Annotated in this window: 50 protein-coding genes and 2 pseudogenes; 26 read left to right on the forward strand and 26 right to left on the reverse strand. The window is 64.9% G+C overall.

The window, feature by feature from the left end:
* Positions 1 to 580 precede the first annotated feature (580 nt).
* Entirely contained in the window at positions 581 to 2,746 is a 2,166-nt protein-coding gene (locus tag YUU_RS0121425; protein WP_027524249.1) for an anthranilate synthase component I, read from the forward strand.
* Between the two features lie 9 nt (positions 2,747 to 2,755).
* Positions 2,756 to 3,295: an adenine phosphoribosyltransferase gene (locus YUU_RS0121430; RefSeq protein WP_027524250.1), complete on the forward strand. Its 540-nt coding sequence runs from the start codon at positions 2,756 to 2,758 to the stop codon at positions 3,293 to 3,295.
* Between the two features lie 4 nt (positions 3,296 to 3,299).
* On the opposite strand, the gene YUU_RS0121435 is transcribed toward YUU_RS0121430, so the two are convergent.
* From YUU_RS0121435 to YUU_RS0121475, 9 genes are all read right to left on the reverse strand, one after another.
* Positions 3,300 to 3,632, reverse strand: a complete 333-nt coding sequence (locus YUU_RS0121435; protein ID WP_027524251.1) for a GIY-YIG nuclease family protein — start codon at positions 3,630 to 3,632, stop codon at positions 3,300 to 3,302.
* A gap of 82 nt (positions 3,633 to 3,714) precedes the next feature.
* Positions 3,715 to 4,383, reverse strand: a complete 669-nt coding sequence (locus YUU_RS0121440) for a hypothetical protein (protein ID WP_027524252.1) — start codon at positions 4,381 to 4,383, stop codon at positions 3,715 to 3,717.
* Between the two features lie 60 nt (positions 4,384 to 4,443).
* Positions 4,444 to 5,196 (reverse strand): hypothetical protein, encoded by a 753-nt coding sequence (locus YUU_RS0121445; protein WP_027524253.1) that lies wholly within the window; start codon positions 5,194 to 5,196, stop codon positions 4,444 to 4,446.
* Positions 5,197 to 5,403: 207 nt separating this feature from the next.
* Positions 5,404 to 6,612: a M48 family metallopeptidase gene (locus YUU_RS0121450; protein ID WP_027524254.1), complete on the reverse strand. Its 1,209-nt coding sequence runs from the start codon at positions 6,610 to 6,612 to the stop codon at positions 5,404 to 5,406.
* Positions 6,613 to 6,644: 32 nt separating this feature from the next.
* Positions 6,645 to 7,205: a LemA family protein gene (locus YUU_RS0121455; protein ID WP_027524255.1), complete on the reverse strand. Its 561-nt coding sequence runs from the start codon at positions 7,203 to 7,205 to the stop codon at positions 6,645 to 6,647.
* Positions 7,206 to 7,352: 147 nt separating this feature from the next.
* Positions 7,353 to 8,330 (reverse strand): small ribosomal subunit Rsm22 family protein, encoded by a 978-nt coding sequence (locus YUU_RS0121460; RefSeq protein WP_027524256.1) that lies wholly within the window; start codon positions 8,328 to 8,330, stop codon positions 7,353 to 7,355.
* Positions 8,331 to 8,538: 208 nt separating this feature from the next.
* Positions 8,539 to 12,003, reverse strand: a complete 3,465-nt coding sequence (locus YUU_RS0121465) for a chromosome segregation SMC family protein (protein ID WP_027524257.1) — start codon at positions 12,001 to 12,003, stop codon at positions 8,539 to 8,541.
* Between the two features lie 196 nt (positions 12,004 to 12,199).
* Positions 12,200 to 12,856 carry a DsbA family protein gene (locus tag YUU_RS0121470; RefSeq protein WP_027524258.1) on the reverse strand — a complete coding sequence of 219 codons (657 nt, stop codon included), beginning with the start codon at positions 12,854 to 12,856 and terminating at the stop codon, positions 12,200 to 12,202.
* Positions 12,857 to 12,987: 131 nt separating this feature from the next.
* Positions 12,988 to 13,467, reverse strand: coding sequence for a DUF721 domain-containing protein (locus YUU_RS0121475; protein ID WP_027524259.1), 480 nt, complete (start codon positions 13,465 to 13,467; stop codon positions 12,988 to 12,990).
* A gap of 196 nt (positions 13,468 to 13,663) precedes the next feature.
* Between YUU_RS0121475 and mutY the strand changes: the two genes are divergently transcribed.
* The 3 genes from mutY (at position 13,664) to YUU_RS0121490 (ending at position 16,078) form a co-directional block, all read left to right on the forward strand.
* A complete protein-coding gene (mutY, locus tag YUU_RS0121480) occupies positions 13,664 to 14,785 on the forward strand; it encodes an A/G-specific adenine glycosylase (protein WP_027524260.1) in 1,122 nt (373 codons plus the stop codon).
* Between the two features lie 69 nt (positions 14,786 to 14,854).
* Positions 14,855 to 15,274, forward strand: coding sequence for a PaaI family thioesterase (locus tag YUU_RS0121485; protein ID WP_027524261.1), 420 nt, complete (start codon positions 14,855 to 14,857; stop codon positions 15,272 to 15,274).
* Between the two features lie 366 nt (positions 15,275 to 15,640).
* On the forward strand, positions 15,641 to 16,078 hold the full coding sequence (locus YUU_RS0121490) for a cupin domain-containing protein (protein WP_027524262.1): 438 nt from the start codon (positions 15,641 to 15,643) through the stop codon (positions 16,076 to 16,078).
* 41 nt (positions 16,079 to 16,119) lie between these two features.
* Here the strand turns inward: YUU_RS0121490 and YUU_RS0121495 are convergent, their stop codons facing one another.
* Entirely contained in the window at positions 16,120 to 17,406 is a 1,287-nt protein-coding gene (locus YUU_RS0121495) for a flavin-dependent oxidoreductase (protein ID WP_027524263.1), read from the reverse strand.
* Positions 17,407 to 17,529: 123 nt separating this feature from the next.
* Here YUU_RS0121495 and YUU_RS0121500 point away from each other — a divergent pair, with 123 nt between their 5' ends.
* Complete coding sequence (locus YUU_RS0121500; RefSeq protein ID WP_027524264.1) at positions 17,530 to 18,150, forward strand: glutathione S-transferase family protein; 621 nt, start codon at positions 17,530 to 17,532, stop codon at positions 18,148 to 18,150.
* A 105-nt stretch (positions 18,151 to 18,255) separates the two neighbouring features.
* Here the strand turns inward: YUU_RS0121500 and YUU_RS0121505 are convergent, their stop codons facing one another.
* Positions 18,256 to 19,188 carry a LysR family transcriptional regulator gene (locus tag YUU_RS0121505; RefSeq protein ID WP_027524265.1) on the reverse strand — a complete coding sequence of 311 codons (933 nt, stop codon included), beginning with the start codon at positions 19,186 to 19,188 and terminating at the stop codon, positions 18,256 to 18,258.
* 91 nt (positions 19,189 to 19,279) lie between these two features.
* Here YUU_RS0121505 and YUU_RS0121510 point away from each other — a divergent pair, with 91 nt between their 5' ends.
* Together YUU_RS0121510 and YUU_RS0121515 are read left to right on the forward strand one after the other, a co-directional pair.
* Entirely contained in the window at positions 19,280 to 19,723 is a 444-nt protein-coding gene (locus tag YUU_RS0121510) for a nuclear transport factor 2 family protein (protein ID WP_027524266.1), read from the forward strand.
* 318 nt (positions 19,724 to 20,041) lie between these two features.
* A complete protein-coding gene (locus YUU_RS0121515) occupies positions 20,042 to 22,051 on the forward strand; it encodes a methyl-accepting chemotaxis protein (RefSeq protein ID WP_027524267.1) in 2,010 nt (669 codons plus the stop codon).
* Positions 22,052 to 22,110: 59 nt separating this feature from the next.
* On the opposite strand, the gene YUU_RS0121520 is transcribed toward YUU_RS0121515, so the two are convergent.
* The 3 genes from YUU_RS0121520 to YUU_RS0121530 form a co-directional block, all read right to left on the reverse strand.
* Positions 22,111 to 22,791, reverse strand: coding sequence for a glutathione S-transferase family protein (locus YUU_RS0121520; RefSeq protein WP_027524268.1), 681 nt, complete (start codon positions 22,789 to 22,791; stop codon positions 22,111 to 22,113).
* 132 nt (positions 22,792 to 22,923) lie between these two features.
* Positions 22,924 to 23,250 (reverse strand): hypothetical protein, encoded by a 327-nt coding sequence (locus tag YUU_RS0121525; protein WP_027524269.1) that lies wholly within the window; start codon positions 23,248 to 23,250, stop codon positions 22,924 to 22,926.
* Between the two features lie 176 nt (positions 23,251 to 23,426).
* On the reverse strand, positions 23,427 to 24,554 hold the full coding sequence (locus tag YUU_RS0121530) for a site-specific DNA-methyltransferase (RefSeq protein ID WP_027524270.1): 1,128 nt from the start codon (positions 24,552 to 24,554) through the stop codon (positions 23,427 to 23,429).
* Positions 24,555 to 24,622: 68 nt separating this feature from the next.
* Here YUU_RS0121530 and YUU_RS58805 point away from each other — a divergent pair, with 68 nt between their 5' ends.
* From YUU_RS58805 to moaB, 3 genes are all read left to right on the forward strand, one after another.
* Positions 24,623 to 24,838 carry a hypothetical protein gene (locus YUU_RS58805; protein ID WP_156944436.1) on the forward strand — a complete coding sequence of 72 codons (216 nt, stop codon included), beginning with the start codon at positions 24,623 to 24,625 and terminating at the stop codon, positions 24,836 to 24,838.
* A gap of 120 nt (positions 24,839 to 24,958) precedes the next feature.
* Complete coding sequence (locus YUU_RS0121540; protein WP_027524271.1) at positions 24,959 to 25,909, forward strand: neutral zinc metallopeptidase; 951 nt, start codon at positions 24,959 to 24,961, stop codon at positions 25,907 to 25,909.
* 135 nt (positions 25,910 to 26,044) lie between these two features.
* Entirely contained in the window at positions 26,045 to 26,608 is a 564-nt protein-coding gene (gene moaB / locus YUU_RS0121545) for a molybdenum cofactor biosynthesis protein B (protein ID WP_027524272.1), read from the forward strand.
* A 371-nt stretch (positions 26,609 to 26,979) separates the two neighbouring features.
* Here moaB and YUU_RS0121550 read toward each other — a convergent pair whose 3' ends face one another.
* Positions 26,980 to 27,948 carry a helix-turn-helix domain-containing GNAT family N-acetyltransferase gene (locus YUU_RS0121550; RefSeq protein WP_027524273.1) on the reverse strand — a complete coding sequence of 323 codons (969 nt, stop codon included), beginning with the start codon at positions 27,946 to 27,948 and terminating at the stop codon, positions 26,980 to 26,982.
* Positions 27,949 to 28,022: 74 nt separating this feature from the next.
* Positions 28,023 to 28,598: a glycosyl transferase gene (locus YUU_RS0121555; RefSeq protein WP_027524274.1), complete on the reverse strand. Its 576-nt coding sequence runs from the start codon at positions 28,596 to 28,598 to the stop codon at positions 28,023 to 28,025.
* A 115-nt stretch (positions 28,599 to 28,713) separates the two neighbouring features.
* Here YUU_RS0121555 and YUU_RS61290 point away from each other — a divergent pair, with 115 nt between their 5' ends.
* From YUU_RS61290 to YUU_RS0121570, 3 genes are all read left to right on the forward strand, one after another.
* The gene (locus tag YUU_RS61290; RefSeq protein WP_245288066.1) at positions 28,714 to 29,094 is read left to right on the forward strand and encodes a hypothetical protein; all 381 of its coding nucleotides are present in this window, start codon (positions 28,714 to 28,716) and stop codon (positions 29,092 to 29,094) included.
* Positions 29,091 to 29,930: an RMD1 family protein gene (locus tag YUU_RS0121565; protein ID WP_027524276.1), complete on the forward strand. Its 840-nt coding sequence runs from the start codon at positions 29,091 to 29,093 to the stop codon at positions 29,928 to 29,930. The genes YUU_RS61290 and YUU_RS0121565 overlap by 4 nt, the downstream gene beginning before the upstream one ends.
* Before the next feature lie 166 nt (positions 29,931 to 30,096).
* The gene (locus tag YUU_RS0121570; RefSeq protein WP_027524277.1) at positions 30,097 to 30,945 is read left to right on the forward strand and encodes an adenylate/guanylate cyclase domain-containing protein; all 849 of its coding nucleotides are present in this window, start codon (positions 30,097 to 30,099) and stop codon (positions 30,943 to 30,945) included.
* A 12-nt stretch (positions 30,946 to 30,957) separates the two neighbouring features.
* Here the strand turns inward: YUU_RS0121570 and YUU_RS62735 are convergent.
* The 3 genes and pseudogenes from YUU_RS62735 to YUU_RS0121585 form a co-directional block, all read right to left on the reverse strand.
* Positions 30,958 to 31,101 (reverse strand): annotated as a pseudogene (locus YUU_RS62735) (hypothetical protein); the annotation flags it as partial.
* Positions 31,102 to 31,157: 56 nt separating this feature from the next.
* Positions 31,158 to 32,321, reverse strand: a complete 1,164-nt coding sequence (locus YUU_RS0121580) for a YncE family protein (protein WP_084801500.1) — start codon at positions 32,319 to 32,321, stop codon at positions 31,158 to 31,160.
* 151 nt (positions 32,322 to 32,472) lie between these two features.
* Positions 32,473 to 34,869, reverse strand: a complete 2,397-nt coding sequence (locus YUU_RS0121585) for a phosphoketolase (RefSeq protein ID WP_027524279.1) — start codon at positions 34,867 to 34,869, stop codon at positions 32,473 to 32,475.
* A 217-nt stretch (positions 34,870 to 35,086) separates the two neighbouring features.
* Between YUU_RS0121585 and YUU_RS0121590 the strand changes: the two genes are divergently transcribed.
* From YUU_RS0121590 to YUU_RS0121600, 3 genes are all read left to right on the forward strand, one after another.
* Complete coding sequence (locus YUU_RS0121590; protein WP_027524280.1) at positions 35,087 to 36,250, forward strand: PA0069 family radical SAM protein; 1,164 nt, start codon at positions 35,087 to 35,089, stop codon at positions 36,248 to 36,250.
* Between the two features lie 198 nt (positions 36,251 to 36,448).
* Positions 36,449 to 37,270, forward strand: coding sequence for a ribonuclease HII (locus YUU_RS0121595; protein WP_027524281.1), 822 nt, complete (start codon positions 36,449 to 36,451; stop codon positions 37,268 to 37,270).
* 268 nt (positions 37,271 to 37,538) lie between these two features.
* The gene (locus YUU_RS0121600; RefSeq protein ID WP_027524282.1) at positions 37,539 to 39,047 is read left to right on the forward strand and encodes a glycosyltransferase family 39 protein; all 1,509 of its coding nucleotides are present in this window, start codon (positions 37,539 to 37,541) and stop codon (positions 39,045 to 39,047) included.
* 128 nt (positions 39,048 to 39,175) lie between these two features.
* On the opposite strand, the gene YUU_RS0121605 is transcribed toward YUU_RS0121600, so the two are convergent.
* The gene (locus YUU_RS0121605; protein WP_027524283.1) at positions 39,176 to 39,985 is read right to left on the reverse strand and encodes a uracil-DNA glycosylase family protein; all 810 of its coding nucleotides are present in this window, start codon (positions 39,983 to 39,985) and stop codon (positions 39,176 to 39,178) included.
* Positions 39,986 to 40,120: 135 nt separating this feature from the next.
* On the opposite strand from YUU_RS0121605, the gene YUU_RS0121610 reads away from it, so the two are divergent.
* The 3 genes from YUU_RS0121610 to YUU_RS0121620 all read left to right on the forward strand — a co-directional run bounded on the left by YUU_RS0121610 (position 40,121) and on the right by YUU_RS0121620 (position 44,828).
* Positions 40,121 to 41,782: an electron transfer flavoprotein-ubiquinone oxidoreductase gene (locus YUU_RS0121610; RefSeq protein WP_027524284.1), complete on the forward strand. Its 1,662-nt coding sequence runs from the start codon at positions 40,121 to 40,123 to the stop codon at positions 41,780 to 41,782.
* A gap of 281 nt (positions 41,783 to 42,063) precedes the next feature.
* Positions 42,064 to 43,860 carry a tetratricopeptide repeat protein gene (locus YUU_RS0121615; RefSeq protein ID WP_027524285.1) on the forward strand — a complete coding sequence of 599 codons (1,797 nt, stop codon included), beginning with the start codon at positions 42,064 to 42,066 and terminating at the stop codon, positions 43,858 to 43,860.
* A gap of 83 nt (positions 43,861 to 43,943) precedes the next feature.
* Positions 43,944 to 44,828 carry a 4-(cytidine 5'-diphospho)-2-C-methyl-D-erythritol kinase gene (locus YUU_RS0121620; protein ID WP_027524286.1) on the forward strand — a complete coding sequence of 295 codons (885 nt, stop codon included), beginning with the start codon at positions 43,944 to 43,946 and terminating at the stop codon, positions 44,826 to 44,828.
* Positions 44,829 to 44,929: 101 nt separating this feature from the next.
* On the opposite strand, the gene YUU_RS0121625 is transcribed toward YUU_RS0121620, so the two are convergent.
* The 5 genes and pseudogenes from YUU_RS0121625 to YUU_RS0121645 all read right to left on the reverse strand — a co-directional run bounded on the left by YUU_RS0121625 (position 44,930) and on the right by YUU_RS0121645 (position 49,751).
* Positions 44,930 to 45,820, reverse strand: coding sequence for an alpha/beta fold hydrolase (locus tag YUU_RS0121625; protein WP_035663014.1), 891 nt, complete (start codon positions 45,818 to 45,820; stop codon positions 44,930 to 44,932).
* A gap of 22 nt (positions 45,821 to 45,842) precedes the next feature.
* A complete protein-coding gene (locus tag YUU_RS0121630) occupies positions 45,843 to 46,475 on the reverse strand; it encodes a LysE family translocator (protein ID WP_027524288.1) in 633 nt (210 codons plus the stop codon).
* A gap of 44 nt (positions 46,476 to 46,519) precedes the next feature.
* Positions 46,520 to 47,782 carry a beta-ketoacyl-ACP synthase II gene (gene fabF / locus YUU_RS0121635; RefSeq protein ID WP_027524289.1) on the reverse strand — a complete coding sequence of 421 codons (1,263 nt, stop codon included), beginning with the start codon at positions 47,780 to 47,782 and terminating at the stop codon, positions 46,520 to 46,522.
* A gap of 1 nt (position 47,783) precedes the next feature.
* Positions 47,784 to 48,298, reverse strand: a pseudogene (locus tag YUU_RS51325) (winged helix-turn-helix transcriptional regulator).
* A 445-nt stretch (positions 48,299 to 48,743) separates the two neighbouring features.
* On the reverse strand, positions 48,744 to 49,751 hold the full coding sequence (locus YUU_RS0121645; RefSeq protein ID WP_027524290.1) for a polyprenyl synthetase family protein: 1,008 nt from the start codon (positions 49,749 to 49,751) through the stop codon (positions 48,744 to 48,746).
* Between the two features lie 129 nt (positions 49,752 to 49,880).
* Between YUU_RS0121645 and YUU_RS0121650 the strand changes: the two genes are divergently transcribed.
* From YUU_RS0121650 to glyS, 6 genes are all read left to right on the forward strand, one after another.
* A complete protein-coding gene (locus YUU_RS0121650) occupies positions 49,881 to 50,108 on the forward strand; it encodes a DUF2007 domain-containing protein (RefSeq protein WP_027524291.1) in 228 nt (75 codons plus the stop codon).
* Entirely contained in the window at positions 50,101 to 50,877 is a 777-nt protein-coding gene (locus YUU_RS0121655) for a tRNA1(Val) (adenine(37)-N6)-methyltransferase (RefSeq protein ID WP_027524292.1), read from the forward strand. Before YUU_RS0121650 ends, YUU_RS0121655 begins: the two co-directional genes overlap by 8 nt.
* Before the next feature lie 214 nt (positions 50,878 to 51,091).
* Positions 51,092 to 52,003 (forward strand): S49 family peptidase, encoded by a 912-nt coding sequence (locus YUU_RS0121665; RefSeq protein ID WP_027524293.1) that lies wholly within the window; start codon positions 51,092 to 51,094, stop codon positions 52,001 to 52,003.
* A 104-nt stretch (positions 52,004 to 52,107) separates the two neighbouring features.
* Complete coding sequence (locus YUU_RS0121670; RefSeq protein WP_027524294.1) at positions 52,108 to 52,299, forward strand: hypothetical protein; 192 nt, start codon at positions 52,108 to 52,110, stop codon at positions 52,297 to 52,299.
* A gap of 213 nt (positions 52,300 to 52,512) precedes the next feature.
* On the forward strand, positions 52,513 to 53,451 hold the full coding sequence (locus YUU_RS0121675) for a glycine--tRNA ligase subunit alpha (protein ID WP_027524295.1): 939 nt from the start codon (positions 52,513 to 52,515) through the stop codon (positions 53,449 to 53,451).
* A complete protein-coding gene (gene glyS / locus YUU_RS0121680) occupies positions 53,451 to 55,703 on the forward strand; it encodes a glycine--tRNA ligase subunit beta (RefSeq protein ID WP_027524296.1) in 2,253 nt (750 codons plus the stop codon). The genes YUU_RS0121675 and glyS overlap by 1 nt, the downstream gene beginning before the upstream one ends.
* Before the next feature lie 236 nt (positions 55,704 to 55,939).
* On the opposite strand, the gene YUU_RS0121685 is transcribed toward glyS, so the two are convergent.
* Positions 55,940 to 56,293: a DUF1236 domain-containing protein gene (locus tag YUU_RS0121685; RefSeq protein WP_027524297.1), complete on the reverse strand. Its 354-nt coding sequence runs from the start codon at positions 56,291 to 56,293 to the stop codon at positions 55,940 to 55,942.
* Positions 56,294 to 56,338 lie beyond the last annotated feature (45 nt).

Below are 56,338 nucleotides of genomic sequence, written 5' to 3' on the forward strand. Positions count from 1 at the left end.
GGCTTAGCAGAGGAGCGAACAAAGGTTTCGGGCGGGTCAGGACACCAGCCTTCCCGAAGCGGAGTCCCTTCGCCGGGACGATGGATCAGGTCAGGCCGTCATCCGGGTTGTCGACGCATCCCCGATGTGATCACGCGTTCCGTAGATTGGCCGACCTGCTCCTCTCTAGAACCCCATCAGGCGACGGCCACAGCGCCGATCCCGTACAGAAGCAGGTTCCTGGCGAGTGGATGACGCAAAAAGGGATTGACTAACCAGGGCCCGTTACAGAAGCCCGGATGGAGCGCAGCGCAATCCGGGTGCCTCAAATCATGCTGGCGGCCGCGGATTAGGCTGCGCTCCATCCGGGCTACGGCAGGTGGAAGGCATCTTGACGCCGTCCCCGCGCCATGGTGTGTAGTTCCCTATGAGCACTGTCGTCCGCCCATCCCGTCTTTGGTGGCGCACCTCCTAAGAGGTGGCCGGTGCGATTTCTTTTCCATAAATCGTCGAAGGTCGCCAACGCAGCGCGGCGGCCTGATCGTTTGTCCTGTGTGGCGTTCCCTCGGCAAGTCTCGTAAGAGGAGCCCAAGAGGATCACATGAACAGGACAGTCTTTGCCCTCCCGGCCAGAAGCGACTATGTGACCCGCGCGGGTCTTGCGATCACGCGCGTGGCGGAGCAGTTCAGCGGCGGCGCCAACCGGCTCGACGATCTCGTCAGCCTGCTCGACCGCCGCCGCGGCGTGGTGCTGTCGTCGGGCACGACCGTGCCCGGCCGCTACGAGAGCTTTGACCTCGGCTTCTCCGACCCGCCGCTCAAGCTCGAGACCGTGGGCGTCAATTTCAAGCTGGAAGCGTTGAATGCGCGCGGGCAGGTGCTGATCGCCTTCCTCGCCGACGTGCTGCGCGAGCCCTGCGTGGTCATCTCCGAGAAAACGGCCTCGCGGCTTGCCGGCCACATCATCCGCGGCGATGCGCCGGTCGAGGAGGACCAGCGCACGCGTCGCGCCAGCGTGATGTCGCTGGTGCGCGATCTCGTCAGCGCCTTCTCCGCCAATGATGACGGGCTGCTCGGCCTGTTCGGCGCCTTTGCCTACGATCTCGTCTTCCAGATCGAGGACCTCGTGCAGAAGCGTGCGCGAGAGAAGGACCAGCGCGACATCGTGCTCTATGTCCCCGATCGCCTGCTCGCCTATGACCGCGCCACCGGTCGCGGCGTGGTGCTGAGCTACGACTTCAGCTGGAAGGGCCGATCGACCGAGGGCCTGCCGCGCGAGACCGCGGACAGCCCATATCTCAAGACGCCGCGGCAGGGCTTTGCCGATCATGCGCCCGGCGAATATCAGGCGACGGTGGAGACCGCGCGCGCGGCCTTTGCGCGCGGCGATCTCTTCGAAGCGGTGCCGGGACAGCTCTTCGCCGAACCCTGCGAGCGTTCACCGGCGGAAGTGTTCCAGCGTCTCTGCGTCATCAACCCGTCGCCTTACGGCGCGCTGATGAATCTCGGCGACGGCGAGTTTCTGGTATCGGCCTCGCCCGAGATGTTCGTGCGTTCCGACGGCCGTCGCGTCGAGACCTGCCCGATCTCCGGCACCATCGCGCGCGGCACGGATGCGATCGGCGATGCCGAGCAGATCCGCCAGCTCCTGAACTCGGAGAAGGACGAGTTCGAGCTCAACATGTGCACCGACGTCGATCGCAACGACAAGGCGCGCGTCTGCGTGCCCGGCACCATCAAGGTGCTGGCGCGGCGGCAGATCGAGACCTACTCGAAGCTGTTCCACACCGTCGACCACGTCGAAGGCATGTTGCGTCCCGGCTTCGATGCGCTGGATGCGTTCCTCACCCATGCCTGGGCCGTCACCGTCACCGGCGCGCCAAAGCTCTGGGCGATGCAGTTCGTCGAGGATCACGAGCGCTCGCCGCGCCGCTGGTATGCGGGTGCGATCGGCGCGGTGAATTTCGACGGCAGCATCAACACCGGCCTGACCATCCGCACCATCCGCATGAAGGATGGCCTTGCCGAGGTGCGTGTCGGTGCCACCTGCCTGTTCGACTCCGATCCTGCCGCGGAAGATCGCGAATGCCAGGTGAAGGCCGCAGCCCTGTTCCAGGCGCTGCGCGGCGATCCGCCCAAGCCGCTGTCGACTTTTGCGCCAGATGCCACCGGAAGCGGCAAGCGGGTGCTCTTGATCGACCATGACGACAGTTTCGTGCACATGCTCGCGGATTACTTCCGCCAGGTCGGCGCCAGCGTCACGGTGGTCCGCTATGTGCATGCGCTCGACATGCTCAAGCAGAAGACATGGGATTTGCTGGTGCTGTCGCCCGGACCAGGCAGGCCCGAAGATTTCGGGATCAAAAAGACCATCGACGCGGCGCTTCAGAACAAGCTGCCGGTGTTCGGCGTCTGCCTCGGCGTGCAGGCGATCGGTGAATATTTTGGCGGCGAGCTCGGGCAGCTGACGCATCCCGCCCACGGCCGGCCGTCACGGGTTCAGGTGCGGGGTGGGCGCCTGATGCGCAATCTGCCGAACGAGATCGTGATCGGCCGCTATCATTCGCTGTATGTTGAGCGCGACAGCATGCCGGATGTCCTGTCCGTGACAGCGAGCACCGAGGACGGCGTCGCCATGGCGCTCGAGCACAAGACGTTGCCGGTCGCCGGCGTGCAGTTCCACCCGGAATCGCTGATGTCGCTCGGCGGCGAGGTCGGTTTAAGAATTGTCGAGAACGCATTCCGGCTGAATGCGGGCGTCGATTGAGAGGCACCAATGACCTTTGACTACGATCTGAAGGCAAGCGTTCGCAGCATCCCGGACTATCCAAAGCCCGGGATCATGTTTCGCGACATCACAACCCTGCTCGCGGATGCGCGCGCCTTCCGCCGCGCGGTCGACGAGCTCGTGCATCCCTGGGCCGGCAACAAGATCGACAAGGTCGCCGGCATGGAGGCGCGCGGCTTCATCCTCGGCGGCGCGGTGGCGCATCAGCTCTCGGCCGGCTTCGTGCCGATCCGCAAGAAAGGCAAGCTGCCGCACACCACGGTGCGTATCGCCTATTCGCTGGAATACGGCATCGACGAGATGGAAATGCATGTGGATGCGGTCGCGCCCGGCGAGCGCGTGATCCTGGTCGATGACCTCATCGCCACCGGCGGCACTGCCGAGGGCGCGGTGAAGCTGCTCAGGCAGATCGGCGCCAACGTGGTGGCGGCCTGCTTCATCGTCGACCTGCCGGAGCTCGGCGGCGCCGCCAAGCTGCGCGCCATGGACGTGCCGGTGCGCACGCTGATGACGTTCGAAGGGCATTGAGCGCTTAGATCGCTTCCGCCCTCAGCTCCGACAGCCAATGCAGCATGCGCTCCTTCAAAAGCGCATCGCGGACATAGCTCATCTCCTCCTCATCCAGCCGCTCGCATTCAGCGAAGCTGAGACCAGCGGCGCCATGCGCGTTCCAGGCTGCCTGAAGGGCGCGGCAGGGATGCCCGCCCTGGCGCAGCGTGAACCAGATCCGGTTGGGGATCTTCTCCAGATCCAGCGTCTGGCCGACCCAGGCTTCGCCCGTCGCCGCGCAGCGGACGACGTAGATGCCGACGGCGGTCTTGCGCTCCTTGTAGGCGGCGATCGCGGCCTTTCGGTCGATGCTCATGGGCTTGGGTCTCGCGGGGGAGGGTGTCGCGCGGGGTCATACAGAGCGCCGGGCGGCCGGTCAATATTACCCGGGTAAAAAATTAGGACTGTTGCAGGATCAGGCTGAGCTCGAGCTCACGGAAGGCGAGATAATTCCTCCGGATCCACTGATGCAGCTCGGTCGACGAATCCTTCTCCTGGCGCAGATAGCCGGTGAAGGAGAAGGTCAGCCGGTCGATATAGGTCTTCAGGAAGCCCGGCAGCGCTGGCAGGCGGAACAGCCTGCCGCCGGCCATGGCGGGCGGCAGCTCGCCGCGCACGACGTATTCATTGTCCACGACGATCAGGTTGATCCGCGGGATCTGTGCGCGCAGCATCTCGTATGCGCGGCCGGAGACGCGGTCGGTGTCGGCGACGAACAGGATCATCGGCGCCACGTGGCGCCGTGCGGCTTCCTTCAACAGGCCGATCTCGTCGGTCATCTTGAAGAACTCGTCGAAGGCGTGGAAGCCGAGGTCGATGACCTTGGCGAGGCCGTCATCGACGATGACGCGGTCCATGAGCTGCATCTTGCCGTAGGTATCGATGACGTCGGCCGTCTCGGTGACCTTCGGCAGATAGTCGAGCAGCGACGGCTCCTTCAGATTGACGTCGAAGGACGCGACATCACCGTTCTTGAGCAGCAGGAATTCGGTCAGCAAGCGCGCAAGCAGCGTCTTGCCGACCTGTGGTCGGGGAGAGCAGATGATGTAGACGGGCGTGGCGGCCATTAGCAGCTATATCAGGCGGGTCCGGCGCCCAATCCAGCCGCATCCGCGGCTTGCCCGCAACTATTTTTCGCTGCTGCGGGCGGCGGGCTTGGAGCCGACGATGTCGGTCAGCCGGATGCGGTCAAACTCGCTCCAGACGTTCGCCAGCCAGTGCCGGACATAGCCGCGCAGCACGAACGAATAGTTCGCGGCCTCGTCGTGGATGCCTTTGTTGGCGACGAATTTCAGGAACGGAACGGACGAGACCTCGACCTGCTCATAGGCCATTTCGTTGAGCTTGGGGATGGTCAGCTCGGTCGCGTCCTTGATGCGGTGGAAGTAGGAGTTGTAGGTCGCCTGGTCCCACTGGAAGAACTGGGTGTCGTTGATGAAGTTCTTCACCAGGAAATATTTCGCGCCGGTCATGAAACCCGCCGTCTCGGCGATCTCCTCCAGCGATGCGATCGAGGGCCCCAGGATATGGAACACCGCGAAGGTGATCTGGCCGGCCTTGGCGGCGTCGAGGAAGCCGATGTCGCGCAGCGAAGCCAGCGCCGGCGAGAGCAGGCCGGCGCGGACGTCGATCACGGTCACCGACGGGCTCACCGCATTGAGCGTGTCGAAGATCTTCATCTGGTCGGCCGTCGTCGTCATATCGACGATCTCGGTGATGTCGGGATGGAAGCGCTTCAGGGTTCCGCGCGGGGATTCCGTGTCGAACGCGCGGGTCGGCACGTTGTTGGCGGAAAAATAATCGAGCAAGGTGCGCGAAACCGTGGTCTTGCCGACCCCGCCCTTGTCCGCGCCCACCACAACCACTGCCGGCTTTGCCATTGCTGTCCCCTAACGCGCGCCCGCCGATCGCTGGTTGCGATCGGCCGGGTCGCAAATCGATGTCCCGAGTCTGCTGTTGGGCGCGAACATGGCAGAAACAAGGGAGAATTCAATTCCTCGCGGCCTCGTTGCGGCAATTCCCGAGGTTTTTCCCAATCGCAACGGAATCCCCGCACGTCCGGCCTCGTGACGTCGCGAATTGTGCGATCAATGATGGCCCCAGGGCCCCATTGGATTGCCGACGGGGGTTCCGGAGCGGCTGGGCGCGGTATCCTGCGTGGCATCGGCCGGCGGCGTGCCGGAATCGTTCCAGGGACCGGTGGGCAGCGCCGGCGGGGTATCCTGCCGTTCCGCCTGCGCGTCCGCTTCGGACTCCTCCGACGGCGGCGGCAGCGGGCCCGGATCATGGCCACCGGCAAAATTGACCAGCGCCTTGACCCGCGAGTCCACGGAAGGGTGGGTCGCGAACAAATCGGCAAAGCCCTCGCGAGGATTGTCGACGCAAAGCTCCATCACGGCGGAGGTCGCGCCCGGCAGCTCGCCGCGGCCGTCGATCTTGCGCAGCGCCGAGATAATCGCGTCGGGATTCTTGGTGAGTTCGACCGAGCCGGCATCGGCCAGGAATTCGCGCGAACGCGACAGCGCGAGCTTCACCACCTGCGACACCAGCCAGGCCACCACGATCAGCACGACCGCGATGATGATGACCACCACCGCGCCGCCGCCGGAGCTCTTGCTGTCGCTGGAGGAGGACGATCGCGACGAGGAGGACGAACCCGACGACCACGAGCCGCCGGAGCCGGAGCTCCAGTTGAAGCTGGTGAACAGGCGGAAGAACAACTCGCCGAAGAAGCCGACCACGCCGGCGATGATCACGGCGACCACCATCAGCTGTACGTCGCCGTTCCTGATGTGGGTCAGCTCGTGGCCCAGCACCGCCTCGATCTCCTGGTCGTTCAGCGCTTTCATCAGACCCGTGGTGACGGTGATCGCATATTGCCGCGGGTTGAGGCCGGTCGCGAACGCGTTCAGCGCCGGGCTCTCCATGATCTTCAGCTTCGGCATGGTGATGCCGCGCGAGATGCAGAGATTTTCGAGGAGATTGTAGAGCCGCGGCTCTTCCTGCCTTGTCACGTCGCGGCCGCCGGTGACGGCGTCGATCATCGACTGGTGGAAGAAATAGGCGATCACGATCCAGGCGATCGCCGCGGCGGTCGCGAAGGGCGATGCCTTGATCAGGTCGGAGAAGGCGCGGGTCAGGTAGTAGGCGACGGGCTGATTGCCGTTGATGACGACTTCGGCGATCAGCGCGCCGGCGTAGACCAGCACGTAGACCAGCAGGAACAGCCCCGCGAGCAGCACCATCGAACGAAACTTGTTCGAGGCGATATGCGTGTAGAGACCATACGCGGCCATGGCGCGCTGTCCTGCCGGTCTATCGTTTCAGATCAGAACTTGACCTGCGGCGCCGCCTCGACCTCGGTGCGGCTTGCGCCGAGATCGAAGAACTCCTTGCGGGTGAAGCCGAACATGCCGGCGAACAAGGCGGCGGGCATCTGCTGGATGCCGGTGTTGTATTCCTGGACCGCGTTGTTGAAGAAACGGCGGCTCGCCGCGATCTTGTTTTCGAGGTCGGAGAGCTCGCTCGCGAGCTGCTGGAAATTGGCGTTGGCCTTGAGATCCGGATAGGCCTCCGATAGCGCGATCAGCCGGCCGAGCGCGCCGGAGAGCTGGTTCTCGGCCGCGGACACCTGCGCCGGCCCCTGCGCCGACATCGCCGAATTGCGCGCCTTGATGACGTCGTCGAGCGTGCCGCGCTCATGCGCGGCATAGCCCTTCACGGTCTCGACAAGGTTCGGGATCAGGTCATGCCGCTGCTTGAGCTGCACATCGATATCGGCAAAGGCCTGGCCGACGCGCTGGCTCAGCGCCACCAGGCGGTTATAGGCGCCGAAGGCGAACAGCACGAGGACGACGATGACGCCGAGAACGATCCAGCCGGTCGACATGGAGAACTCCTGAAGGGGGAAGAAGGCGGATAGCGTAGACTAAAATGACGCCGGGCGGCAGGCCGGCTCGAGAAGGCAGGCAAAAGGCAAGTAAGGCTTGGTCGGGCGCGGGCCCATTCCAGTTCAAGGGAAAAGCACCGATCGAAGTTAACTTTCGGCCATGACGGCATGGCCCCAGCGCCAGCGACGGGCACCCGCATAGGCCGCCTTGTCCCGGCGCGGCACCTTCGCAAGCTCGACGCCCTCTTCGGTGCAGAGTTTTGCCGTGATCTCGGCCTTGCCGATATCAGGCTCTGCCAGCACGCGCGAAAAGCGCGCGGGGACAGGCGCGCGGGTCAGCGCCACATAGATGAACTTCTCGTCCTCGAAGGGGACCTCGGCGCCCTTGAGTTGCCGGTGCGCCTGCGAGCGCGGCAGGCGCTGGGCGAAATGGCACCAGTCGGGCGCTGTGAGCGGGCAGGGTTTGTCGTGCGGGCAGGGCGCCGCGACATGCGCGCCCGATGCGATCAGCTGCTGGCGTAGCGCAAGGATGCGCGCATAGCCGGCCGGTGTGCCGGGCTCGATCACGACGAGAGCGTGCCGGGCTTTCGCCCACATGGCCTCGCCGAGCGCGCGTTGGTCGTGCTCACTGAGCTCACCGATCACGTAGCTCGCGACGACGAGATCGGCGGGCGCCGCTTCTGCGAGGTTCGTGCCCGCGTCGCCAGGCAAATAGCGGCAGTCGGCCAGTCGCCTGCTGTCCTGCGCAAGCTCGAGCGCCAGGCTGCTCAATGTGCGGTTCGCGTCGAGCAGGGTGAAGGATTGCAACGAAGCAAAGGCTTCCGCGGCCGCCCAGCTCGCGGTGCCCGGACCTGCGCCGACATCGAGCAGGCTTTCCGGGGCAAGCTCCGGCGCGATCTCGGTTAGCGCATTGAGGCTCGCGGCCACGGCGGCATAGGTCGCGGGCATGCGCGCGAGTGCATAGGCCAGCGCATCGGCGTCCGACTTGATCGTGCCGGAGCCGCCGCCTGCGCGATAGGTGTTCGAGATGCGCCCGGCCCGCTGCGCGGCATCGGTGCGGGAAAAGCCTATGAGCTTGGCATCAAGTGCGGCTTTGAGCTCGGCGGGGAGCGTCGGTGAGATCATCTTCCATCGTCATGCCCCGCGCGGGCGGGGCATCCAGTATTCCGAGACAGTGACAGTTAACCGAGAAGCCGCGGCGTACTGGATCATCCGCCTTGGCGGATGATGACGTCAATGCTTATGGTTCGAGATTCCGGGTTCTCGCGGAGCCTGTCATCGGGCCGCGCTTTGCGCGGACCCGGTGGCGAGCCCCGGAATGACGCAGAAATCGTCACGCCACGTTCTGGTCGAGAATGTCCACGGCCTCGGCCAGGCTCACCGACACGAGCTGCGAGACGCCGCGCTCGGCCATGGTGACGCCGAACAGCCGGTTCATCCGCGCCATGGTGATCGGATTGTGCGTAATGATGATGAAGCGCGTGTCGGTCGAGCTGGTCATCTCGTGCAGGAGGTTGCAGTACCGTTCGACGTTGTGGTCGTCGAGCGGCGCGTCGACTTCGTCCAGCACGCAGATCGGCGATGGATTGGTGAGGAACACCGCAAAGATCAGCGCCATCGCGGTCAGCGCCTGCTCGCCGCCCGAGAGCAGCGAGAGCGTCTGCGGCTTCTTGCCCGGGGGCTTTGCGATGATCTCGAGGCCGGCCTCGAGCGGGTCGTCGCTTTCGATCAGGTGCAGTGCTGCTTCGCCGCCGCCGAACAGCTCGACGAAAAGGCGCTTGAAGTGGTTGTTGACGACCTCGAACGAGGTCAACAGCCGCTCCCGGGCCTCCTTGTTGAGGCTCTGGATGCCCTGGCGCAGCCGCTTGATGGCTTCGACGAGGTCGTCGCGCTCGGTGGTCAGGCTGGTGTGCTGAGTCTCGACCTCCTTGAGCTCTTCCTCGGCGCGCAGGTTCACAGCGCCGAGACGCTCGCGGTCGCGGCGCATCTTTTCGAGGTCCTCCTCGATTTCGTGCAGCGACGGCAGCTCGGCGCCGGGCTCGATCTCGGCAAGGCCGGCAACGGCCTGCGGCTCGACCTCCAGCATGTCGCGGATTTCGCGCTCGATGTCTTCCAGCCGGCGCCGCGCGCCTTCCATGCGCTCCTCGGCACGCGCTGTCGCCTCGCGGGCGCTCGACAAGGCTTCGAGCGTCAGCTTTGCGACGCGATCGGTCTCGGCCATCGCCGTTTCGGCTTCGGCGAGCGCGTCGGCGGCAACGCGGCGATCATTCTCGGCGTACTCGATCTCGTTGATCAGCGCGCTGCGCTTCTCGGCGAACACCGCGGGCGCGTTCTCGAGATCGCTGCGCTCGATCGAGACCTCGGTAATGCGGGCCTGGATGGTGTCGATGTGGGAGGCTGCGCTCTCCTTGCGGTTCTGCCATTCGGTGCGCTCGGCGAGGATCGCCTGCACGCGGCGGTCGGCAAGCTCAGCCTCGCGCGCCAGCGCCTGCGCCTCGGCGCGGACCTGGGCGGCCATGCGGCGATGGCCCTCGATGTCGCTGCGCACGGCGGCGAGCCGGACTTCGGTGTCTTCGCTCGACGGCAGCTCGGAGATCGCGGCGGCCGCATATTCATGCGCGGCCTCGGCCTCGGCGCGGTCGGCGGCGAGGCGGCTGTGCGCTTCCGACAGCGCCGACTTGCGCGCAGCGCGACGGTTGATCTCGCGCTCCGCGGTGGCGTGGCGCTCGCGCGCGGCGTTGAGCTCGCGCTGCGCGGCGCGCCAGGCCTCGCGGGTGGCGCCTTCGGTGCTGGCGGCCATCTTCAATTCGGAATCGGCATTCTCCAGCGCCTGGCGCTTGATCTGCGCGTCGATGCGGGCCTGCTCGAGCTCGTTCTCGATGTCGACGAGGCGGGCGCGCTCGGCGAGCCGCCGCGCGGCGCCGGTCGGCGCGTGAGCCGCCGCGACAAAACCGTCCCAGCGCCAGACGTCGCCTTCCGGCGAGACCAGCCGCTGGCCGGTCTTGAGTTTCGAGACGAGCTCGGCGCCGCGCTCGCGCGGCACCACCCCGATCTGGGCGAGACGACGCGCCAGCTCGATCGGCGCCTGCACGTGGCTCGAGAGCGGCACGACGCCCTCGGGCAAGGCCGGATCGCCTTCGGTGACACCGGCATTGGTCCAGCGCATCGGCGCGGAGGGATCGACGGGGGCATCGAGGTCGTCGCCGAGTGCGGCGCCGATCGCCTTTTCAAAGCCCTTGTCGACGGTGATGCCATCGATGATCGGTGGCCACAGATTCTTGGTCTCGCCGTTGACGATCTTGGAGATCGTGCGCGCCTCGGTTTCCAGGCGCTGCACGCGCTTGTCGGCCTCGTTCAGCGGCGAGCGCGAGGATTCCAGCGTCTGTCGCGCGGCCACATGCGCGGCTTCGCTGTCCTGCGCTGCGGCCTCCGAGGCCGCCAGAGTCTGCTCGGCGTTCTCGACCGCAGCGGTCAACTCGTCGAGATCACCGAAGCCGCCGGTCTCCTCGGCAAGCTTCTGCTCCTCCGCCGCGACGTTCGCGATCTCCTGGTCGAGCCGGGCGAGCTTGTCACGGTGGGTGCGGACGTTGGCTTCGAGTTGATTCCGCTTGGCGGTGAGGTCGGCGAGCGCCGTGGTCAGCTCGGAGAACTGCTGCTCGGCTTCAGTCAGCGTCGCCTCGGCCTCGGACACGCGCTCATCGACGCCGGAGCGCTTCTCGACGCGCGACTTGATCTCTTCCTTCAGCTCCAGATCCTCGGCGTCGAGCCGCTGAAGCGCGACGTCGGCGTCCATGGTCTGCTGCTGGGCGCGGGCGATATCGCCCTCGAACTGGGCCAGCCGGCGCTCGAGCTCGGTAACGCGCTCCTTGGCGCGCTCTTCCTCGCGGTCGAGCAGTTCGCGTGCATTGGTAAGCCGTTGCAGGCCTGCCGCAGCGCGCGCTTCCGCATCGCGCAGCGCCGGCATCCCGGCGGCGCGGATCGCCTGGATGCGAGCGGCTTCGGCCTGATGCTGGGTGCGCTCGGCCATCTCGCGCACGGCGAGATCATGGGTGTGGCCGGAATCATTGACCTCGGCATGCGCGCCGATCCAGCGCAGATGGAACAGCGTCGCCTCGGCCTTGCGGACCTTGGCCGCGACCTCGCGATAGCGCACGGCCTGACGGGCCTGCTTCTTCAAGCCTTCCATTTGCCCTGCGAGCTGGCCGATCACGTCCTCGACGCGGGTGAGGTTGGTTTCGGCCGCCTTCAGCCGCAGCTCGGCCTCATGGCGGCGGGCGTGCAGGCCGGCGACGCCGGCGGCATCTTCGAGCACGCGGCGGCGCTGCTCGGGCTTGGCCTGGATGATCTCGCCGATCTTGCCCTGGTGGACGAGGGCGGGCGAGCGCGCGCCGGTGGCGGCATCGGCGAACAGGATCTGCACGTCACGGGCGCGCACGTCGCGGCCGTTGATGCGATAGACCGAGCCGGCCTCGCGCTCGATGCGGCGGGAGATTTCGAGAAGCTGGCTGTCGTTCATCGCCGCCGGCGCGGTGCGATCGGCATTGTCGATCGTCATCGTCACTTCGGCGTGGTTGCGCGCGGGACGATTGCCGGAGCCGGCGAAGATTACCGCGTCCATGTCGGCGGCGCGCAGCGATTTGTGCGAGGTCTCGCCCATCGCCCAGCGCAGCGCTTCGACCAGGTTCGACTTGCCGCAGCCGTTCGGTCCGACGACGCCGGTGAGGCCCGCTTCGATCACGAAGTCGGTGGGCTCAACGAAGGACTTGAAGCCATGAAGGCGCAGGCGAGTGATCTTCATAAAACACGCTTCTCTGTTGGCAGGACGCGAATCTCCCTGCCGTGACAATACCATAGAAGGCAAATGTCGGTGTCTGGGCTACCGCTTCGAGCGGCTTATGCACAAGCGACAATGGCTGTGCCGGTGCTCAAGGGCAACCGGCCAGCAACGCTTTTCCCAAGGCTTTTGAGGCGCGAATCAGGATCAAGCGTGAAGATCAGCTCTTCAACAGCGGATTGATCTTCTTCGCGAATTCCTCGAACGAGGCCTCGCCCTTGATCTTCTCGCCGTTGATGAAGAACGTCGGCGTCGAATCGACCTTCAGGACCTCGCTCGCATATTTCTGGTCGGCGGCGATCTTGTCGAGCAGCGCCTGGTCCTTCAGGCAGGCCTCGACCTGGCTCTGCGAGAGGCCCGCCTGCTTGCCGATCCGGGCAAGCGTCTCCGTGGTGTTCTTCGTCACCCAGTCGGCCTGCGAGCGGAACAGCATGTCGGTGACGGCAAAATATTTCGGCGCATCACCATTGGCGATGCAGCGCGCCAGCATCGCGCCGGCGGCGGCTTTGATGTCGAGCGGGAACTCGCGGAAGATGTAGCGTACCTTGCCGGTGTCGATGAATTCCTTCTTGATCTTCGGGAACACCTGCTCGTTGAAGGCCGCGCAATGCGGGCAGGTCATCGAGGCGAACTCGGTGATGGTGACGGCGGCGTTGTCCGGGCCGAGCGCCATGTCGGGCAGCGACACCGGCTTGGCGACATCGGAGGCGCTCTGCGCCATGGCCTCGGTGATAAGCCGCAGCGGCGACAACCCGGCAGCCACGGCAAGTCCGGTCAGCGAAAGCATCGTGGTGAAGACGCGGCGGGTGATCATCAAAGGTCCAACTCCCGAAATTGGCGTGGGCACGCCCAAAGTTCCCCGATTGAGCGGCCTGTCGCTAGCTTGAAACCGCGATGGAGGCAATGGCGGGCCGCAATATCCGCTCCAGATTAGCGGCGGAATGAGGCTCAATTTCGCTTGATTGCGGCACCCAGCCGGGCCAGCGCGTCCCGCAATTGTTCATCGTCGATATTGCCGAGGGTCTCGGCCACCTTTGCCACCGCCGCGGCGTCGGGCGGGCGGGGTCGCGCCGGGCGGCCGCGGCTGGATAGGGGGGCCTGGCGGAAGGCGAGCTTGCCGACCGCATTCCAGCCGAAGAAGCGGTTGACCCGCTCCAGGATGACGTCGGCCGAGTGCTGGATCTCCAGCGCCATCGGCCCCTCGACCCGCAGCACCAGTGTCGCCGGCTCCTGCGGCTGGCCCTCCACCGGCCGCGGCCATTGCATCTTCAGCGGCTCCGAATGCGCGGCGATCTCGGAGCCGGCAATCTCGCCCCACCGCGTCACCAGTTCGCGCGCGGCAAAGCCCTGCTTGGCATAGGCCTCGGCGAAGACGTCGTTGAGCAGGATCGACAGCGGCTTTGCACTGATGGGGCCGGGCTTGGACATGGCTTCCTTATATCATCCGGCGACGCTGACCAGAAGCTATCCGGCGCCATGCCGGGCATAGCCGTCCAAGGGACGGTGTCGCTTCCGCTCGCCTATGCCCGGCCATCCACGTTGTGCCGTGAAGAAAGGCGTGGATGCCGGCGACAGGCGCGGGCATGACGTGGAGAGTTCGGTGCGACGTCGATACAGTGTCTGCATGAGCTCCAAACCCGCCCTGAGGGCGAAATCGCAACCAGTTCGGTCGGAAGTCTCCGCGCGCCCTTTCGCGCTGCTGCAGTGGTACGACCGCCATCGCCGCCGCCTGCCATGGCGGGCGGCGGCGGGCGAGACGCCCGATCCGTACCGCGTCTGGCTGTCGGAGATCATGCTCCAGCAGACCACGGTCAAGGCGGTCGGGCCCTATTTCGAAAAATTCCTCGCGCGCTGGCCTGACGTCACCGCGCTCGGCCGCGCCTCGCAGGACGACGTGCTGCGGATGTGGGCGGGGCTCGGCTACTATTCGCGGGCGCGCAATCTGCATGCCTGCGCGGTCGCGGTGGCGCGCGACCATGGCGGCGTGTTTCCCGATAGCGAAGAAGGTTTGCGGTCTCTGCCGGGCATTGGGCCCTACACCGCGGCGGCGATCGCCGCGATCGCGTTCGATCGGCGCACCATGCCGGTTGACGGCAATATCGAGCGGGTGGTGTCGCGTCTGTACGCCGTCGAGGAGGAATTGCCGCAGGCAAAACCGCTGATCCAGCAGTTGGCGGCGACCCTGCTCGCCGAGACCCGTGCTGGCGACGAGAAGTCTCGCGCCGGCGACAGCGCGCAGGCGCTGATGGATCTGGGCTCCTCGATCTGCACGCCGAAGAAGCCGGCGTGTTCGCTCTGCCCGTTGAACGAGGATTGCGTCGCGCGGGCGCAAGGCACGCAGGAGACGTTTCCGCGCAAGGCGCCGAAGAAGAGCGGTACGCTGCGGAGAGGAGCGGCCTTCGTCGTCGTCCGTGGCGATGAGCTGCTGGTCCGCTCGCGGCCCGAAAAGGGTCTGCTCGGCGGCATGACCGAGGTGCCGGGCTCGGATTGGCTCGCCGGCCAGGACGACAAGGCCGCGCGCGCGCAGGCGCCTGAGATCAAGGGCCTCACGCGCTGGCAGCGCAAGCTGGGTGTGGTCACCCACGTGTTCACGCATTTTCCGCTGGAGCTCGTTGTCTACACCGCCGAGGTCGACGGCCGCAGCCGCGCGCCAGGGGGCATGCGGTGGGTTCCGATCGCAACCCTTGCTGACGAAGCGCTGCCCAACCTCATGCGCAAGGTGATCGCGCACGGGCTGGATCTCTAGCTTCTCGCGCACTCCTGACAGGATGCTGGCAGCAGCGCTGCGCTATCGGAATCGAAACGGAGGTTCCCGATGGTCAAGACTGCGCTCGACGATTTCAACATGCCACCCTGTGCCAAGCTCCTGGGCTGGCGCCTTTTGGACGCCCGGCCCGAGGAGGGCTGGATCCAGCTTGGCTTCGAGGGCAAGCCGGAATTCTGCAACCCGGCCGGTTTCATCCAGGGGGGCATGCTGTCCGCGATGCTCGACGATACGATGGGTCCGGCCGTGCTCGTGATGAGCGAGGGCAGGCTCTATACGACGACCGTCAGCATGACCGTGAATTTTCTCGCGCCGGCCAAGCCCGGGCCGATCGTGGCTGAGGCCAGGGTCACCCAGCTCGGCAAGACGATCGCATTCGTCGAAGGGAAGCTGGTGGCCGAAGACGGCACGCTGCTTGCGACCGCCACCGCCAGCGAGCGCCTGCTCGATGCGGCGAAAGTGGTTCGCTGATACAGGCGCGGTGGACCTGCTTCACGTTCCCAGCCTGGAACAGGGTCTACCCGCGCGTGCAATGAGAGGATTTGCTCGCGGATTCCTTGCGCGCACAATGAGCATGCCGATCGTTGCCGACCCCAACAGCGCGAGCATTTCGATGCGCGCATATTGTCGCAGCGGCAAAAGAGAGAGGCGGATACAGCCAATCTGCAGGCGAATCGCGATGTTCGATACATCGTCGACCTGGTTGCGGCAAAGTGGCCACTTCATATTCTTTGCGGAAGCTTTGATTGTAGGTTGCCCGTGGCCGATAGAAAATTAACAAAGGTTAAACGGGATAATTTTGAAAGCCGTCCTTTACTTAAGGCCTTGAGGTGAGCCATGTCGCTTGCGCTTATTGAGACCGGCCATTGCAACGTCGATCTCAAGCCGTCCCCGATAGAGCCATCATGGATCATTGAAGGAAACCCGCAGGCGCGTTCGCACCTGCTGTCGACCAGCGCGTGCGGCACTGCCACGACCCTGATCTGGTCCTGCACCGAAGGCAAGTTCAACTGGTACTACGATCTCGACGAGACGATCATGATCCTTGAAGGATCGATGGTGATCGAGAGCGATGGCATGCCGCCGAAACGCTATGGTGTCGGCGACGTCGTCTTTTTCCGCGAGGGCGCGCACGCCAAATGGCACATCGAAAAGTATGTGAAAAAGGTCGCCTTCCTGCGCCAGACCAATCCGGCTGGGCTCGGTTACGCCATTCGCGCCATCAATAAGCTGAAGCGGATGTCGTCGGTGTTGGGTGGTCGTCGCTCCGGGTAACTCGCGCCCGTCAACGGCATTGCGGATCGTGCGGCGACGACCTAGGTGCTCGTGCGCCTCGCATCGGCGTGCCGCGGCACGAGCGGCGGCTTGGCGTTGAGGGCCTCGACCTGGAAGCCGGCGACGCGCTTGTAGTTCGCGGCGATGTCTTCAAGCTCCTTCTGCGACAGCACGTCGGTGACGACGCCGTAGCCATCAGGCGCGCGCTCCTCGACGAGTTGCATCACCTGCTCCGGACCGTTCTTGCGGTTGAGCAGCACAAGATCGGTCGTCGCCGGCCGGCGCTCGGCCTCATAGGCTAACAGCGCCGCGCTCGTCAGCCCATGCGCCAGGATCTCGCGCGTGATGACACGGGCATCGAGGATCGCTTGCGAGGCGCCGTTCGAGCCGATCGGATACATCGGGTGCGCGGCATCGCCTATCAGCGTGACGCGGCCAAACGTCCATTGCGAAACGGGATCGCGGTCGACCAGCGGATATTCGTAGGCGTGCGGGCAGTTCCGGATCAGGCCGGGCACGTCGAGCCAGTCGAACTGCCAGCTCTCGAACCACGGCAAGAACTCCTCCAGCCGCGCGGTGCGGTTATAGTCCTCGCGCCGCCACTGATAGGTCGGCGGCATATGCCGCTCGGCAACCCAGTTGATCTGGTGGTTGCCGGACGAGTCCGGCGCCTTGGTGATGGGATAGCAGACGAATTTCAGGATCTCGTGCCCGGCCATGATCATGGTGCGGCCGGTGAGGAAGGCTTTGGCCGGCGTCACGCCGCGCCAGAGGATGCGGCCGTTCCAGATCGGCGGCCCCTCCTGCGGGTAGAGCTTTTCGCGCACGGCGGAATGGATGCCGTCGGCCGCGATCAGCAGCGCGCCCTCATACGTGCCGGCAGGCTTGCCGGTCGCCTTGTCGATGAAGTCGGCGCGGACGCCGTCGGCCGTCTCATGCCAGTCGGTGAGATGATGACTGGTCAGAATGTTCTCGCGGCCGAGCCGCTCGACCGCGGTGTCGAGCAGGAGCTGCTGGAGAATGCCGCGATGGATCGAGAATTGCGGCCATTTGTAGCCGGCCTCCAGCCCGCGCGGCTCGCTCCAGATCGGCTTGCCGTGCTTGGAGAAATAGGCGAGCTCGCGGGTGCGCACGCCGCTCGCATCGAGCTTCTCCATCAAGCCGAGCTCGATCAATTCGCGCACCGCATGCGGCAGTACGTTGATGCCGACGCCGAGCGGTTTCAGCTCGGCGACGCTCTCGAACACTCTTGCGGGCACACCGATCTGGTGCAGGCTGAGCGCGAGCGTCAACCCGCCGATGCCGCTGCCGGCGATGAGTACCGTCATGTCAAATCCCCCCGTTGCGGCGTCTTCGCACGGCGAGGCGGCCGTCGGCAACTGCGAAGAGAACGGCCTATGGACGCCGCGCCGGCCTGCCGTTAACGTTCCCCTTTCGGTACGAGGTCTCCCATGCTCAAGCTCTACTACACCCCCGGCACCTGCGCGGTCGCCTCCCACATCGCCCTGGAAGAGGCCGGCGCCGACTACAGGGCCGAGCGGATCGACTTCAAAACCAATCAGCAGAACAGCCCGGACTATCTCGCAATCAACCCGAAAGGACGCGTGCCGTCGCTGGTGACCGATCGCGGGGTCCTCACCGAGACGCCGGCGATGCTCGCCTACATCGCGCAAGTGTTTCCCAAGGCCAAGCTTGCGCCGCTCGACGATGCCTTTGCGCTCGCGCAGGCGCAGTCGTTCAATTCCTATCTGTGCTCGACGGTGCACGTGGCGCATGCCCACAAGATGCGCGGCGCGCGCTGGGCGACGGAGGAGACCTCCTTCGCGGACATGAAGCGGATGATCCCGAAGACGATGGGTGCCTGCTTCTCGCTGATCGAGCAGAAGATGCTCGGGGCCCCCTGGGTGATGGGCGAGCAGTATACGATCTGTGATCCCTATCTCTACACGCTGTCGCTCTGGCTCGAAGGCGACGGCGTCGACATCAAGGCGACACCTAAGGTCGCCGATCATTTCAGGCGGATGTCCGAGCGGCCCGCCGTGCGCAAGGTGATGGACGCGCACAAGGCCTGAGACCTCGGATTGTAGGGTGGGCAAAGGCGCGTAGCGCCGTGCCCACCATCTCGCCAGGCTACAACGGAAGTGGTGGGCACGCTTCGCTTTGCCCACCCTACGAAGCTAGCCCACCTGAAGCTGCGAAGCTTTCCGCTTCTCCAATTTCCGTCCGGTCTCCAGCATCAGCCGTCGCAGCCAGATCGAGCCGGGATCCATCTGCGCGCGGGTCGGATAAAACATGAACTGCTCGTCGATGCCGGGATCGAGCGGCGGCGTCACGGTTGAGAGCGCGAGCTGCCTTGACAGCGCCGCGATCAGGCGGCGGGGCACGAAGGCGACGAGATCGGTGCGGGCGGCAACATGCAGCGCTTCGAGATAGCCTGACACGACGAGCGCGATGTGCCGTTCGATGCCTTTGGTGCGCAGCCAGGTGTCGATCAGGTCCTCGGCCTGGCCGCGGATGATGACCGCGACGTGACGCGCGTCGAGGAACGTCTCGCGCCGTTTCAGCCTTGCGCCAACGGGATGGCCGCGCCGCACGGCAAGCGCATCGCTATCGGTATAGAGCAGTTGCCGGTGAAATCCCTTGAAGGCGTTGCCGATCGAGATCACGAGATCGATGGTGCGGGCGAACTCGGCGTGGAAGATCGCAGGTCCCCGCCACGGCACCACGTCGATGCGGACGTTGGGTGCAAGGCGCGTCACCTTCTCCATCAAAGGTGGCATCAGAAGCTCGACGGCGAGGTCCGGCATCATCAAGCGGAACTGCCGCTCGCTGTGCGCGGCGTCGAATTCCTCTGATACGAAGAGCCCGCGCACCTGGTCGAGCGCCTGCGCAAGCGGTGCGCGCAGGGCCTGCGCCCGCGGCGTCAGCTCCATCTGCGCGCCGGTGCGCACCAGGAGCGGATCGCCGAAAATGTCCCGCAGGCGCTGGAGCGCGTGGCTGGTTGCCGGCTGCGACAGCCCGATCCTCAAGGCCGCGCGGCTGACATTGGCTTCGCGCAAGAGCGCGTCGAGCGCGCTCAGCAGATTGAGGTCAAGCGAATTCAAATTCATGAGGTGAATAGATATCATATTCACTATCGATTGGAAGAATTTGCATGAGGCGGCGATGATCCCGGCGAACTCAAGCAAAGGAGAAGCCGCCATGAGCGCCGCCGCCAACAAGAAACTGATGCAGGATATCTTCGCCGCCGCCGCAGACCCCGATCCGGCCGCCCGCGACCGTGCGCTGTTCATAGAGAGCCTTGCCGACGACGCGAAATGGGTCGTGACCGGACAATACTCCTGGTCGCGGACCTTCGCGGGCAGGGACGCCATCCTCAACGACCTGCACGGCCATGTCCGTTCGCGCCTCGTCGACCGGACGCGCACGGTGGCCCACCGTTTCATCGCCGACGGCGACTTCGTCGTGGTCGAGGCCAAGGGCGACAACGTCACCAAGGAAGGCGTTCGCTACGACAACGACTATTGCCTGGTGTTTCGCATCGAGGACGGCAGGATCAAGGAGATCCGGGAGTACTGCGACTCGGTCCTGACCGAGAAGGCGCTGGGCCCGTTTCCGGAAGCGGCAAGCCGGGCCGCGGGCTGATCCGGGTCGCGTTGTCTCACGGTTGCGGACAAGCGTTCGTGATGCGCTTGTCCGCACGAGCCTGCGTCCGATCCGTTAGCCGTTCGAGCCTTTCGGCCGGTTTTGTGCAAAACCGCCCGCCTGCTCATTGCGTTGTCGTGCCCGAGTTCCACCGGCGTCCACGCGAAGCGAGTGAAGGACACAATTAACAAGTGTCACGCATTGTGTCGCCGCAGACCGTGAGTCGCCGGACGGGCAATCAACGGCTGCAAGGGAGTCGCCTGGCGATTTCAGGTTCGTCCGGCTGCCCCGCGTCTCTTGCTTGGGTGGACAGAGGAAATGGCGGGCGTTCGTTTGAAGATCAGGGGGCGTCTTTACGCCGGCTTCGCAGCTCTCGTGGCAGTTGGCCTGATCATGGCCGCAGTGGCGGTCTGGAACCTGTGGGCTGTCCAGGACCAGGTCGCAAAGGCGGCGGCTCTCTCGGACAGTACGGCGCGGGTCCTGGAAATATCGAACCACCTCCAGGCGATCCAGCGAGCCAACCTTCGCTATATTCACGACGGGAACGAGCCGTCTCTCAAGGAGGCTGGAGACCGGGAGGCTGCGGCGACCCAGCTGCTTCAGGTGGGCGCGAAAGCGACGCTCTCCGAGGAGCGGCGAAAGCTCTATAGCGATCTCATCGGCGATATCGCAAAGATGCGGACCCTGCGCGACGATCTCGGAGACGCCGTCAACGAGATGAGGACGGGCAGGGCGACCCTGTTGCCGGGTGGTGACGATCTGGCCGCAAAGACCGCCAAGCTGGTCATCGCTGCGCGCATCTCCCACGATGCCGAAGTCGCGGCCGCGGTCGCGGATCTCGAATCCAAGATCGTTCTTGTCCGAATTGCAAACTGGCGCTTCCTGGCCTTGCGCGACAGCAAGGGGGCTTCGGCCTTCAGGACGAGCGTCGAGAATACGCAACAAAAACTCGCCGCGCTCGAGAGTGCCACGCTGCCGGAGGCGGTCCAGTCCGCGATCGCGCCGGTGAAGGCATCGCTGACGATCAACAAGAACGCCTTTGAGACGACGTCCGCCGCGATGCTCAAGGCGGACGACATCTACAACAACAATCTCGCGCCCCTGATCATCCGAAGCATCGACAAGCTCAAGGTCGCGGAAAGCGGATTGAAGACCGAAAATCAGGCCTCGCGCGCAGCCGCCGAGGGTGTCATCGCGAGCACGACGTCGGTCCAGGAGGCGGCTGGCGCCGTCGCCCTCCTGTTCGGCGGCATCATCGCCTTCCTGATCGCCCGCAGCATCGTCGGACCGATCACCTCGATGACCCGCGCGATGGGATCGCTCGCCGGCGGCGATCTCAGGACCGAGATCCCCGGACGCGGCAATCGCGACGAGATCGGCGACATCGCCAAGGCGATCCAGGTATTCAAGGACAACATGGTCGAGACCGAGCGCTTGCGCACCGAGCAGAAGGAGCTCGAGGTGCGTCAGGCGGAGCAGCGCAAGGCCGACATGGTCGAGCTCGCCGAGCAGTTCGAGCAGGCGGTCGGCGAGATCGTGGAGGCGGTCTCATCGGCGTCCGGCGAGCTGGAAGCGTCGGCCGGCACGCTGACCACGACCGCTTCGCGGGCCCGGGACCTCTCGACGGAGGTCGCGGCCGCTTCGCAGGAAGCCTCCGCCAACGTGCAGGCAGTCGCGTCCGCGACCGAGGAGCTTTCATCGTCGGTAGGCGAAATCGCGCGCCAGGTGCAGGAATCGGCCCGCATCGCCAATGAAGCCGTGGCGCAGGCGGGCAGGACCAACGAGCGGGTCGGCGAACTCTCGAAGGCGGCCGCCAGGATCGGCGACGTCGTCGAACTGATCAGCACGATCGCCGGCCAGACCAACCTTCTGGCGCTGAACGCCACCATCGAGGCCGCGCGTGCCGGCGAAGCCGGCCGCGGTTTTGCCGTCGTTGCGACCGAGGTCAAGGCATTGGCCGAGCAAACCGCGAAGGCTACCGGCGAGATCGCCCAGCAGGTCTCCGGCATCCAGGCGGCGACCGAGGAGTCGGTCGGTTCGATCCGGGAGATCGGCGGAACCATCGAGCGGTTGTCGGAGATTTCAGCCGCGGTCGCGGCTGCCGTGGAAGAGCAGGGCGCGGCGACGCAGGAGATCTCGCGCAACGTTCAGCATGCCGCGCGCGGAACGCAGCGCGTGTCGACCAATATCGGCAACGTGCAGCGCGGCGCCTCCGAGACCGGCTCGGCGTCCTCGCAGGTGCTGGCGTCCGCCAAGTCGCTGTCGGCGGACAGCAGCCGGCTGAAGGTCGAGGTCGCCAAGTTCCTGAACTCGGTGCACGCCGCCTGATCGCGGGCGGCGCCGGCGGGGCCGGGCCGCGCTTTAGACGCGCGACCCGTCACGGGTGGTCAGGCCACCTTCGTCTTCATGTGCTTGAACATGTTGTCGCGGGCCTCGTCGTCCATCACGGTCTTGAAGGCGAACTTGTCCTTCAGCGCGATGGCGCGCGCAGCCGCTGGTCGCGCGGAGATCTCGTCGACGAGACGCTTGACGTTCGGGTATTTCGCCGCTGCGTCCTCGCCGAGCACGAAGGCGGCCATGCGTGCCCAGCCCCACATCGCCATGTCGACGATCGAGTAGCTGTCGCCGACCATGTAGCGATTCTTCGCCAGATGATCGTTGAGGATCTGGTAGTGGCGATGGCCCTCGTACTGGTAGCGGTTGTGCGCGTAGTCTTGGTCCTTGGGCGAGAAGTGCCTGAAGTGCACCGCCTGTCCCGAATAGGGGCCGAGCCCGGTCGCGATGAACATCAGCCATGACAGCGTCTGCGCGCGAACGGCGGGCGCGGGCAGGAACTTGCCGGTCTTCTCGGCGAGATAGAGCAGGATGGCGTTGGAGTCGAACACGATGGTGCCATCGTCGTCTATCGCCGGCACCTTGGCGTTGGGATTGATCTTGAGGAATTCGGGCGTGAACTGCTCGCCCTTGCGGGTGTCGACCGCGACCGGCTCGAACGGCAGCGCGGACTCTTCCAGATAGAGCGCGACCTTGGTCGGGTTCGGCGAGCCGTTGAAATAGAATTTGAGCATCGAGAGTCTCCCCAGTCCTTTGTGAGCCGAGATCGGGCGCAGCATCATTGCCGCCGGCGGCCCTCTCTTGCCCGAACCCTTGCGGGAAGCACAAGTGACGCGTTCGTGGATGGAGCCTGCACGCCGTGCAGGTCAGCCGGCGTAGAAAAAACCGAGGATGGCGACGATGATCACGCCGAGACCTGCAGCTTCGACGCGGTGCGCAAGCCGTGTCGCGGCATGCACATCGGAGGCCCGCGCGGCGCGCTCGGAGCCTTTGGGATAACCGTGGACGATGACGTCGTGATTGAATGTGTCGTGAGCCTCGTTGCCGCTGGCGAGCCCGGCACAGACGAGGAGCACGCCGAACAGAGCGAGTCCGGCAAAGCCCAATAGGCCGATCATCAGCATCGGAAACATGCCGACCAGGAAGATCGGCAGCAGCGGCAAAAGCAGCAATGTCTCGGACTGTCGTCGCATGGCTCGACCGGTCAAGACGGGAACTGACGCCTGAATGTAGTCCCGGGAGCTCAGTGGTTCAAGTATTCCAGTCATTCCGGGGCTCGCGAAGCGAGAGCCCGGAATCTGGAGATTGTGACGCGAGATTCCGGGTTCGCGCTGACGCGCGCCCCGGAATGACGATCGGGAAAGGGGCGTTACTCGGCCATGCCGGAGCGGATTTCGGCGCGCAGCTCGTCGATCAGCTTGAGGCCCTGCTTGGTCTCGACATGCCAGTAGGTCCAGCCATTGCAGGCGGCAGAGCCCTGCGCCACCGCACCGATGCGGTGGATCGAGCCGACCTTGTCGCCCAGCATGATGGCGCCGTCGGCGCGAACGAGCGCACCGTGCTTCTTCTTGGCGTCGAACAGCTTGGTGCCGGGCATGATCATGCCGCGCTCGATCAGCTCGGAGAACGCCACGCGCGGGGCCTCGCGCGCGGTCATGAACGGGGCGAGGCTCTCTTCCGGCAGCGGCTCGACGGCCGCGATCCGCTCCTCGGCGGCCTTGGCGTAGGTGCGCTCGCGCTCGAAGCCGATGTAGCTGCGGCCGAGCCGCTTGGCGACGGCGCCGGTGGTGCCGGTGCCGTTGAAGGGATCGATCACGAGGTCGCCGGGCTTGGACGACGAAAGCAGCACGCGCGCGAGCAGGCCTTCCGGCTTCTGCGTCGGGTGAACCTTCTTGCCGTCGGCGCCCTTGAGGCGCTCGTCGCCGGTGCAGAGCGGGATCAGCCAGTCGGAACGCGCCTGCACGTCCTCGTTGGCCGCCTTCAGCGCTTCGTAGTTGAAGGTGTAGCCCTTGGCCTTCTCGTCGCGCGCGGCCCAGATCATGGTTTCGTGCGCATTGGTGAAACGGCGGCCGCGGAAATTCGGCATCGGGTTGGACTTGCGCCACACGATGTCGTTGAGGAGCCAGAAGCCGAGGTCCTGCATGATCGCGCCGACGCGGAAGATGTTGTGATAGGAGCCGATCACCCAGATCGTGGCCGACGGCTTCATCACGCGGCGGCAGGCGAGCAGCCAGGCGCGCGTGAAGTCGTCATAGGCCGAAAACGAATCGAACTTGTCCCAGGCGTCGTTGACGGCATCGACATGGGATTCGTCGGGGCGCTTGAGATCGCCCTTGAGCTGAAGATTGTAGGGCGGATCTGCGAACACCAGATCGACCGAACCGGATGCCAGCTTCGACATCTCGGCGACGCAATCGCCGACGATGATGCGATGCGATGCGGACTCAAAATTTGTGCGGGGCGCCCTTGCAGACGCCCCGCGACGCGACACAACCATGACTCAAGAACTCTGACTCAGGCGACGCTGTCGGCGACGCGGGACCAAACAACCGACTGGCCGCTACATTGACCGCGCAAAGTAAAAAACGACTTAACTCGCATCGTCTCGCGATTGCTTCGACATCGCGCATCGCGCAGGCAAAGATGTGCGGATCACTCGTGTTTTGCAGCATCTTTCGCGTTCGCGCGGTTGCGATCGCCTCGCTCGCGCCAAACTTTCTCTCGGAAAAAAATGCTGCTCTCCCGGAAAAAATTGCAGCCGTCGGCGCGGTGCCGCACTAGGCAATTTTTGCCGAGCAGGATATTGATTAACAGAACGGAAATTTTACGTTTGTGACGCGGGTAGGCTTGCGCTGTTGCGTGCCCCCGCGGATGCAATCTAAGGACTTGAGGGAAGCCGCCATGCGTTACGATGATTTCCGCCGCAGCGACGACATCGAGGATCGTCGCGACGAGGGTGGTGGTGGGTTTGGTGGCGGTGGCGGCGGTGGTTTCGGTCTGCCGATGGGCGGCGGCGGCCTGGGCATCGGCACCATCATCGTGCTCGGCCTGCTCGGCTACGCCTTCGGCATCGATCCGCGCATCCTGATCGGCGGCGCCGAGATCCTCACCGGCGGCGGCCAGGCGCCGAGCTACCAGACCGATCGCCAGGCATCGGGCGGGCAGGTGAAGCGCGGCGCTCCGACCGACGAGATGGGCAGCATGATCTCCGGCATCCTGGGCGAGATCGATGATCGCTGGAGCGAAATCTTCCAGGCCAGCGGCCAGTCCTACACCGGTCCCAAGATCGTCCTGTTCCGCAACGCCACCAATGGCGGCCGCTGCGGCATGGCGCAGTCGGCGATGGGACCGTTCTACTGCCCGCCTGACAAGACCATCTTCCTCGACACCGGCTTCTTTCGCGAGGTCGAGACACGCTTCCGCGGCTGCTCCGGCAAGTCCGCCTGTAATTTCACGACCGCGTACATCATCGCCCATGAGGCCGGCCATCACATCCAGAATCTGCTCGGCATCATTCCGCGCGTGACGCGGCTGCAGCAGCAGGCCGGCTCCAAGGCCGAAGCCAACGCGCTCCAGGTGAAGGTGGAACTACAGGCCGACTGCCTGTCCGGCGTCTGGGTCAACCGCGAGGCGAAGAAGCGTCCGAACTTCCTCGAACCGGGCGACATCGACGCGGCGCTGACCACGGCCAGTGCGATCGGCGACGACACGCTGCAACGCCAGGCCACGGGCCGCGTCGTGCCCGACTCCTTCACCCACGGCTCGGCCGAGCAGCGCAAGCGCTGGTTCATGACCGGCTATCAGCAGGGCACGGTGCAGGCCTGCAACACGTTCGGGAATGGGTCGTTGTAAACTGGTCGTGGCGTCATCCTGAGGCGCTCGCCTCCTGGCGAGCCTCGAAGGATGACGAGCCCCCCGGCTCATCCTTCGAGGCGCGCTTTCGCACCTCAGGATGACGTCGGAGAATGGGTAAGGAGATGTGATCCAATGGCGTCGATCGACGAGACAAAACAATTCATCCCGCTCAACGTCGCGGTGCTGACCGTCTCCGACACGCGCGCGCTCGCTGACGACAAGTCCGGCCAGACACTCGCCGAGCGCATCAGCGCTGCCGGCCATCATCTCGCTGCGCGCGAGATCGTCACCGACGACGTCGAGGCGATCCGCGCCGTCATCCGCCGCTGGATTGCAGACGCCGGCGTCGATGTCGTCATCACCACTGGCGGCACCGGCTTCACCGGGCGCGACGTGACGCCGGAGGCGATCGAGCCCTTGTTCGAGAAGCGCATGGACGGCTTCTCGATCGCGTTTCACATGATGAGCCACGCCAAGATCGGCACGTCGACGATCCAGAGCCGCGCCACCGCGGGCGTTGCGGGTGCGACCTACATCTTCTGCCTTCCCGGCTCGCCCGGCGCCTGCCGCGACGGCTGGGACGGCATCCTCGCCGCCCAACTCGACTATCGCACGCGCCCCTGCAACTTCGTCGAGATCATGCCGCGCCTCGACGAGCATTTGCGAAGGCCGAAGGCGCAAGGCGCGACGGTGTAGTCACGCACGGTGTGTGCGTGAGGCAATTGCGGTGCTTTCCCTTCTCCCCTTGCGGGAGAAGGTGGCGCGAAGCGCCGGATGAGGGGTCTCTCTCCGCGCGATCAATAGTCAAAGTTGATCTCGCGGAGAGAGACCCCTCACCCCAATAAGCCTGTGTCTTCCGGCGGAGCTGCCCTCTCCCACAAGGGGCGAGGGCACATCAACGCGCACCGCGCTGGCTGAAGCGATATTCTTGCTCTTCCGTGTCAGCGAACACCACATCGCGCGCCATAGCTCGCGGCAGGCATCGCGCCGCAAGCGCCGGGCGCGGCGCTTGTAGAGATCGACCAGTTCTGCGGTGACGCGGCGCGCAGCTTCGGGCCGCGCGCGCATCAGAGATCGCGCTCCCAGGTTTCGCCGATCAAATTCTGGCCGAAGCTGCGATGCGGCTCGCTCGCCACCAGCTTGAAGCCCGCGTCCTGATAGATCTTGCGCGCGCCGACCAGAATGCTTTGCGTCCACAGCGTCATTCGCCGGTAGCCGCAGGCGCGCGCGAAGGAGACGCATTCGGCGACCAGCCGCTGGCCAAGGCCGCGGCCGCGGGCGGCGGGATCGAGCAGCAACAGGCGCAGCTTGGCGACGTCGTCGCTGGCCTTCACCAGGAACACCGAGCCGACCGGGCGCCCTTCGATGTCGGCGATCCAGCAGCGCTCGCGCGAGGCGTCGAAGGAGGTCATGTATTTCGCCACGATCTCGGCAACGAGCGCCTCGAAGCCTGCATCAAAACCGTATTCGCTCGCATAGAGCGCGCCGTGGCTCTGCACCACCCAGCCCATGTCGCCGGGGCGTGGATCGCGCAAGGAGGCGGGCGCCGGCTCGGCGCGCGGCATGGCAAGCAACCGCTCGACCGTCTCCATCGCACCCGTCAACCGTTTGCGATCGGCCCCGGTGAGCGGCCGCAGCATAGCGGCGACGTCCTCTTGCGACGAGCGCTCGAGTCTGGCGAAGGCCTGGCGCCCCTTCGCGGTCAGGCTCAACTGATATTGCCGCCGGTCGGTTGGAAGCGGCCTGCGCGCGATCAGGCCGGCCTCGTCGAAATTCTGCACGATACGGCTGAGATAGCCGGGGTCGAGCCCGAGCTCGATGCCGATCTCCTTGGCCGAGCGCTCGCCGCCATGGGCGAGCTCATAGAGCACGCGCGCCTCGCTGAGCGAGAACGGCGTCTTCAGCAATTGCTGATCGAGCACGCCGAGCTTGCGGGTGTAGAACCGGTTGAAGGCACGAACCGCCTCCACCTGGTCGTCGGAGACCTGACCGGCCGAAGCGCCAGAGGGCGCGCTTGATGACAGGCTGGATGACATATCGGACGACATGGGGCACCTCCAATACTTGCCATTGTCAATCAATTATTTGACTTTGGCAAGTATCTTCTGGATCACGCCATGCTGACGATCTTGCTCCGCAACAGCGTCCGGGACGATCGGCCGAGCCGCCGCAGCAGCCGGGCCTCGGAGCGGCGAGCCTGGGGTGGGTAGCCGCCGATCCGGTCGTAATGGTCGCGCGCTATCAGGAGGCCCTGATCGCCGAAAGGCCCTACGATCTTGCGCGCCACGAGGCGGAGGATGTCGCGCAGGCCGGTATCGGCGTAGGGCGAACGTGCATAGCGGAACACGGCCGCGCGGTCGCGTCCGCTGGCGGAGACGACCTGGATGAACTGGGTGGTCTCTTCGATCCAGCCGGTCTCGAGCACGGCGCCGGCGTGCAGGAACATCAGCCAGGGCGATCGCGCCTGCAGCGCGCCGGCGGCAAGCGCCGCGCCCTGCGAGGAGCCTTCGTAACCGATGAAGCGGCAGCCCGCGACGTCGGCGACGCGCTCGATCACGCCGTTACGCGTGCCGTCGACGAGCAGGACTTCCTTGATCAGGCCGGCAGCAGCACCCGGGACCAGCGCGGCCAGAGTTGCGACCGTCGGCTGCTCGATGCCTTCCGTCGGTATGATGACGCTCAACATGTTGAGGCTTCAATTGTCTCAAGCTGTGGAAAAAGCGCAATTGTTATAGCGTATAACCGTGCCGTGGTGCCGGACGCAACGATTTGCCGGTGCGTTGGTGCTGCGGTGTCGCGGGATGGTAAACCGTGCAGCCGGCCGCAGCCAAGCCCGTCGCACGCCGGCCGTATTATTGCGGAATGTTTCAGCAGCCGCGCGCCGCATGCGACCTGATTTCATCGTGGACATTTTCGGGGCAGTGCGACCGTTCGCATCGCTCTCAAGAATGGCCGCCCTTGTCGCGCGCGGTCCTGTCAGGCCTGGACGAGCAATCATGCAAAAAGGTGACCTGATCTGCCCGAAATGCGGCGCCGGATTCCGCCGGATCACGCTATCATCGCTCAAAGGTGAATGCGGCGAATTTCGCTGCACGATCTGCGATCGCGTTCTGGAGGTCTTCGATGACTCCAGCGCAGTTGCCTATCGCCTGACCGTAGTGCCAGCTAGGATATTCGTGTGAACGCCGATCAACTGACTGTTGGCACGGCCGCAACATCGCCCAAGGCGGACGCCGCGCCTGCCTTGCGGATCCGCGCCCTGATGCTGGGCGACCGCATCAATGCGGCGGGCCTGGAGATCGGAACGCTGGTGTCGTCGACGCCGGTCGCGTTCCGCATCCATGCCGGTCTCGCCGTGATCTTCCGCTACGGCGTCGTGGTGCTGATCGGACTATTGCCCTCGGAAGAGAAAGTCCTGATCGACACCTTGAAGCCGCGCGTGATCGGCGAGTTCAGTCCCTACGAGGAGGAGACCGCGCAGGCGCAACTCTGCAACGACGAAAACGCCGAGGTGATCCAGCCGGGCGGGCCGATCTGTCTCAGCAAATTCTCCGAGGACCGGCTCCTCCTGATCGCAGATGCGCTCGCCAAGAGTACGGCGCTAGCCCGCGACGAGCGCCGCGTCGCCGCCGTCTTCGACGTCATCGAACCGTTTGCGCGCGAGCTTGCCCAGCGCGGCCGCACGCCGCGCCGTCGCAAGGGAATCCTGCAACTGATCGGCAACGCGCTGCTCGTGCAGCAGCGCGTCGCGGGCCGCGTTGCCGTCGCGGAGAAGCCCGACGTGCTCTGGGAGAAGCCCGGGCTCGATCGCCTCTATTCGCGGCTCGAGGACGAGTATGAACTGAAGGAGCGTCTCGACACGCTCGAGCGCAAGCTCAAGGCCATCTCCGAGACCGCCAACGCGCTGACCGACATCATCGACACGCAGCGGTCGCTGCGGCTGGAGGTGGCCGTGGTCGTGCTGATCGTGATCGAGGTCGTGATCGGCTGCATCCAGATTTTTGCTGGAACTCACTAGACTAGGGGGCACGTAATAATATTCGGTCGTGTCTGCTTTGCTCCAATAGCGATGGACTTTTGTGCAGGCGCAGCAAATGACGCGATGGCCATGCACGGCCATCTAACCGCTGTCGCGCCAGACGATGCCTGGTGCATTCGGCGGTCAGTGAGGTACCATATGGTCGATGACTGATGACAAGGTGAAACGGCGGCTGACCACTGTCCTGTGCGCGGATGTGCACGGCTATTCTCGCCTGATGGGAGCAGACGAAGCGGGAACGCTGGAGATGCTGCGCCGCTGCCGCACTGCCATTGCAGGATTGGTGGAGCGCCACGACGGGCGGATCGTGAATACTTGGGGCGATGCCGTGATCGCCGAGTTCGCCAGCGTGGTCGAGGCCGTGCAATGTGCGGTCGAGATTCAGCAGGAGGTTTCCAGTCAGAATTCGGCCCCACCACCTCACGCGCCCCAGATGCGGTTTCGCATCGGCGTCAATCTAGGCGATGTGATGGTGGATGGTTCCGACATTTTTGGCGACGGGGTCAACATCGCGGCGCGGCTGCAAGAACTCGCCGAGCCCGGTGGCGTCGTGATCTCCGCTTCCGTCTACGATCAAGTGCACAACAAACTATCTCTTGGCTTTGACTGTCTCGGCCAGCAACAGATGAAGAACGTGGCCCCCGTAACCACGTATCGAGTGACCGTGGGTGGCCGAACTGGTGGTAGTGGAAGCCCTGCTACCCAAGTTGGAGCAGTTGCAGCCTTGGAAGCTGGCGCTCAACGGATTCGCGATCGATACGAGCCATCCACCTGGATGAGCTCGATCTCGGATCGGTTAGCGACCCTGCCTCGCCCCGTTGCAGCAATTCTCACAGTTTCAGGCTTTCTGATTCTGATCAATGTTTTCACCGGCCTGCACAGAATCTGGTTTCATTGGCCAGTCGCCGCACTGCTCTTCATTGGCGCCCTGCGGGCGCTACGGCACGGATCCGCGTCGGACAGAAATGAGGGGCGCCGAAGGACTCGGGACTGAGCGGCTCGGCCGTTGCACCGCGAGTCCGGGCACGCGCTCGATCGCCTTGATCGCGAGACGAAACCGATCGAGCTCGTCGAGCACGACCATGTCGAACGGCGTGGTCGTCGTGCCTTCCTCGGCAACGCCGCGCACATTTGTGCCGGCGTGGTTGGTGCCGCAATCGGAAACCAATTCCGTGGACTGAGTCCGCGGAATCGGAACGCAACGCTCTACCGTGCTGGCGCGCGCATGGACGCCGGCTGCCCTGGCAGCTTCAGCCTCGGACCTGCCTCGGTCAACTTTCCATCGGCGAGGGCAAACACCTGCAAATCCTGGTCGATGTAGTTGCCCACATAGAGGTAATCGCTGTTCGGGCTGTAAACGATGCCCTCTGGCAGGCCGCCGAGCGGTGCGCGCGCAGTCACCGTCAGCTTGCCGCCGGTGCCGATCGACATCAGCACGAGCTCGCCGGCTTTGGTCTTGAACCAGTCGCTATCCTTGGCCGCGGTGCCGAGCAGCAGCGGGGTGGCTGCGGTCTTCCCGTCGGGCGCGACGGCGAAGCCTTCCGGTCCGATGCCGGGGCTCATCACATCGACGACGTGGGGATGTGGACCTGTCGCTTCGATGGTCACCACGGCATCTGCGTTGTCTCTCAGTGCGCCGGTGTTCGATGCGATGACGTACTTGCCGTCTGGCGTGATGTCGATGTTGTAGGGATTGAATGCCGATGGAATGTCCATCGACTTGTCGTAGGTCACGTCTTGTCCATCGATCGTCAAAACGCCGATTTTGTTCGCGAGGTTGAGGCAGACGAAGGCGCGCTTGCCGTCGGGTGCGATGACAACAGCCGCAGCCTGCTGCTCCACCGGTACCTCGCCGACGGCTTTGACCGTTGAACCCTGGATGGAGACGACAGAGACACTCTTGCCGTCTCGGTTGGCAATCAATGCTAGATCGCCCTTCCTTGAGATCGATAGACCGGAGGGCTGCCGCCCGACAGTAACCGTGTCGATCAACTTCGGCGGATCTGCGGTGAGGTCAATCACGTACAGCTTGTCATCCGGGACCGTTTTCCAGGAGCTCCCCTCCTGGACGTGAACCACGGAATTGGCGACCAGGCCCAGCTTGCCGTCTGGTGTGATTTGCAGGTTCGTGGGCGGGCCCAGCAGAGAGTTCGCCAGCGGTAGGCTCGCGCGAATCCTGGGTTTGGCGGGATTGGAAATGTCCAAAACCAGCACAGCATCGTTGCCCGGAGCGCCATTCACCTGGCCCTCGGGACCATAGGTGATCTTGCTGTCAAGGCCGATCAGGATGTCGTTGGTTCCAGCCATTGCCGGGCTGCCGGCGACGAGGCCAGCCAGGCAGGTGGCGCAAAGAGCACTGCGTAAATTCATGATGCGATTTCTCCCACCCGGCCCATTTCTGGATGAGCCTGTCACTCTACCTTACCTTGCAGGTTTTGCAGATAGCAATCATTACCGCGCCGACGGCGTCGGGACATTCGCCAGGGCCTTGATCTTTGAACCGCGTGACAACTGCGTCGGGTCACTTCGTCACGCCCCTACTGTTCGGCCACATCCAGTTGCGGATCTCCGGCATGTCCTCGCCATGCTCGCGCACGTAGCGCGAATGTTCGATCAACTTGTCGCGGAACCGCTGCTTCACATGCGCCGCCTTCGTCGCAAGGCCCGACACACGCTCGATCGCCTCGATCGCGAGATGGAAGCGGTCGAGCTCGTTGAGCACGACCATGTCGAACGGCGTCGTCGTCGTGCCTTCCTCGTCAAAGCCGCGTACATGCATGCCGGCGTGGTTGGCGCGGCTGTAGGTCAGGCGATGAATGAGATAGGGGTAGCCGTGATAGGCGAAGATCACCGGCTTGTCGCGCGTGAACAGCGAGTCGAAATCCCGATCGGAAAGGCCGTGCGGATGCTGCTCCTTCGGTTGCAGCGTCATGAGATCGACGACGTTGACGACGCGGATCTTCAGGTCGGGCAGCGCCTTCCGTAACAGATCGACCGCAGCGAGCGTTTCCACCGTCGGCACGTCGCCGGCGCAGGCCATCACGACGTCGGGCTCGCCGTCGGCCCTTTCCGTGCCGGCCCAGGTCCAGATGCCGATGCCGGCATCACAATGTGTCGCCGCGTCCTGCATGGTGAGCCATTGCGGCGCGGGCTGCTTGCCGGCAACGATGACGTTGATGCGGTCGTAGGTGCGCAGACAGTGATCGGCAACCCACAGCAGCGTGTTGGCGTCCGGCGGGAAATAGACGCGGACGATATCGGCCTTCTTGTTGGTGACGAGATCGACGAAGCCGGGGTCCTGATGGCTGAAGCCGTTATGGTCCTGGCGCCAGACATGCGAGGTCAGGAGATAGTTGAGCGAGGCGATCGGACGCCGCCACGTCAGCTCGCGCGACACCTTCAGCCATTTGGCGTGCTGGTTGAACATGGAGTCGACGATGTGGATGAAGGCTTCGTAGCAGGAGTAGAAGCCGTGGCGTCCGGTGAGGAGATAGCCTTCGAGCCAGCCCTGGCAGAGATGCTCGCTCAGCACCTCCATGACGCGGCCATCCTGGGCGAGGTGAACATCATAAGGTTCGGTCGGCTCCATCCAGACCCGTTCGGTTGCCTCGAACACGGCGTCGAGCCGGTTTGATGCGGTCTCGTCCGGACCCATGATGCGGAAGTTGCGCGCATCCGCATTCAGCCTGACGACGTCGCGCAGGAATTTGCCGAGCTCGCGCGTCGCCTCCGCGACCGTCTTGCCCGGCTCCTTCACCTCGATGGCGAAGCTGCGGAAATCGGGCAGCTTCAGCTCGCGCTTCAACAGCCCGCCATTACCATGCGGATTGGCGCCCATGCGGCGATCGCCTTCCGGCGCGAGCGCCTGAAGCTCGGGAATGAGCGCGCCGTTGCGATCGAACAGCTCCTCCGGCGCGTAGCTTTTCATCCAGCCTTCGAGCACCTTCAAATGCGCGGGATTTTCCCGGCAATTGGCGACCGGCACCTGATGGGCGCGCCAGAAACCTTCGACCTTCAGCCCGTCGACCTCCTTGGGGCCGGTCCAGCCCTTCGGTGAGCGCAGCACGATCATCGGCCAGCGCGGCCGCTCGATCGTGGTCCTTGTTTCGCGCGCATGCTGCTGGATCGAGCGGATGCTTGCCAGCGCCACGTCGAGTGCGTCCGCCATGATCCGGTGCATCGTCTTGGGATCGTCACCCTCGACGAACAGCGGCTCGTGGCCAAACCCGCGGAAGAGATCGCGGAGCTCCTCGTCGCGCATCCGTCCGAGCACGGTAGGGTTGGCGATCTTGTAGCCGTTGAGATGCAGGATCGGCAGCACCGCGCCATCGTGCGCGGGATTGACGAACTTGTTCGAATGCCAGGACGCCGCGAGCGGCCCGGTCTCGGCTTCGCCGTCACCGACGACGCAGGCGACGATCAGATCGGGATTGTCGAGCGCCGCGCCATAGGCGTGGACCAGCGCGTAGCCGAGCTCGCCGCCCTCATGGATCGAGCCCGGCGTCTCCGGCGCCGCGTGGCTCGGAATGCCGCCGGGGAAGGAGAACTGCCTGAACAGCTTGCGCAATCCGTCCGTGTCGCGCCCGATGTCTGGATAGATCTCGCTATAGCTGCCTTCGAGATAGGTATTGGCGACCATGCCCGGGCCGCCATGACCGGGACCGCAGATATAGAGCACGCTGAGATCGAGTGTGCGGATCGCGCGGTTGAGATGGGCATAAATGAAGTTCAGCCCGGGTGTCGTGCCCCAATGGCCGAGCAGGCGCGGCTTGATGTGCTCGGGCCGCAGCGGCTCGCGCAGCAGTGGATTGTCCAAAAGGTAGATTTGCCCGACGGATAAGTAGTTTGCGGCGCGCCAGTAGCGATCGAGCAGGTCGATATCGCCCGCGCTGGCGCGCTCTTGTTGTTTGCTTGTCATGATAAAGCTGACCCTGTTGCGTCGATCGTCACCAACACGGTTCCGCTGCGATCGATCCGTTGCCAACGCTCGGCATCAAACGTCATTGCGGCCGGCACCCTTTGCGGGAGGTCAAAATTCCGCGCGCGAAGTTTGGGCGGCTACTTTGCATGGGGTTGTTTTGCGGTTTTTGAATTGATGTTCTTGATTTGTTCCTTTTGCGTGTTATCTTGGCTTCATGAGTCGAGCATCCTCTCATGCCCTCAAGCACCCGCCGGTCACGGCGCCCTCCGAGCCGGCGGGTGCGCCTTCCGCCTTTCCTGAGCTTGCCGTCGCGATCGACCGCGAGCGCAGGCGCGGGCGGGGCGCCCAGTCCAACGCCAGCGGCCGTTATGAGGCCGAGGCGCGCGTTGCCTTTGACGACGGCTGGCAGAGCCTGGAGGAATTGCCGCCGTTCAAGACCACGGTGGCGGTCGATACCTCTCGCAAGGTGATCACCCGCAACGACTCCCCCGACATCGGCTTCGACCGTTCCATCAATCCCTATCGCGGCTGCGAGCATGGCTGCGTCTACTGCTTCGCGCGGCCGACCCACGCCTATCTCGGGCTCTCGCCGGGGCTCGACTTCGAGTCAAAGCTGTTTGCCAAGCCCGAGGCGCCGGCGCTCCTGGAGAAGGAACTCGCCGCGACCGGCTATGAGCCGCGGATGATCGCGATCGGCACCAACACCGATCCCTATCAGCCGATCGAGCGCGAGCGGAAGATCATGCGCGGCATCCTGGAGGTGCTGGAGCGCGCGGGTCATCCCGTCGGCATCGTGACGAAATCGGCGCTGGTAACGCGTGACATCGATATCCTCTCGCGCATGGCCAGCCGCAACCTTGCCAAGGTCGCGATCTCGGTCACGACGCTCGATCCAAAGCTGGCGCGCACCATGGAGCCGCGCGCCTCGACACCGCCCAAGCGGCTGGAGGCGCTGAAGCAGCTTACGGAGGCCGGTATCCCCACGACCGTGATGGTCGCTCCCGTGATCCCTGCGCTGAACGATTCCGAGATCGAACGGATCTTGGACGCGGCCGCGCATGCGGGCGTCAAGGAAGCTTCCTACGTGCTGCTGCGGCTGCCGCTCGAGGTCCGCGACCTCTTCCGCGAATGGCTGATGGCGAACTATCCGGATCGCTATCGCCACGTCTTCACCCTGATCCGCGACATGCGCGGCGGTCGCGACTACGACTCGAAATGGGGCGAGCGGATGAAGGGCACGGGTCCCATGGCCTGGACCATCGGCCGCCGCTTCGAGATCGCCTGCGAGCGCCTCGGCCTGAACAAGCGCCGCTCCAAGCTGACAACGGACCACTTCGCCAAGCCGAAGCGCGGCGGCGAGCAGCTGAGCCTGTTCTAGGGCGAAGGCGCAAAATGCCTCCACATCGTCATTGCGAGCGCAGCGAAGCAATCCAGAAATGCATCTGCAGCGACAGTCCGGATTGCTTCGTCGCATCGCTCCTCGCAAATGACGGAGGATGGGCTGGCGTCTGAATAACGGGAATTATCCCGAGTTCCCGGTTGCGCCGGCCTGAGCCGCGTGCGCACGATCCCGGCCATGATTCGGGACAAATCCGCCAGCAAGCCGGCCAAGGACGCCGCGAAGAAAGAGCCCAAAGCGGCCGCGAAGGAGCCCAAGGGCACCGTCAAGGGCGTCATCGCGATCGCGCCGCCGAGCTTTCGCCGCGAGCGCGCGCTGATCAAGCGCGGCGTATGGCCGGTCGCCGGCTGCGACGAGGCGGGGCGGGGGCCGCTGGCGGGACCTGTGGTCGCGGCCGCCGTGATCCTCGACCCGAACCGGATCCCGCGCGGCATCGACGATTCCAAGCGCCTGACGGCCGAGGAGCGCGAAAAGCTGTTCGACAAGATCTGCGCAACCGCGCAGGTCTCTGTCGCCGTCGCCTCGCCGGCGCGCATCGACCGCGACAATATATTGCGCGCCTCGCTCTGGGCGCTGAAGCGCGCAGTGGTGGCGCTTCCCGAGGCGCCCCGCCACGTCTTCGTCGACGGCCGCGACAAGCTTGATACAGCCTGCGACTGCGAGGCGGTGATCGGCGGGGACGGCCTGGTGCTCTCGATCGCGGCGGCCTCGATTGTCGCCAAGGTCACGCGCGATCGGCTGATGTGCGCGCTGGCGGGTGATTGTCCGGGCTACGGTTTCGAGCAGCACAAGGGCTACGCGGTGCCAGAGCACCTGGATGCGCTGGATCGCCTCGGTCCCTCCATCCATCACCGCAGCTTCTTCGCCCCCGTCGTCGCCGCGCGCGAGAAGCACATGCCCTGGACGGTCGAACCCAAGCGCGACCTGTTCACGGCGGTGGATGAGGTGGTTGTGCAGGTTGAGGCAGAGGTACAGGTCGACGTTTCGACCAATCTCTAAAGCATGATCCGGAAAAGTGCGAAGCGGTTTCCCCTCGCGACAAACGCGGAACGCGTTTGCGCGGAGATCATGCGCAAACAACAACCTAAAGCGCGATGACGATTCATCCTGATCTCATCGCGCTTTAGCAGCGGGTTTCACTCCCTCTTCACCGCTCCCCGTAAAAACGGGGAGAGGCAGACGAGCTGGTTGCCACGGCGCGCAGCGCGCTTTATCAAACATGGACGCGCCGGCTTGGACGGGTTGGCTGCATCATTTCGGACGTTGCATGCGGTTTACCTCCCTGGTCATCGAGCTGATCCGTGCCCGGCCGCGGCTGGTGGTGTGGATCGTGGTGCTGCTGCAGGCCGCGATGTGGCTATTCGTGGCGCTGGTCTTCTACCGCGGCCCGCCCGGCAATCTCGCCACGCTCCTTGCCTTCGGCCGCGAATATCAAGTCGGCACCGAACTCGGGCCGCCGCTCGCCTCCTGGCTCGCCGACATCGCCTACCGCGCCGCCGGCAGCCACATGACCGGCGTCTATGTGCTGGCCGAGCTGTGCGAGATCGCGACCTTCATCGCGCTCTATCATCTGGCGCGCGCCGTGGTCGGCACCCAGCAGGCGGTGCTTGCCGTGCTCCTGACCATGACGGTGCTGGCCTTCTCATCGCCCGCGCTCGACTTCGGTCCGATGGTGCTGGCGCGCCCGCTCTGGGCGCTGCTCCTGCTGCACTCCTGGCAGTTGATCGGCCAGCGCCGCGGCAACGCATGGTTCGCCTGGTCGATAGCTGCCGGCCTGCTGCTGCTGACGACGCCGGCCGCCATCGGCCTGTTGCTGCTGCTCGCCATCTTCGCGGTTGCGACCGAAGGCGGCCGCAGGACGCTGCGCGTGCTCGATCCGATCTATGCGCTCATCGTCGTTGCCGTGCTGGTGCTGCCCTATGCGATCTGGCTGATGCGTGCCGAGACGCTGTCCATGCCGGCCTTGCCGCAGGTCCAGGATTTGAAGGCACATGCGATCAACACGGCCTGGCTGTTCGGCGGCCTCGTGCTCGGCGCGGTCGCGATCCCGGTGCTGACCTTCCTCAACACCAGCTGGTTCGCCGGTAAAACTGAGGACGCGCCCATCATCTACCGGCCGCCGGTCGAGCCGCTGGCGCGTCACTTCGTCTACTTCTTCGCGCTGGCGCCCGGGCTTGGCGCTGTGCTGATCTCCGGCGTGTTCGGGCTCGATAGCGTCGCTGGCGGGGCAGGCGTCGTGCTGCTGATGTCGGGCCTTGCCGTGATCGTCGCCGCCGGCGACCTCATCGCGATGCGCCGCGCCCGCGTGCTGCGCATGGTGTGGGCGGCCGCCGTCGCCGCGCCCGCCGCGGGCGTCGTGCTCGCGGTTCTCCTGATGCCCTGGACCGGGACCGGCGAGATGGCGACCTCGATGCCGGCGCGTGCGATCTCGGACTTTTTCGACGACAGCTTTGCCCGGCGTACCAACCAGCGTCTGCGCGCAGTCGCCGGCGAGACGCAGCTTGCGAGCTTGATCGCGCTGCATTCCGGACGGCCGCATCTCCTCATCGACGCCGAGCCGCAGCGCACGCCCTGGTTCACGCCGGCCAGGTTCAGCGAGACCGGCGGCGTCGTGGTCTGGCGTGCCTCCGATACCGCCGGAACCCCGCCGCCGGAGATTGCGAAACGCTTCCCCGGCATCGTGCCAGAAGTGCCGCGCGCCTTCGAGTGGCTGGTGAACGGCCGCCAGCCGCTCCTGCGTATCGGCTGGGCCATCGTGCGTCCGAAGGGGACGTGAGGTGCTCTCGTACTCTCTCCGTCGTCATTGCGAGGAGCGAAGCGACGAAGCAATCCAGAATCCCACCGCGGTGATAGTCTGGATTGCTTCGCTGCGCTCGCAATGACGGGGAGGGGGCATGGCGACCCTCACGACGTCGCCAGCACCTTCGCGATCGTGCGCAGATCCTGCCAGGCCAGGCGCTTGTAGGACGGCGAGCGCAGCAGATAGGCCGGATGGAACGTCGGCAATGCGCGGATGACGCGTCCGCCCGTGTCGTAGTCGAACCAGCGCCCGCGGGTGCGCATGATGCCTTCGCGCGTTGAGAGCAGCGTCTGCGTCGAGGGATTGCCGAGCGTCACCAGCACGTCGGGATTCACGAGCTCGATCTGGCGTTGGATGAAGGGCAGGCAGGTTTGCGTCTCCTGCGGCGTCGGCGTGCGGTTGCCGGGCGGCCGCCACGGAATGACGTTGGCGATATAGGCCTTGCTGCGGTCGAGCCCGATCGCGCCGATCATGCGGTCGAGCAGCTTTCCCGAGCGCCCGACAAAGGGAAGGCCTTCGATGTCCTCATCACGACCCGGCGCCTCGCCGACGAACATGATGCGCGCTTCCGGGTTGCCGTCGGCGAACACCAGCTGCGTCGCGGTGTTCTTCAGCGCGCAGCCGTCGAAATTCTGCATCAGCTCGCGCAGCGCTTCCAGCGTCGGTGCGGTCCGCGCCGCTTCGCGCGCTGACGCAATCGCAACGTCAGGCGCGGGCGCAGCCTCGCCGCGCATCACGGCGGGCGCTGCGACGGGCCGCGGCGCCTCGACCGGTTGAACCGCGCGCGCGGCCGGGGGCGGCGCCTCCGGTTCGGCGAGCCGATCGATCGGTTCCTCGGCAAGCGCGCAGTCGACGCCGGCCTCCAGATAGAAGGCCAGCAGCTCGCGGACGGTGGGGGCGGGTTCGTTGATCATGGCAACTTATGACATTTAGGTCAGTTTAGGGGCCCTTGCATCCCAGCGAAACGCATTTCCGAGGTTGTCCTGCCCGGAAAAATCGGAAACAAGGGGGCGCAAACGACCAAGGACCGTCTCAAGGGCTGAGATCAGATGAGCACCGAAGAACTTCCCCCGCGCGAATCCATGGAATTCGACGTCGTCATCGTCGGCGCCGGCCCCTCGGGCCTGTCGGCCGCGATCCGGCTGAAGCAGCTCAACGCCGATCTCAACATCGTCGTGGTGGAGAAGGGCTCGGAAGTCGGCGCGCATATTCTTTCGGGTGCGGTGATTGATCCGGCCGGCCTCGACAAGCTGATTCCCGACTGGCGGAATGATCCCGACTGCTCGCTGAAAACAGCGGTCAAGGACGACCGCTTCTACTGGATGACGGCGGGCGGCGCGATCAAGCTGCCGAACTTCGTGATGCCGCCGCTGATGAACAATCATCATTGCTACATCGGCTCGCTCGGCAATGTCTGCCGCTGGCTGGCGCGGAAAGCGGAAGCGCTCGGCGTCGAGATCTATCCCGGCTTTGCGGCCGCCGAAGTGCTCTATGACGAGAACGGTACGGTGAAGGGCATCGCCACCGGCGACATGGGCATCGGCAGGGACGGCAAGCCGAAGGACTCCTTTACCCGCGGCATGGAATTGCTCGGCAAGTACACGCTGTTCGCCGAGGGCGCGCGCGGCAGCCTGACCAAGCAACTCATCGCCAAGTTCGCGCTGGACGCGAAGAGCGAGCCGGCGAAATTCGGCATTGGCCTGAAGGAAGTCTGGCAGATCGATCCCGCCAAACATCAGAAGGGGATGATCCAGCATTCCTTCGGCTGGCCGCTCGACATGAAGACCGGCGGCGGCTCGTTCCTATATCATTACGACGACAATCTCGTCGCTGTCGGCTTCGTCGTGCATCTCAACTACGACGATCCGTATCTGTCGCCGTTCGACGAGTTCCAGCGCTTCAAGACCCATCCCTCGATCCGCGGCACCTTTGAAGGGGGCAAGAGGCTCGCCTATGGTGCGCGCGCCATCACCGAAGGCGGCTACCAGTCCGTGCCGAAGCTCAGCTTTCCCGGCGGCGCGCTGATCGGCTGTGCCGCGGGCTTCGTCAACGTGCCGCGCATCAAGGGCGTGCACAACGCGATGGGCTCGGGCATGCTCGCCGCCGAGCATGTCGCGGCCGCGCTCGCCGCGGGCCGCGCCAATGACGAACTGGTTGAATACGAGAACGCGTGGCGCTCGTCCTCGGTCGGCAAGGACTTGTTCCTGGTGCGCAACGTCAAGCCGCTATGGTCGAAGTTCGGCACCGTGCTCGGTGTCGCGCTCGGCGGCTTCGACATGTGGTGCAACACGCTGTTCGGTGTCTCGCTGTTCGGCACGCAGTCGCACGCCAAGCCCGACCGCGCCACGCTCGATCCGGCGAAGATCCACGCACCGAAGAACTATCCGAAGCCGGACGGCAAGATTTCCTTCGACAAGCTGTCGTCGGTCTTCCTGTCCAACACCAACCACGAAGAGGACCAACCGGTTCATCTGAAGGTTGCGGACATGAACCTTCAGAAGACCTCGGAGCACGACGTCTTTGCCGGTCCCTCGAACCGTTACTGCCCGGCCGGCGTCTATGAATGGGTGGAGGAGGGCGCGGCTCCGCGCTTCCAGATCAACGCCCAGAATTGCGTCCACTGCAAGACCTGCGACGTGAAGGATCCGAATGGCAACATCACCTGGGTTCCGCCGGAGGGCGGCGGCGGGCCGAACTACGAGGCCATGTAGGATTCGGGCAAACTGCCGCACGATTGCGTGAGGGGCACTGGCCGCGGATCACCGTCCGCGGCCACGATAAGGCCATAGTAAAAGCGTCTTGGGCAGGATCTTGGGGCGGACAGGGCCGGTAAGGGCGAGCGCCGAATCGGCTTCCGAAAACCCCGCCGAATCCTTGCGATTGGGCGCCAAAAGCGGCATTGTTCCCGGCCATGACGGTTCCGGGTCCCGATGCCACCGGTCGCGTTTGCAAGCGAGACGACCCCGACTTTCCAAACTTAAGGCGAGCCCTGATGTTTTCAAATCGTTTCAACCGCTGGACTGCTGCTGCCATCGCCCTTGCTGGCTCTGCGATCGTCGCGGTCCCCGGTGCGGTCCTGGCGCAGACGCCGGATCATCCGGCCGACACGGCGGTGCAGTTTCCGACCCGGAATGATTTGAAGTCGCTCACCGGCGCAGGCAGCTATCTCGCTGCGCGCCACGCCAGCGTCGAACGTGACGCCTCGTCCGCGGCCGCCTTCTACCGCTCGGCGCTGCGCACCGATCCCAAGAACAACGAGCTGCTCGACCGCGCCTTCATCTCCTCCGTCGCGGATGGCGACATCGACGAAGCCGTCAAGCTCGCCGAGCGCATCCTGACGATCGACAAGTCGAACCGGGTCGCGCGCCTCGTGGTCGGCGTGCACGACCTGAAGATGAAGAAATATGCGACCGCCCAGAGCAACATCAACCAGTCGATCCGCGGGCCGATCACCGATCTGGTCGCGACGCTGTTGTCCGGCTGGGCCGCCTATGGCGCGGGTGACTCGAAGGCCGCCGTCGCCAGCATCGACAAGCTGACCGGCCCGGAATGGTATCCGCTGTTCAAGGACCTCCATGCCGGCATGATCCTCGAGCTCGCGGGCAAGGAGAAGGACGCCGGAACCCGCTTCGAGCGCGCCTACAAGCTCGACGATTCCATGCTGCGCATCACGGAAGCCTATGCGCGCTGGCTGTCGCGCAACAAGGATGCGGCCGCCGCGACCACGGTCTACGAGGCCTTCGACAAGAAGCTCGCCCGTCATCCGCTGATCCAGGAGGGCCTGCGCGAGACCCGTGCCGGCAAGAAGATGCCGCCGCTGATCGATTCTGCGCAAGCAGGTGCGGCCGAAGCGCTCTACGGCATCGGCGCCACGCTGACCCGTCGCGGCGGCGAGGACCTCGCGCTGGTCTATCTCCAGCTCGCGCTCTATCTCCAGCCGAGCCATCCGCTCGCCCTGCTCTCGCTCGCCGACCTCTATGAATCGGTGAAGCGGCCGCAGATGGCGATCAAGGTCTATGAGCGCGTGCCGGCGAGCTCGCCGTTGAAGCGCAACGCGCAGATCCAGCTCGCGGTCGATCTCGACTCCGCCGACAAGACCGACGAGGCGATCAAAATCCTCAAATCCGTGGTCCTGGAAGATCCGAAGGATCTCGAAGCCATCATGGCGCTCGGCAATATCGAGCGCGGCCGCAAGAAGTTCGGTGATTGCGGTGCGACCTATTCGCAAGGCATCGAGGTGCTGCCGGCCGGCGCCGACAAGTCCAACAGCGTCTGGTACTACTATCGCGGCATCTGCGAGGAGCGCTCCAAGCAGTGGGGCAAGGCGGAAGCCGACATGAAGAAGGCGCTCGAGCTCCAGCCCGACCAGCCGCATGTCCTCAACTATCTCGGCTATTCTTGGATCGACCAGGGCGTCAATCTCGACGACGGCATGAAGATGATCAAGCGCGCCGTCGAGCAGCGGCCCGACGACGGCTATATCGTCGACTCGCTCGGCTGGGCCTATTACCGCATCGGCAACTACGAGGAGGCGGTGAAGAACCTCGAGCGTGCGATCGACCTGAAGCCCGAGGATCCCACCATCAACGACCATCTCGGCGACGCCTACTGGCGCATCGGCCGCGCTTTGGAAGCCAAATTCCAGTGGTCGCATGCGCGCGATCTGAAGCCCGAGCCGGATGATCTGCCGAAGATCGAAGCCAAGATCGCCAACGGTCTGACCGACGACAATTCGAATTCTTCGGCCGCGCAGGCAGAGAAGAAGAAGGACGACGGCAAGGGCGGTTGATCGGGGCGCGCATGATCCGGAAAAGTGTGTAGCGGTTTTCCGATAAGATCATGCGCAAGAATAGAGTTGGGGGTTGGTCGCCGATGCCGGCGTTGATTGAAGAGGGGCGCGCGAAGGTCAATTTGAGCCTTCGCGTCGTCGGCCGTCGCACCGACGGCTATCATGATCTCGAAAGCGTGGTCGCATTCGCCGATTGCGCCGATCGTCTTACGCTCGAGCCGGGCGAAGAGCTGAAGCTCACCACCGCGGGTCCGTTGGCTGCAGCCTGTGGCGACACCGCCGACAATCTCGTGCTCAAGGCGGCAAGGCTTCTCACTGAGGCCGTGCCGAACCTGAAGCTCGGCGCCTTCGCGCTCGACAAGGTGCTTCCCGTCGCAGCCGGTATCGGCGGCGGCTCGGCGGATGCCGCGGCCGCCTTGCGGCTGCTCGCGCGCCTGAACAATCTGTCGCTCGATGATCCCCGCTTGCAGGAGGTCGCACTTGCGACCGGCGCAGATGTGCCGGTGTGTCTGCTCTCGCGCGCCTGCGACATGACCGGCGTAGGCGAGCAGCTCCTGCCGCTGATGCTGCCGAGCATGCCCAGTGTGATGGTGAACCCGCGCGTGCCGGTGGCGACCAAGGACGTGTTCCAGGCGCTGGGCCTGCGCAACGGCGAGCTTTTGGTCGGTGCCACCGACGTCCTCGAAGCGCCGGCCTGGCCGGAGGAGGGCGCCTCGACCGCAGACTGGGTCGACGTGCTTGCGACCGTCGCCAACGATCTCGAGGCCCCCGCAATGCGCATCGAGCCGGTGATCGGTGACGTGCTGGATTCCTTGCGCGCCTGTGCCGGCGTCAAGCTCGCCCGCATGTCGGGTTCGGGCGCCACCTGCTTTGCGATCTTCGGCGGACCTGCCGAGGCGCATGCCGCAGCCGAGACGATCCGCCACGACCACCCCACCTGGTGGGTGCATGCGGGGACGTTGAGTTAAGCTCTGCCGCCGTAAGGTGGGCAAAGCGAAAGCGTGCCCACCACTTCCGTCCCCCGATCTGGATGCATGGTGGGCACGGCGTTGTCGCGCCTTTGCAAACCCTACTGAGGCTGAGCCAAGCCTCCGCCTTCATCCGCCACCCCGAGAAACCGCCGGATCGCGCCAAGCACCTCTTTCGGTCGGTCGTGATGCAGCCAGTGTCCGGCCCCGGAGATCATTTCGATGCGCGCTTGTCGGAAGTAGCGCTCCAGGCCCGCCGCTTTCGAGGCGGCGAGAAAACTCTCGTCCGCGTTCAAGAGCAGCGTGGGGCAGGTGATGCGCCCCCACAGTTCGACGTGATCATCCGGCCAGAGCCGCTGCGGCGCTGTGACGCGCTGGTAGGGATCGAACTTCCAGCGATAGCTGCCATCCTCGTTTTGCCGCACCCCGTGCGTTGCAAGGTGCAGCGCCAGCTCGCGCGACAGGCGTTTGTTGTAGGTTCTCATCTGCGCCGCAGCGTCCTCGATCGTGCGATAGGAGCGCGGTGCGCGGTCATGCAATTTGTCGAGCTGGCCGACCCATTTGGTGATGCGCTCGTGCGTCGGAGCCTTTTGCGCATCCGGCAGGACGGTCACGCCGTCGAGAATCACCAGCGCAGATACCTGCTCCGGAAACGATGCCGAATAGATCAGGCTCACCATCCCGCCCATCGAATGGCCGACGAGGATAACCTCTGGCGCGGCGATGGCACGGACGAGATGGGTCAGATCGTAGACGTATTCCGTCAGCGCGTAGCTGCCGCCTTTGGTCCAGTCGGAATCGCCGTGGCCGCGAAGGTCTGGCGCGAGCACGTGAAAATGCGGCTGCAACGCGCGCGCGATGACGTCCCAGCTCCGGCAATGATCGCGGCCGCCATGGACCAGGATGACGACTGGCGCTCCCTCATTGCCCCAGTCGGCACAATGCAGCCGCAGGCCGTGAGACTCGTAGAAGCGACTTTTTGGAGCGAGCATCATGCCACGGCCCTGCGGCTCGCTAGCTTTGCACCGGCCGCCGCGCCAGCGCGAGGGAGAGGCCGAGACCTGCGATGAAAACGCCGGAGCCTTGCGTCAAGCGCTGCACGAGTCGCGGCCGGCCGATCAGTTGCGCGCGGGTGAGGGAGGCCATCAGCACGACGACGACATCGGCGAGCGTGTTCAGCGTCACCGAGATCGCGCCGAGCAGGATGAATTGCAGCGTGGGGCTGGCGGCGGACGGTTCGAGAAACTGCGGGATGAAGGCCAGGAAGAACGCCGCTGTCTTCGGGTTCAGTGCCTCGACCAGCACGCCGTCGCGGAAGGCGCGCTTGTCGCCGACGGGCTCCGCCTCCAGCGTCTGGAGCCGGCCGGCACTGCAAAAGGTCCGGATGCCGAGCCAGACCAGATACAGCGCGCCCGCGAACTTCACGGCGGCAAAGAGCTCGGCGCTCGCAAGGATGATGGCGGAGATGCCGAGGCTGCCCGCGACCACATGAACCATGCCGCCCAGAGCCGTGCCGGCCGTCGAGGCAAATCCGCTTGTCCGCCCTTCCGACAAGGTCCGCGCCGCGACATAGAAGATGCCCGGGCCGGGAACGAGCGCAATGACGATGGCGGCGGCGAGGAACAGCCAGAAATTCGTGTCGCTCATCCTGTTTTCGTAGCGAAGCTTGCGGCGATTGCAAGCCCTCTCGTCTAATCGAACCGGCGGAAGATCACGCTGGCATTCACCCCGCCGAAGCCGAAACCGTTGGAGATGGCGTGCTGCATTGGCATCGGTCGAGCGGTGCCGGAGACGATGTCGATACCGTCCGCGCCCGTATCGGGATTTTCGAGATTGAGCGTCGGCGGCGCGATCTGGTCGCGCAAGGCGAGGACGGTGAAGATCGCCTCCAGGCCACCGGCGGCTCCGAGCAGGTGGCCGGTGGCCGATTTGGTCGCGCTCACAGCGATGGTTCGATTGCGGCCGAACAGCCCGGCGATCGCGCCAAGCTCGCTCTCGTCGCCGGCGGGCGTCGATGTTGCATGTGCGTTCAGATGCTGCACGTCAGCGGGCGCGAGCCGCGCCTGCCGGAGCGCGATCTCCATGGCACGCCTCGCGCCGTCGCCGTCCGGCGGACCCGATGTCATGTGATAGGCGTCCGCGGTGGTACCGTATCCGACGATTTCTGCCATCGGCGAGGCGCCTCGCGCCAGCGCATGCTCCAGCGCTTCGATCACCACAATGCCTGCCCCTTCGCCCATGACAAAACCGTCGCGGTCGCGATCGAACGGGCGCGAGGCGCGTGCGGGCTCGTCGTTGAACCCACTCGACAGCGCGCGCGCCGCTGCGAAGCCGCCGAGGCTGACGATATCGATGCAGGCCTCCGCGCCGCCGCAGATCGCGATGTCGGCTTCACCCGCGCGGATCATGCGCGCGGCATCGCCGATTGCCTGAACGCCTGCGGCGCATGCAGTGACCGGCGCGCCCAGCGCTCCCTTGTAACCGTATTTGATCGAGACTTGGCCCGCCGCGAGATTGGCGAGGAACGAAGGGATCGTGAATGGCGAGAGGCGGCGCGCGCCGCGTTGCTCGGTGATGCGCACCGCCTCCGCCATCGCCGGGAATCCGCCGACGCCGGAAGCGATGATCGTTGCGGTCCGCTCCAGCGCCGCCGTGTCCTGCGGCGTCCATTTGGCCTGCGCGATCGCCTCGGCGGCGGCGAGCAGCGCGAACAGGATGAAGCGGTCCATCTTGCGCTGGTCCTTTGGCGCGGCGGCCTGCGCTGGGTCGAAGCCGCCCTCCGCGTCGTCGGTCTTGTCGGGCACGAGACCGGCGATGCGTGCGGGGAGCGCCTGCGCCCATTCAGGCAGCGCGCGCAGTCCGCTTTGGCCGGCGAGGAGCCGCCGCCAGGCAAGTTCGACGCCGCAGCCGAGCGGTGACACCGCCCCCAGTCCCGTCACCACGATGCGACGCATGTCAGTCTCCCACCGGCGCAACGGCCGGGTTCATGGCCTTGAGCGAAACGAGCCGCTTGCGCATACCGCGGCTGGCGCGGGGCCCTGCGATGACGGTGGCAGTGGCGAGCGTGATCGGACGCTTGTCGGCGGCATCGACCACGACCGGATCGAGTGGGCGGCGATCGTCTCGGCTTGCCAGCACGACGGATTCGCCTTCCGGCGCGAGATGCTTGTTGCCCCAGGCCAGCAGCGCCACGACCACGGGAAAGAAATCCCGGGCTTTGTCCGTCAGCACATATTCGTAGCGCGGCGGCCGCTCATGATAGCGACGGCGCACGAACATCCCGCTCTCGGTGAGATGGGCAAGCGCCGCGACAGGATGTTCGGCGCGATCCCGAGGCCTCGCGAAAACTCGTCGAACTTTGTTGCGCCCTGAAACGCGTCCCGCAGGATCAAAATGCTCCACCACTCGCCGACCGTCTCCACGGCGCGGCCGACCGGGCATTCCAGGATGGAGGGGGATTTGGGCTGCATGGCCGGGAAGGTAGGTGAGTAACTTGCAAAATGCAAGTAACTGACTGGCCTGCAGCAGGTGCGGGTAAGAAGTGACCTGGAACGCGAAGCCGCGTCCGTGATTTCGAATGTGGATTGGAGACTGACGCCTACGAACCTTGCTCCGTCATTGCGAGCGCAGCGAAGCAGTCCAGTCAGTCTCTGTGGAGGGATTCTGGAGTGCTTCGCTACGCTCGCAATGACGATGTCGATACAGCAAGCTCCTACATATCGTCGTCATCCTGAGGTCCGGGCTCGGCGGCGCAACTGCGCCGCTGAGCGAGCCTCGAAGGGTGAGGGCCCGGCTGCAGCTCGGCCGTCCATCCTTCGAGGCTCTCCATGGGACGCGTTGCGTCCCATGCATCGCGCCTCAGGATGACGGGGCTAACGGTGGTGCTGAATCAATAGGAGCGTCAGGCCGTCGCGCCTAATGCGACCGCGCCAGGCAGAACGCCACGACCTGCTCCAGCGCGCTCTTCATCGGCGAGGGCGGGAACAGCGCCAGCGCATCCACGGCCATGGCGCCGTAGTGCTGGGCGCGGCTCAGCGTGTCCTCGAGCGCGCGGTGCTTGTTCATCAGCCCGATGGCGTGATCGAGATCGGTGTCGCCGATCTCGCCGCGCTCCAGCGCCCGGATCCAGAAGGCGCGCTCGGTGTCGTTGCCGCGGCGGAAGGCGAGCACCACGGGCAGCGTGATCTTGCCTTCGCGGAAATCGTCGCCGGTGTTCTTGCCGAGCTTGGCGCTCTTGCCGCCATAGTCGAGCACGTCATCGACGAGCTGGAAGGCGATGCCGAGATTCATGCCGACCGAGCGGCAGGCGGTCTGCTCGGCCTTCGGACGGTTGGCGAGTACCGGCCCAACCTCGCAGGCGGCCGCGAACAATTCTGCGGTCTTGGCGCGGATCACGGCGAGATATTCGTCCTCGGTGGTCGCGGTGTTCTTGGCGGCCGCGAGTTGCATCACCTCGCCTTCGGCGATGGTTGCGGCCGCTGCCGAGAGGATGTCGAGCGCGCGCAGCGAGCCGACCTCGACCATCATGCGGAAAGCTTGTCCCAGCAGGAAGTCGCCGACCAGCACGCTCGCCTCGTTGCCCCAGAGCATGCGCGCCGACAATTTGCCGCGCCGCATCTCGCTCTCGTCGACGACGTCGTCGTGCAGCAGGGTTGCTGTATGCATGAACTCGACGGAGGCGGCGAGCTTGATATGGCCGTCCCCGGTGTAACCGGCGAGGTTGGCCATGGCGAGGGTGAGCATCGGCCGCAGGCGCTTGCCGCCGGAGGAGATGAGGTGGTTGGCCACCTCCGGGATCATGGTCACCTCGGAGCCGGTCCGCGACAGTATGGTCGCATTGACGCGCTCCATGTCAGGGGCGACAAGGGCAACCAGCTCTTCGATCGACGCGCCGGGAGTTTCGAAAGGTACGATTACGGCCACGCCGGTCTCCAATATTTGCCCGGGAAGGGCTATTCTGACGACAAGACAATAGAAACTGCGGGCGGACGCGGCAAGTGCCGCGGAACCATTGACATTTCCGCCCAACCCGCGTCAGGCAGGAGGCTCGTTTTGCGCGAACTGGTTCGGACCAACGACATGGTGCTGGTGTCGGCGATCGGCGCGCTGCTCGACGGCGCCAACATCCACCATCTGGTGCTGGACCAGAACATGAGCATCATCGAGGGCTCGCTCGGCATCCTGCCGCGGCGAATCCTGGTCCATGAGGATGACGCCAGCGAGGCGCGACAGCTCCTGACCGAGGCCGGCCTCAGCCACGAATTGCGCGGCGATGACTGAGCTTGCCCCGAACGTCGATGACGTCACCGAGGACGCGTTTCTCGGCGGGCAACTGCACTTGAGGCAGAAGCGGTCCGGCCACCGGTCCGGCCACGATGCGATCCTGCTGGCCGCGGCGACCGCTGCCAAGGCAGGCGATCGCGTCGTCGATTTTGGCGCTGGCGTCGGCGCGGCGGGGCTAGCGCTGGCGCATCGCGTCCCCGGGATCAACCTGACACTGGTCGAGATCGATCCGGAGCTTGGCAGCCTCGCGCGCGCCAATGCGGCCGCGAATGCGATTGACGCCGAGGCGATCGTCCTCGACGTCACGGCCGGTGCAGCGAGCTTCGCGGCAAGCGGCCTTCTGCCGGACAGCGTCGACGTCGTCCTGATGAATCCGCCCTTCAACGATGCCGGGCGCCATCGCGGCTCTCCGGACCAGGCGCGTCACGTCGCACATGTCGCGACAGCGGAGACGCTGCATGCCTGGGTGCATGCAGCGCGGCGTATTCTCAAATCCGGTGGCGCGCTGACCTTGATCTGGCGCGCAGATGGGATAGCAGACGTACTGACAGCGCTGTCACGCGGCTTCGGGAGCCTCTCGGTGTTGCCGGTTCACGGTGACGCGGAAAAGCCCGCGATCCGCGTGCTGGTCCGCGCCATCAAAGGCGGCAGGGCGCCGACGCGCATGCTGGCGAGCCTGATGCTCAACGAGGAGTCACGCGTGCCTAAAAAAGAGTTACGGGACGTGCTTGCGGGGAGGGCGGTACTGCCGCTGGCGACAGCTTGAAGATCTACTGGGGAAGCGAACTCGACTGCTGTTCCTGCGCTGTGGTGAAGCGAATCGCCGCGAACAGCGCACCCATCAGCATGATCAACAGATAGATCTTCATTGTGCCCTCCGCTTCGCCATTGCAGCCTCTCAATGGAGACTTTGCAAAACACGTTCCAGGCACTTCCAATGACAGTCGCGTGATAAAAAGTGGTTAAGACGAGGTAACGGCATGGCCGAACAATTGAGTCATCGTAGTGAGTCGTCCGGCCTGGCCGACAGGTTCATGGAATATCTGCCTGCGCGCTTTCGCCCCGGCGCCGCGATCGTGCCGGTGGTGCGACTGTCGGGCGTGATCGGCGCGGTGACGCCGCTGCGCCCGGGCATGACGCTCGCGGGCGTCGCGCGGGTGCTGGAGCGGGCCTTCTCGGTTCGCAATGCCAAGGCAGTGGCGCTGGTGATCAACTCGCCCGGCGGCTCGCCGGTGCAGTCGCGCCAGATCTATCTGCGCATCAAGCAGCTTGCGGCCGAGAAGAAGCTTAAGGTCTTGGTGTTCGTCGAGGACGTCGCCGCTTCCGGCGGCTACATGATCGCCTGCGCGGGCGATGAGATCTTCTGCGATCCGTCCTCGATCCTCGGCTCCATCGGCGTGGTCGGCGGCAGCTTCGGATTCCAGGAGGCGATCAAGCGGCTCGGCATCGAGCGGCGTCTCTATACCGCCGGCGAGCACAAGGCGATGCTCGATCCGTTCCTGCCCGAAAACCCTGATGACGTGGCGCGGCTGAAGAAGCTCCAGCGCGAGATCCACGCGATCTTCATTACGCTGGTGAAGGAGAGCCGGGGCGCGCGGCTGAAGGGCGACGAGGACACGCTGTTCACCGGCGAATATTGGGCGGGCGACACCGCAATCTCGCTGGGCCTTGCCGATGGGATCGGCGATCTCCGCTCAACTCTTCGTGCCCGTTATGGCGAGAAGGTTCTCACCCCCGTGATCGCGCAGCCGACCGGGCTGCTGTCGGGCCTGTTTGGCCGCAAATCGCCCGGCGCTGGCCAGCTTTCGGCCCTGGAAGGGATGGTTGGGCTGCCGGATGAGCTGATTTCGGCGCTGGAAACACGGGCGATTTGGGCGAAATTCGGGTTCTAGCAGCCGCCGGCCCGCGCCATTTGGTCCGAACCAAGCCAATTGCGGCGCGGGCCCGTCTGCGCGAGAATACGCGTGGGGGCTGAGCATTGAACAAGGATCGACCGATGCCGCCGTTCGTTGCATTCGCGGGCGTCCTGGGCGGGCTAGCCGTGGTCCGCTGGGCCTACAAGACCGCTGTCCGGATCAACCAGGAGCTGGAGGAGATGCGCCTGTCGCGCGTCGCCGAAGCCGCCCGCATGGGGGAAATCCAGACGCTGAAGCGCGACCCCGTCACCGGGGCGTACCGCCCGGGTTAGCTACTCGATTTTCACGCTGTCATTCCGGGGCGCCCGAAGGGCGAACCCGGAATCTTGAGCTTCCGGGTTCGATGCTCCGGGCCGCGCTTGCACGGTCCCGTCGCATCGCCCCGGAATGACAGCCATTTTGGGCCCCCTTTGCCTTGATTCCCACCGCCGCCGTCGATACGGTCCCGCGCGATTCAAAACCCCCCGCGAAAGCCTGACCTGACGATGGACGCCTCATTGCCCGCCCATATGCGCCCGGACCGCTCGTTCCAGGGCCTGATCCTGGCGCTGCAACGCTATTGGGCGGATTACGGCTGCGTGATCCTCCAGCCCTACGACATGGAGGTCGGCGCCGGCACCTTCCACCCTGCGACCACCCTGCGCGCGCTCGGCCCGAAGCCGTGGAATGCTGCCTATGTGCAGCCTTCGCGCCGGCCGAAGGACGGCCGCTACGGCGAGAACCCCAACCGGCTCCAGCACTATTACCAGTTCCAGGTGATCCTCAAGCCGTCGCCGCCGGACCTCCAGGAGCTGTACCTGAAGTCGCTCGCCGCGATCGGCATCGACTCCGCCGTGCACGACATCCGCTTCGTCGAGGACGACTGGGAGAGCCCGACGCTGGGCGCGTGGGGCCTCGGCTGGGAATGCTGGTGCGACGGCATGGAAGTGTCGCAGTTCACCTACTTCCAGCAGGTCGCCGGCGTGGAATGTGCGCCGGTCGCGGGCGAACTGACCTATGGGCTCGAGCGGCTTGCCTGTTATCTGCAGGGCGTCGACCGCATCATGGACCTCAACTTCAACGGCCGCGAAGGCGACCAGAAGGTCACTTACCGCGACGTGTTCTTCCAGGCCGAGCAGGAATATTCGCGGCACAATTTCGAGCATGCCGACACCGCGATGCTGTTCGAGCAGTTCAAGATGGCGGAAGAAGCATGCAAGAAATACCTCGCGGCCGGCTGGCGCGAAGCCAGCAACCGCAGGGAGCACCTGATGGCGCTGCCGGCCTATGATCAGTGCATCAAGGCGAGCCACGTGTTCAATCTGCTCGACGCGCGCGGCGTCATCTCGGTGACGGAGCGCCAGAGCTACATTTTCCGGGTGCGCGAGCTGGCCAAGGCCTGTGGCGAAGCCTGGGTCCACACCGAAGCGGGCGGAGTGGCCTGATGCCCGATCTGTTGCTGGAGCTGTTCTCCGAGGAAATTCCCGCGCGCATGCAGGCCAAGGCGGCCGACGATCTGCGTCGCATGGTCACCGACAAGCTCGTTGCTGAAGGCCTCGTCTATGAAGGCGCGAAAGCGTTTGCGACGCCGCGCCGTATTGCGCTCACCGTGCACGGCATCCCCGTGCGCCAGCCTGACCTGAAAGAAGAGCGCCGCGGCCCGCGCGTCGGCGGACCCGAGCCTGCGATCCAGGGATTTTTGAAAGCCACGGGTCTGTCGTCGCTCAGCGAAGCAAAGATCCAGAGTGACAAGAAGGGCGACTTCTACATCGCGCTGATCGAGAAACCCGGCCGCGCGGCGATCGACGTGATCGCCGAGATTCTCCCCGTGATCATCCGCACCTTCCCCTGGCCGAAGTCGATGCGCTGGGGCGCGCGCTCGGCCAAGCCGGGTTCGCTCAACTGGGTGCGTCCGCTGCACGCGATCACCGCGACCTTCGGGCTCGAGACCGAAGAGCCTGATGTGGTGAATTTCTCCGTCGACGGCATCGAGACCGGCCAGACCACCTACGGCCATCGTTTCCTCGCGCCGGCCGCGATCAACGTCCGCCGCTTCGAGGACTACGAGGCAAAGCTGCTCGACGCAAAGGTCGTGCTCGATCCGGAGCGTCGCAAGGATTCGATCCTGACCGACGCCAAGCAGCTCGCATTTGCGCAGGGCTTTGAGCTCGTCGAGGACCAGAACCTGCTCGACGAGGTCGCGGGTCTCGTCGAATGGCCGGTCGTGCTGATGGGCTCATTCGACCAGGAATTTTTGTCGATTCCGGCGGAAGTGATCCGCGCTACTATCCGCAACAACCAGAAGTGCTTCGTGGTGAGCGATCCCAAAACGGGCAAGCTCGCGAACAAGTTCATCCTGGTTGCGAATATCGAGGCGACCGACGGCGGCAAGGCGATCGTAGCCGGCAATGAGCGCGTGATCCGCGCGCGGCTGTCGGACGCGAAGTTCTTCTACGAGACCGACCTGAAGACGAAGCTCGAGGACCGGCTGCCGAAATTCGAGCAGATCGTGTTCCACGAGAAGCTCGGCACGCAGGCAGAGCGGATCAAGCGCATCGAGCGCCTGGCGGCCGAGATCGCGCCGCTGGTCGGCGCCGATGTCGCGAAGGCGAAGCGTGCCGCGCATCTGGCTAAGGCGGATTTGCTGACCGAAGTGGTCGGTGAATTCCCGGAAGTGCAGGGCCTGATGGGCAAGTACTACGCGCTGGCCCAGGGCGAGGATGCTTCCGTCGCCGCAGCTTGCGAGGAGCACTACAAGCCGCAAGGGCCTGCGGATCGCGTGCCGACCGATCCGGTCAGCGTTGCGGTGGCGCTTGCCGACAAGATCGACACGCTCGTCGGATTCTGGGCGATCGATGAGAAGCCGACGGGCAGTAAGGATCCGTATGCACTGCGTCGTGCGGCGCTAGGTGTAATCAGAATTCTCCTAGAGAACGAGATTCGTTTCGATTGGTCCGAACGCCTCCTCTCGTGGATCGGCGAACTAGTGAGAGATATCTATCAAAGTCTCTATTCGAGCGGCGGCACCATTCCAGGCGCTGCCATCGGCCAATTAGTGTCCGAGTGGACGAAGGGCTCCGAGCTTTCCCGAGGTGAGACGTTCTTTTCGGAGTGGACCCGCAAGCTGGCTGTTGAAAACCCAGCTTTCTTTCCAGCCTTGGTTGAGCGAGCGCAAAGTTTGCTATCCTTCTTCGCCGATCGCCTCAAGGTCCAGCTCCGTGAGCAGGGCGCGCGTCACGATCTCGTCGACGCCGTGTTCGCGCTCGGTGGCCAGGACGATCTGCTGATGATCGTGCGCCGCGTCGAGGCGCTTGGAAAGTTCCTCGACAGCGATGACGGCAAGAACCTGCTCGCCGGAACAAAACGCGCCAGCAACATCCTCGCTATCGAGGAGAAGAAGGACAAGCGCACGTTCGACGGCGCGCCTGATGCGGCGCTCTACAGCCTTGCTGAAGAGAAAGCGCTGGCGAAAGCAATCGGCGAGGTGAAGGCGGAAGCAAGCGCCGCCGTCGCGAAGGAAGACTTCACTGGCGCGATGAGCGCGATGGCAAAACTGCGTCCGCCGGTCGATGCCTTCTTCGACAAGGTCCGCGTCAACGACGAGGATGCAAAGGTGCGTGAGAACCGGTTGAAGCTGCTGAATGAAATCCGCAGCGCCACGCGCGCGGTGGCGGACTTCTCGAAGATCCAGGATTGACACTCTCGTGCCCCGGATGCTGCGCAGCGCGCCGCCAGCTGCGGCGTGGTGCGCTGCTGATCCGGGGCCCACGCCGCGTGCACTCGGCTTCTCGTGTCCCGGGTCTGCGCTTCGCTTGCCCGGGACACGAGAACGCACGCATAAAAAGCCCCGCCCGGCGGGGGGGAGGACCGGGCAGGGCCTGATGTCCGAAAACTCTATTCGCGCCAAGTCTTCCAGTGAGGCGCGCCGGACATCTAGTCGAGTACCTCGACGATGCGTCGTGAGCGCGGTTCGACCAGCACGGTCTCGCCGTTCACGACGGTGTAGCGATAGGTCGTCGCGCCGAAGCGCTGCGGCACGTCGTAATAGGTGATGCCGGTCTCCGGCAGCACGGTGCCGACCACGATGCGGTCCGGCACGCTGAAGGCCGGTACGCGCTGCTCGACGACATAGTCGCGAAACGCTGGACGCTGTTCGACGGCGATGCCGGGGCTGCGTTCGACCACGGCGGGCGCGCGGCCGATCGTGACGTCGGCTTGCGCCTGCGCCGCGACCGGCGTGCCGAGCGCGACGCCAAGCGCTGCAAGTGCAAGAATCCTGCTCCGCATGGGCAACTCCTCACGAAGATGATTCGGCGCCACGCCAGTGGCGCG

The sequence above is a fragment of the Bradyrhizobium sp. Ec3.3 genome (assembly GCF_000472925.1).
Classification (GTDB): Bacteria; Pseudomonadota; Alphaproteobacteria; order Rhizobiales; family Xanthobacteraceae; genus Bradyrhizobium.

Bases quoted from the DNA above. Each gene is read 5' to 3' on its own strand.
- YUU_RS0121425 (WP_027524249.1), top strand. From the start codon at position 581: ATGAACAGGACAGTCTTTGCCCTCCCGGCCAGAAGCGACTATGTGACC.
- YUU_RS0121430 (WP_027524250.1), top strand. From the start codon at position 2,756: ATGACCTTTGACTACGATCTGAAGGCAAGCGTTCGCAGCATCCCGGAC.
- YUU_RS0121435 (WP_027524251.1), bottom strand. From the start codon at position 3,632: ATGAGCATCGACCGAAAGGCCGCGATCGCCGCCTACAAGGAGCGCAAG.
- YUU_RS0121440 (WP_027524252.1), bottom strand. From the start codon at position 4,383: ATGGCCGCCACGCCCGTCTACATCATCTGCTCTCCCCGACCACAGGTC.
- YUU_RS0121445 (WP_027524253.1), bottom strand. From the start codon at position 5,196: ATGGCAAAGCCGGCAGTGGTTGTGGTGGGCGCGGACAAGGGCGGGGTC.
- YUU_RS0121450 (WP_027524254.1), bottom strand. From the start codon at position 6,612: ATGGCCGCGTATGGTCTCTACACGCATATCGCCTCGAACAAGTTTCGT.
- YUU_RS0121455 (WP_027524255.1), bottom strand. From the start codon at position 7,205: ATGTCGACCGGCTGGATCGTTCTCGGCGTCATCGTCGTCCTCGTGCTG.
- YUU_RS0121460 (WP_027524256.1), bottom strand. From the start codon at position 8,330: ATGATCTCACCGACGCTCCCCGCCGAGCTCAAAGCCGCACTTGATGCC.
- YUU_RS0121465 (WP_027524257.1), bottom strand. From the start codon at position 12,003: ATGAAGATCACTCGCCTGCGCCTTCATGGCTTCAAGTCCTTCGTTGAG.
- YUU_RS0121475 (WP_027524259.1), bottom strand. From the start codon at position 13,467: ATGTCCAAGCCCGGCCCCATCAGTGCAAAGCCGCTGTCGATCCTGCTC.
- mutY (WP_027524260.1), top strand. From the start codon at position 13,664: ATGAGCTCCAAACCCGCCCTGAGGGCGAAATCGCAACCAGTTCGGTCG.
- YUU_RS0121485 (WP_027524261.1), top strand. From the start codon at position 14,855: ATGGTCAAGACTGCGCTCGACGATTTCAACATGCCACCCTGTGCCAAG.
- YUU_RS0121490 (WP_027524262.1), top strand. From the start codon at position 15,641: ATGTCGCTTGCGCTTATTGAGACCGGCCATTGCAACGTCGATCTCAAG.
- YUU_RS0121495 (WP_027524263.1), bottom strand. From the start codon at position 17,406: ATGACGGTACTCATCGCCGGCAGCGGCATCGGCGGGTTGACGCTCGCG.
- YUU_RS0121500 (WP_027524264.1), top strand. From the start codon at position 17,530: ATGCTCAAGCTCTACTACACCCCCGGCACCTGCGCGGTCGCCTCCCAC.
- YUU_RS0121505 (WP_027524265.1), bottom strand. From the start codon at position 19,188: ATGAATTTGAATTCGCTTGACCTCAATCTGCTGAGCGCGCTCGACGCG.
- YUU_RS0121510 (WP_027524266.1), top strand. From the start codon at position 19,280: ATGAGCGCCGCCGCCAACAAGAAACTGATGCAGGATATCTTCGCCGCC.
- YUU_RS0121515 (WP_027524267.1), top strand. From the start codon at position 20,042: ATGGCGGGCGTTCGTTTGAAGATCAGGGGGCGTCTTTACGCCGGCTTC.
- YUU_RS0121520 (WP_027524268.1), bottom strand. From the start codon at position 22,791: ATGCTCAAATTCTATTTCAACGGCTCGCCGAACCCGACCAAGGTCGCG.
- YUU_RS0121525 (WP_027524269.1), bottom strand. From the start codon at position 23,250: ATGCGACGACAGTCCGAGACATTGCTGCTTTTGCCGCTGCTGCCGATC.
- YUU_RS0121530 (WP_027524270.1), bottom strand. From the start codon at position 24,554: ATGGTTGTGTCGCGTCGCGGGGCGTCTGCAAGGGCGCCCCGCACAAAT.
- YUU_RS0121540 (WP_027524271.1), top strand. From the start codon at position 24,959: ATGCGTTACGATGATTTCCGCCGCAGCGACGACATCGAGGATCGTCGC.
- moaB (WP_027524272.1), top strand. From the start codon at position 26,045: ATGGCGTCGATCGACGAGACAAAACAATTCATCCCGCTCAACGTCGCG.
- YUU_RS0121550 (WP_027524273.1), bottom strand. From the start codon at position 27,948: ATGTCATCCAGCCTGTCATCAAGCGCGCCCTCTGGCGCTTCGGCCGGT.
- YUU_RS0121555 (WP_027524274.1), bottom strand. From the start codon at position 28,598: ATGTTGAGCGTCATCATACCGACGGAAGGCATCGAGCAGCCGACGGTC.
- YUU_RS61290 (WP_245288066.1), top strand. From the start codon at position 28,714: ATGGTAAACCGTGCAGCCGGCCGCAGCCAAGCCCGTCGCACGCCGGCC.
- YUU_RS0121570 (WP_027524277.1), top strand. From the start codon at position 30,097: ATGACTGATGACAAGGTGAAACGGCGGCTGACCACTGTCCTGTGCGCG.
- YUU_RS0121580 (WP_084801500.1), bottom strand. From the start codon at position 32,321: ATGAATTTACGCAGTGCTCTTTGCGCCACCTGCCTGGCTGGCCTCGTC.
- YUU_RS0121585 (WP_027524279.1), bottom strand. From the start codon at position 34,869: ATGACAAGCAAACAACAAGAGCGCGCCAGCGCGGGCGATATCGACCTG.
- YUU_RS0121590 (WP_027524280.1), top strand. From the start codon at position 35,087: ATGAGTCGAGCATCCTCTCATGCCCTCAAGCACCCGCCGGTCACGGCG.
- YUU_RS0121595 (WP_027524281.1), top strand. From the start codon at position 36,449: ATGATTCGGGACAAATCCGCCAGCAAGCCGGCCAAGGACGCCGCGAAG.
- YUU_RS0121600 (WP_027524282.1), top strand. From the start codon at position 37,539: ATGCGGTTTACCTCCCTGGTCATCGAGCTGATCCGTGCCCGGCCGCGG.
- YUU_RS0121605 (WP_027524283.1), bottom strand. From the start codon at position 39,985: ATGATCAACGAACCCGCCCCCACCGTCCGCGAGCTGCTGGCCTTCTAT.
- YUU_RS0121610 (WP_027524284.1), top strand. From the start codon at position 40,121: ATGAGCACCGAAGAACTTCCCCCGCGCGAATCCATGGAATTCGACGTC.
- YUU_RS0121615 (WP_027524285.1), top strand. From the start codon at position 42,064: ATGTTTTCAAATCGTTTCAACCGCTGGACTGCTGCTGCCATCGCCCTT.
- YUU_RS0121620 (WP_027524286.1), top strand. From the start codon at position 43,944: ATGCCGGCGTTGATTGAAGAGGGGCGCGCGAAGGTCAATTTGAGCCTT.
- YUU_RS0121625 (WP_035663014.1), bottom strand. From the start codon at position 45,820: ATGCTCGCTCCAAAAAGTCGCTTCTACGAGTCTCACGGCCTGCGGCTG.
- YUU_RS0121630 (WP_027524288.1), bottom strand. From the start codon at position 46,475: ATGAGCGACACGAATTTCTGGCTGTTCCTCGCCGCCGCCATCGTCATT.
- fabF (WP_027524289.1), bottom strand. From the start codon at position 47,782: ATGCGTCGCATCGTGGTGACGGGACTGGGGGCGGTGTCACCGCTCGGC.
- YUU_RS0121655 (WP_027524292.1), top strand. From the start codon at position 50,101: ATGACTGAGCTTGCCCCGAACGTCGATGACGTCACCGAGGACGCGTTT.
- YUU_RS0121665 (WP_027524293.1), top strand. From the start codon at position 51,092: ATGGCCGAACAATTGAGTCATCGTAGTGAGTCGTCCGGCCTGGCCGAC.
- YUU_RS0121670 (WP_027524294.1), top strand. From the start codon at position 52,108: ATGCCGCCGTTCGTTGCATTCGCGGGCGTCCTGGGCGGGCTAGCCGTG.
- YUU_RS0121675 (WP_027524295.1), top strand. From the start codon at position 52,513: ATGGACGCCTCATTGCCCGCCCATATGCGCCCGGACCGCTCGTTCCAG.
- glyS (WP_027524296.1), top strand. From the start codon at position 53,451: ATGCCCGATCTGTTGCTGGAGCTGTTCTCCGAGGAAATTCCCGCGCGC.
- YUU_RS0121685 (WP_027524297.1), bottom strand. From the start codon at position 56,293: ATGCGGAGCAGGATTCTTGCACTTGCAGCGCTTGGCGTCGCGCTCGGC.